We start from the raw sequence: 56,176 nt of genomic DNA, 5'->3' as shown, positions 1-56,176 counted from the left end.
GCCGTGTGCAAGGCGATGCTCGCCGAGGACGTCACCCCGGACTTCATCGTCGTCGACGGGGCGGAGGGCGGCACCGGCGCCGCCCCGCCGGAGTTCGCCGACCACCTCGGCACACCGCTGACCGAGGGCCTGACGACGGTGCACAGCGCACTGGTCGGCACCGGCCTGCGGGACCGCATCCGGATCGGTGCCAGCGGCAAGATCGCCACCGGTACCGACATCGTCAAGCGCCTCATCCAGGGGGCCGACTACACCAACGCCGCCCGGGCGATGATGTTCGCCGTCGGCTGCATCCAGGCGCAGCGCTGCCACACCAACACCTGCCCGGTGGGCGTGGCGACACAGGACCCGCGCCGGGCACGCGCCCTGGACGTCGAGGACAAGTCCGAGCGGGTACGCCGCTTCCAGGAGGCGACGGTGCGCAGCGCCGTGCAGATCATGGCGTCCATGGGCGTCACCGACCCGGCCGACCTCCGGCCGCACATGCTGCGCCGGCGCGTGGACGCCACCACCGTGCTCTCGGGCGCCGAGATGTACGACCTGCTCGCCCCCGGGGAGCTGCTCGCCGACCCGCCCCGCACCTGGGCCGAGGACTGGGCGGCGGCCGACCCCGACCGGTTCACCGTCTGAGAACGCTGAGAACGCTGAGAACGTGAAGGAGAGCACCCCATGACCCGCACGGTGTCGCAGGTACTGGTCGACGGACTGTCCGAACTCGGCGTCCGGCAGGTGTTCGGCGTCGTCGGCGACGCGCTGAACCCGCTCACCGACGCCATCCGGCGCACCGAGGAGATGGACTGGATCGGCTGCCGGCACGAGGAGGCGGCCGCCTTTGCGGCCGGCGCCCAGTCCCAGCTGACCGGCCGGCTCGGGGTCTGCATGGGCACCGTCGGACCGGGCTCGGTCCACCTGCTCAACGGCCTGTACGACGCGGCGAAGAGCCACGCCCCGGTCCTGGCGATCGCCGGGCAGGTGCCGCTGCCGGAGGTGGGCACCGAGTACTTCCAGGAGGTCGACAACGATCTGCTCTTCCGCGACGTCGCGGCCTTCCGGGCCACCGTGACCGCACCCCAGCAGCTACCCGGGCTACTGGAGATGGCCGTACGCACGGCGACGGCTCGGCGCGGGGTGGCGGTGCTGACGGTGCCCGGCGACATCGGTGACCTGGAAGTGCCCGACGACCGCGCCCTCCGGTTCTTCCTGGCCGACCACAGCACCCGGCCCGACGAGCCCGAACTGCGCGCCGCCGCCGCGCTGTTGAACGATGCCGAGAAGGTCACGCTGCTGGTGGGCCGCGGTGCCTGCGCGGCCCGCGACGACGTCCTCGCGCTCGCCGACCGGCTCGCCGCCCCCATGGTCCTCACCCTCAAGGCCAAGGAGGGCTTCGAGGAGGACAATCCCCATGAGGTGGGCCAGACCGGGCTGATCGGCAACCCGGCCGCGGCCGGCGCCATGGAGGACGCCGACACTCTCCTGATGCTGGGCACCGACTTCCCCTACCGGGAGTGGTATCCCCAGGGCAGGAAGGTCATCCAGGTCGATGCGGTCGCCGAGCACATAGGTCGACGCGTACCCGTCGACCTCGGCCTGGTGGGCGATGTCGGCCCGACCGTACGCGGACTGCTCGGCCACCTGAGCGGGGAGCGGGACGGCAGCCACCTCGCGCGGGCGCGGGAGAAGTACGCGGCCTGGACCAAGGGCCAGCAGCGGTTGGCCGATCCCGAGCACGACCGCTCACTGATCGGCAAGGTGCGCTCAGCACTGGACAACCGTGACCACCTGATCCGGCCGGAGGCGGTCGCCGCGGCCGTGGACCAGGCGGCCGACGACGACGCCGTCTTCACCTCCGACACCGGCATGGCCACGGTCTGGCTGTCCCGTTTCGTACGGATGCGGGGGGACCGTCGGCTCCTCGGTTCCTACAACCTGGGGTCCATGGCCAACGCCATGCCGCAGGCGCTCGGAGCTCAACTGCTGGACCGCAACCGGCAGGTGGTGGCCTTCTGCGGTGACGGGGGCCTGAGCATGCTGCTGGGCGACCTGATGACCCTCCGCACCTACGACCTGCCGGTCAAGCTCGTCGTCTTCGACAACCGCCGACTCGGCATGGTCAAGCTGGAACAGGAGCAGGCGGGACTCCCCGAGTTCGGTACTGAGCTGGACAACCCGGACTTCGCGGCCGTCGCCACCGCCCTGGGTATCACCGGCATCCGCGTCGCCGATCCCGAGGACCTGGGGAGTGCGGTGCGGCGCGCCTTCGCCACCGACGGACCGGTCCTGCTCGACGTCCTCACCAACCCCGAGGAGATCGCCATGCCCGCCAAGCCAACCCTCGCCCAGGGCTGGGGCTTCGCCATCGCCAAGGTCAAGGAGAACCTCCGCAGCCCGGGGGAGTGACACCGCGGGCACCTGGGAGGGGCCAGAAGCCGTCAGCGCCGGGCACGCTCCTCCACCAGCCGGTTCAGCTCTTCGAAGGCCGCGCGAACGGCCCGGGGGTTCTCGACCCAGGGGAAGTGCCCGGCACCGTCGATGGTGCGGTGCAGGACGTGAGGTTGCCGGAAGGCGCCGTCCTCCTGCCACAACCGCTGGTCGACCACATGGTCGTGGCTGCCGCTGACGATCAACGTGGGGAGCGTACGGGGCGTCCAGCGCGCCCGGTAGTCGTCGTCGAAATGCTGCGCGGCCCAGGCCATCGCCTCCTGGCAGTAGGGGAGGTCCGCCAGTACCGCGCGGCCCGCGGCCAGTCCGTGCGGGGTGAAGTTCCACGGTGCCGCGGCGAGCGTCAGGGCGCGCAAGGTGTCATCGCCGGGGCGTTCGGCGTGGGCCCGGGCGGCGTCGTCGACGTCGGGGATCGGGTTGTCGCGCACCCAGTCGGCGAACCGGGAGCGCCAGCCGGCGTGCGGGGCGCTGCTCACCAGCGCCATCCCGGCAAGGCGTTGCTCCAGGCCGGGGACGGAGAGCAGGAACATCCCGCCGCCACGGGCCGGAAGATCCCGCACGCGAGGTAATTCCGCCGCCCTTCCGCCTCCGGATGCGCCCCTCCTCCCCGCTCCCTCCTCCCCGCTCCCTCCTCCCTGCTCCCGGCTCCCTGCTCCGCGTCGAGCGGAAGCCGCCCGGCCGATCTGCGCGGGGGGAAGTCGGGGTTCTCCATGTGGCGGAAGGGTGCCCATTCGGAGGACGGATTGCCTGGGGTGTGTGATGGCGCGACCGGTGCGCACGCGGTCCCGGGGCGGATGGCCAACTCCCTCCGGCCCGCACAGCCGGCGATGTGCCCAGCGGTAACCCCTTGGGACGTACGGATGGATGTAAGGGGCGTCGCATTTGCGCTGGTGAGAGCGGGGGAGTGCGCGCCTGGTGTGGTGAGGTTGTGCATATGTCTGTGTTTTGTAACACCAAGACGGATTTCTCGCTCCATGGGGTGAAGACCGGTCAATGTGTGGGGGCCCGGTCAAACCGGCCGGGCTTCCGGTTTTCCGGCACCTCTGTCATGGGGTGCTATTGGAGGGGATTTCGTGTTCCGTCACGTTTCTCGTGTTGCTGTTGCTGTAGCGGGGGCCGCGACCTTCGCTGCCGCCGGAGTACTGCCGGCCACGGCGGCCGGTCACTACGACCACCGTCCGCCGGCTTCGCACCACCAGATTCACTCGGCGGTCGTCCTGGGCCCGATCCAGTACGACAGCCCCGGCCGCGATGACCGCTCCAACCGGAGCCTGAACGCCGAGTGGGTCACCCTCCGCAACACCAGCCGCTGGCCCGTGACCATCAAGGGCTGGACCCTGTCGGACAAGTCCGGCCACGCCTACCGCTTCGGCAACGTCCGCCTCAACGGCAACTCCCAGGTGCGTGTCCACACCGGGATCGGCCGTGACACCCGTACGGACGTCTACCAGGACCGCCGGGTCTACGTCTGGGACAACGACGGTGACACCGCCACCCTGCGCAACGACCACCGCCGCATCGTCGACTCCAAGAGCTGGGGCCGTCACGGCCACTGGGGTCACCACTTCTGATCCATCCACCCAGGCCGGCCGGACTTGGTCACTCCGACCGGCCTTTCCCCCGGTGCGCCGCAGGATCCTGCGCCTGCGGCGCACCGCCATGTCCAGCGGTGGTTGTGCCGGCCGCCGGTCCCGCGCAGCCGGGCGCACAGACTGCTGCAGCGGCTCCTCCGGGAGCACCCTCCCGGGTGGCGCGTGGGGTGGGGGACCGCGCCACCCGCCGTCCCCGGACAGCCCCGGTGCGACGGCCGCAGGAACCCGGCGTTCAGCCGTGGGGGAGCAGGACCAGTTTGCCTCTCGTACGACGCCCGAGCAGATCCTCCTGCGCCTCGCGGGCCTGCGCGAGGCCGTATTCCGCGCCGACCAGCGGGCGCAGCCGTCCCCGTGCGGTGAGGCCGAGCAACGCGTCAAGTGCCGCCCCGCCGGCCCCCTCTCGGACGAGGAGCGGGATCAGCCAGAAGCCCGCGACGGCGATGTTGTCCACCGCCAGGCGCTCCGGCGCGAGGGGCGAGGCGGCCTGGCGGGAGGAGGCACCGTAGGTCACCAGCCGCCCCAGAGGGCCGAGGGTGCCCAACGCGGCATCCAGGACGGAACCCCCGATGGCGTCCAGCACGATGTCGACGGGCTGTCCGCGGTTGGCTTCCAGGACGCGCTCCCGGTACCCCTCCGCAGCGCCGTCGATCGCCGCGTCCGCGCCGAGTTCGCGCGCGAAGGCCCGTTTCTCCTGGGAGGAGGCCGTGGCGATGATGCGCCCCGCCCCGAACTCCCGGGCCAGCTGGACGGCGAGGCTTCCCGTCCCGCCCGCAGCGGCATGCACCACCACGCTCTCCCCGGGCCTGATCCGCGCCACCGAACGCAGCACATGCCAGGCCGTCAGCCCCTGCACCAGCACCGCCAGCGCCTCGCCCGCGCCCACACCGTCGGGTAACTCCACCAGGTCCCGGTCGGGGACCACGGCCTTCGTGGCGTACCCGCCCTGCCGGAGGTAGCCGAGCACCCGCCGTCCGTCCGCCGTCCGGCCGACCACCTCCATACCCGGTATACGGGGCAGCGGCCCGTCCGGTGCGCCCGGGCCCTCAGTGTGCTGACCGGCAATCTGCTTGATGTCACCGAAGTTGACACCCGAGGCCTCCACCTCGACCAGGGTCTCGCCCGGCCCTGCCACCGGATCCGCGACCCAGGCCTCCCGCAGGACCTCCGGCCCACCGAACCGCTCGTACCGCATCGCGCGCATACATCCGCCTCCCAACGCTCTGCTCAACACTCAAGCACAGATGGATGGTTGGCCCACAAGTGCTGTTGGCCCATCAAGTGTGGGCAGGTCCACCAACCGGGTTGGCTCATCGAACGCGGTTGGTCCATCGAGCAAGCAGGGGGTGGTCCATACGGACGTCAGGACGCAACGCGGCCGACCGAATCGAGGAGCCTTTGCTCCTCCACAGTGAGTCGCAGGGCGCCGGCCGCCACATTGTCCACGAGGTGATCCGGGTCGCCCGTCCCCGGGATGGCCAGCACATGCGCGCCCTGCTGCAGGACCCACGCCAGACGTACCTGCGCCGCCGATACGCCATGTGCGCGGGCGACGGCACGGACCTCGTCGTGCTCAGCACGGACGGCTCCCGCCTCGCGCCCTTCCCCGGCGATGGAGAAGAAGGGCACGAACGCGATGCCGTGTCTGGCGCATTCATGCAGCATCCGCGCGCCGTTGGGTGCGTCGATGCCGTACCGGTTCTGGACGCACACCACCGGTGCGATGGCCTGCGCCTCGGCCAGGTGCTCCGGGCGGGCGTTGGAGATGCCCAGGTGGCGGAGGAGTCCGGCGTCCCGCAGTTCGGCGAGGGACCCGAAGTGCTCGCTGATGGAGTGCTGACCCATGATGCGCAGGTTGACCACGTCGAGGTGGTCGCGGCCGAGCTGACGGAGGTTCTCCTCGACCTGGCCACGCAGCTGGTCGGGCTGCGCGGGAGCGGTCCACTCGCCGGAGGCGTCCCTGGCCGGGCCGACCTTGGTGGCGATGACGAGATCATCCGGGTACGGCGCCAACGCCGAGTTGATCAGTTCATTGGCGGAGCGCAGCCGCGAGAAGTAGAACGCCGCGGTGTCGATGTGCTGGACACCGAGTGCCACGGCGCGCCGCAGAACCCCGATTGCCTGGCCGCGATCGCGGGGCGTGCCCTGGTGGAAGGCGGCGCTGCCGGTCAGGCGCATGGCGCCGAAGCCGAGCCGGTTGACCTTGAGGTCGCCGAGCAGCCAGGTTCCTGCGGCTGCCGCGGTGACCGTATCCGACGTCATCTTTCCCTCATCCCCCTCTGTTGGGGCCCTCGCCCTCGATGGTTCGGGCCCGGCGGTTCTGGAGTATGCGCAGGTGACGGGTGTGACGGGAAGGCGCGGAGGGGTGGGGGAATGTCACAGCCGATCCGGGAATCCCGCGTACAGCACAGGAGTTGTTCGGAGTGATGAGGCGAGATGGTCGTGACGTCCCGTGACAAGCAGCGCCGGATGAGACAAGACAGCACGGCCACGACCGCACGACCACGACCGCACGGCGGCACGGCCACGGCGGCAGGGGTACGACAGGGGTGACGGCGCCGAGGCAGAGTCGGCCGCGTTGACGAGCGGCACGCGCTCCCGGGCGCCCGGACCGCAACCGCCGCCGCGCCCGTCGACCTCAGTGTGTAAGGAGGGGCGCTACGGGCGGAGCGGTCCGGACGGCCGGGCGTCCATGGCGTCAGGGGCGCCTCACCCGCAAGTCATCGGGGAAGCGCGTGCAGGGCATCGCATGCAGGGAATCGCGTGCAGGGCATCGCATACAGGTAAATGCAGGCAGAGAGAGACACCTACAGGGACACACCTACAGGGAGATACCTACGGACGAGAGCTATCCGACAACGGCGTCGAGCTCGACTTCGACCAGCCACGCAGGGTCGATGAAGCGAGACACCTCAACGAACGTGCACGCAGGCCGGATGGCAGCGAACCGTTCGCCATGCGCTCGTGCGGCGTCCTTCCACTGGGTCACATCGGTAAGCATGATGCGGGTCCGTATGACGTCCTCCAGCGAGGCACCCGTCGCTTCCAGCGCACGCTGGGCGATGTCCAGGCACCGCACCGTCTGGGCATGGACGTCACCGGGACCCACCGTGGAGCCGTCATCGCCGATAGGGGCTGTGCCGGCGACCGCTACGTAATTGCCTTCTCTGACCGCCCGCGAGAACCCGATCTCCGGTTCCAACGGTGACCCAGAGCTGACTGTCTGTCGAGTACGTTCCATCACGCCATGCTGCCATGCGAGGGCCTTTGGGTGCCTCGAGCCCCTGTTGGCGGGCTGACCGACGTGTGAGTAGCCCCTTCTCCAGAGTGCTGCGGGTACGCCGGAAGCGGACGGCCCTGCGTACCGAAAGGGGGTACTGCGTACCGGCAGAGGGGCGCCGGGGCCCGGGGGCTTGTGGCGTGCGCAGGAGGGCTCTCCGAAGGCCGGCTCGCGACGACAGCGTGACGGCCCGCCCGGCCCCGGGAAACCGCGCTCACCGGAGTGCGCCCCGCCCCGCCCCGCCCCGCTTGCCGCGAGCCGGCGCCGTGCAACGGGCCGCTGTCCCGCCCTTACGCGCGCCCTTGCGCTTCGTCCGCCGTCCCAAGGTGTTCGGTCGGCCCGGCGAAGGCCAGAAAGGTGGCACGGGTGCTCAGAAGCCACCGGCCGTCGACCTTGCGGAAGGTGTCCTCGTAGTGTCCCACCTGCGTAGGGATCTGCGGGGGCAGCATGCCGCCGGAATGACCGTCGACGCGGTACGTCGTGAAGTAGCTGGTCGCCGTCGCTGTCGACTCCGATGTGAGGGTCACCCCGATGTTCGTGCAGATGCGGCGCGAGAGCCGGTCGGCAGGTCGGGAACCGAAGTAGGTACGAAGGGCGTCACGGCCCTGGATCCGGCGGTCGCCCTCGGCCCACTCCCAGACCCCGTCAACCGTGAACAGTTCCGCCACCTCACTCGGGTCACCCAGATCGAGCGTGCGGACGAACTCGATGATGAGGCGCTCGCAGGCCCGCTCAGCGACCAGACGGTCCATGGGATCAAGGGCGTCAGTAACCATCCCTCCTTCCTACCAGCACGCCAGAGGACACCACGACGGCTTTTCCCCTCCGCGAGATTCACCCCACGCCACCCCCGTCCCACCCCACCCGCGTCCAACTCCACTCCACTGCACTCCACTGCACTCCGCCCCACTGCGCTCCACTCCGCCTCGTCCGGCATTTCAGGCAGCGCTCCAGATGATCCGTCCCAGATGGCTCGTCCCCTTCCGAAGCGCAGGTGCAAGAGGAGGCAGGGCGTGGCGACCTGACGATACGTCACCTCGTATCTCTTCCCGCGTCGGTGATGCGCGGCCGCTGTCCTAGTTCAGGCCTGCGCGCCGCCGTCGACCGGAAGGACCTCGCCGGTCACGAAGGAGGCCCGGTCGCTGAGGAGCCAGGCGGCGGCCTGCGCGATTTCGTCGCGAACAGCCGTGCCGCCGCGGCGCCGATCCCGCGGCCGGCACCGGTGACGAAGGCGACCATGCCGGCCAGCAGGCCCAGGCCCGTCGGGGTGGAGGGTGCGGTGGTGGGTGTGTTGTCCATGGCAGCGAGCCTGCGTCCAGCCGCAGAGCCCACCCAGGCACCAGCGGTACCTGGATGGGCTCGCGGCGCCCGCACACTGGGGGAGTGGACAGACGAGAACTGGCGGGCTTCCTTCGGAGCAGGCGCGAGCGGATCAGCCCTGCCGACGTGGGACTGCCGACCGGGCCGCGCCGCCGCACTCCGGGGCTGCTCCGCGAGGAAGCCGCACAGTTGGCGTTCATCTCGACCGAGTACTCCACGCGGCTGGAGCAGGCCCGCGGCCCGCGCCCGTCACGCAACCCTCATGGAGGACTTCTCTGCCCTGCCACCGCGCGACCGCAATCAGGTGCGCCGCGTCTTCCTCGGTCCGCACCGGCAGGGGCGACTGTTGTACGGGGTGTCGGACGCGGACGCGTTCGCCCGCACCTCGGCCCGGCAACTGCGCGCCACCGCCGCCCGCTACCCCGATGATCCCGAGGTGGCCCGGCTGATGGACGAACTCCTCTCCGGAAGCGAAGAGTTCACCCAGCTGTGGGCATCCCACGACTCGCTCGGATTGGGCGGCCGGGTGGACCGCGAGGGAAGGGCCGCGAGGGCCGCGAGGGGCGGGACGGGGCCGGCTCACGGACTGCGGCCAACGGGCCGGCACCCCGGACCAGTCGTGTGCGATCCCGCTGAGGTCGCCGCCGTTCGGCGCTGCGCACCCGGCACCCGGCACCCGGCATCCGGCATCCGGCATCCGGCATCCGGCATCCGGCATCCGGCCTTGCCGGACCGCCGCCGACCGGGCGGGCGACACCGCACGTACCGACGAGCACGGCAGGTCCCCACCACGGTCCGCCGACAGTGGCGCTCGCAGGGCGCTCATCGGCGCGGCGGGCGGTTCGCCACTCGGCTGCAGGCCGAAATCGGTGGAGAGGACGAGAACGGATGATTAGCCTCCCGACCATGAAGCTGCTGACCGTGAACCTGGGGCACCCCAGAGCCGTGGAGTACGCCACCGCCTCCAGCGGCACCACCGGGATCTTCAAGGAGCCCGTCAACGGTCCGGTCCGGGTGATGGATCCGGGACCCCCGGGCCGAGGGGCCAGCGGCCTGGTTGGTGACGCGGTCTGCGACCTGCGTCGGCACGGCGGCAACGACCAGGCGGTCTACGCCTTCGCCCGGGAGGACCTGGACTTCTGGGAGCGCGAGCTGGGACGTCCGCTGCCCAATGGCACGTTCGGGGAGAACCTCACTACGTCCAGCCTGGACATCACCGGCGCCAGGATCGGCGAGCGGTGGCGGGTAGGTCCCGATCTGCTGCTGGAGATCACCAGCGGACGCATTTCCTGCCTCACCTTCCAAGAACGGATGGGCGAAGAAGGCTGGGTCAGGCGGTTTACCCGGCGCGCAGAGACCGGGGCCTACCTCCGGGTGATCGCCCCCGGCAAGATCCGCGCCGGCGATCCGATCGAGATCGTGTACCGGCCCGATCACCAGGTGACGGTGGCCATGGCCTTCCGGGCGGTCACCTTCGAACGGGAGCGGTTACCTGACGTCCTGGCTGCCGGAGACGCCCTACACGCCGAGGTACTGCGAAGGGCGCGAGAGTACGTCACCGCGCTCAAAGAGCCCCATCAGAGCGGGACTTGAGCGGCACGGAGTGGGATGGGCGGTGCTTGCGGTACAGCAAGCACCCCAGAGACTGACCATGACCGGCTGAAACACCACCGGCAACCACCGCCACTACCGCCACCACCGGCAACCACCGCCACCGCACCTCGGCGATCCCCTGACCGCCGAGCGCGCGCTCTTCCCCGTCCAGCCAGCCGGCGTCGAGCGCCAGATTCCCGTCGTACACCACGAACTCCCGCTCAAGGGCGGCGAGGTGCAGGCCCGCGGCGCGCAGCTGCCCCGACAATGCGTCCAGCCGCTGTCCCGCGGTCCCCAGGCCCACCATCCGACACCGCTGAGTCACAAACCGCTCCACCCTGCCATCGGACCGCACCCGGCGTGCATTCCGCGAGAGGTGCGCACCGTGTCCGACGGCGATGGCGAGTAGGGATTCGAGAGGAGCGAAGCGCGCCAGCAGCAGCTTGAGATGATGCTCGAAGTAATAGCCGGGCCCGAGCCCTACTGCCTCCTCGTCTGTGCTGGGTACGCCCGCGGTCCACGGAGCCGCTTCGATCTTCGTCCGCACCACGTCGAACCCCGCGGCGCGCAGCGCGTCCGCCCTTCCGGCGGCTTCGGCCCGGACCTTCTCATACGTCCCCGACCGATGCAGCGTCAGCATCGGCTGGGAGGGTACGTCCCCCTGTTCCAGCAGGAATGTGTACGCACTTGAGGCGATGGAGCGCCGCGTACGCGGCCAGCGCCCCGGCCGACCCTCGGTCCCGGTCGTCCCGGACGGTGAGATGCACCTCGAACTCCCCCACGAAAGCAGGGCGCTTGGCCGCTTCCGACCGGTACTCGGGCACTGCTGCCTCACCACTCGCACTCGTCCCAAGATGATCACACAAGCCTCCGTCAGTCTTGACTCCCAACGCCTCCTCAAGGCGCTCCGTGGCTGGCGGCGAGGTGACGCGGCGAGCCGGGGCCGCCGGGGAAGTGTTGCCGGTAACCCTGTCGGGCTGTGTGGTGGCCGTCCTGACCGGCTCAGAACGGTGGGAGAAGAACGGACCGCATCGCACCGGCGTCCGGCCTGAGCCCCGCCGAAGTCGTCGCGATCAGCCCCATCTGGGCACCGGGCAGCCCCCACATCACCCGACGCACCAAAGCCGCCCTCATCACCCCCACCTCCGCCCCCACCGGCACCTCCGCCCCCCACCGCCACCTCCGCCCCCACCGGCACCGGACCGGCCGCGCCGGAGTCCAAGCGATCGCCACATGAACACGCTGACCGGCCGTACCTGTTGTCTGGTTCGGCACTGTCTGCCGTGCGTTTTGGCTACGGTGCCAACCACGGGCGCGGGGAAGGGACTCGTGGCTGAATCGGGGGAGGCCCATGCTGAGCAAGACGGACATCCTGCAAGCGGTACGACAGCACATTGCGGAGCGCGGGGAGGTGCCGAAACTAGGCCTGCCGGCTTCCGGCGAGATCACCTGGCACTCGCTCCTCGAGGGAACGGTCGTGCGCTGCATGGAGACCCGCACCGAGGGCGAGCAGATTCACCGCGGCCGAATCGACCTCTCGGGCCATCCGCAGTACGACAGTCTGGAGCGGTACCGCCTCGCCCCGCCAAAGGACCCTGCCATCACAACGACACTGCGGCTGGTGCAACGAGGCTCGGTCAAAGAGGACCCCTGCCCGTGCGGCAATGGAAAAGTGGCCTGCTCACGCTGCCAGGGGCGAGGGGAGTTGCCCTGTGCGGCGACCACCACCTGCAGCGACTGCCGTGGCATCGACGCCTGCTTACGCTGCGACGGCACGGGCCACCGAACCCGGAAGGCTCCCGAAGAGGTCCGGCAGGCAGTGGACGAGCGCGTCACCTGCAAGAAGTGCGGGGCGTTCGAGGCTGCATGTTCCACATGTCGAGGCCGCGGACACGTCACCTGTTCGACCTGCCAAGGCAGAGGAACCCGAGAGTGTCCCGACTGTGCTGGCGAGGGAACAGAGCCCCACAAGCGATGCGCAGGCACCGGCCACACGGTGACGTGGACCGAAGGAACCATCCGCCGGCAGCCACGGACCGACAAGATCAAGTGGCCCGAGTCGGGCCTGCCCTACATGGCGCGGCAGCACGCACGCGAGTACGGCGCCTGGCGCAAGACCTCCCTCACCCACAAGGACTCCGTCCCCGACGGCCTTGAGAACGAGTTCAAGGCTCTGCTCAAGCCTCACCTCAAGCCGCGTGACGGTGAGATCGCGCGTGAGGCCGACCTGCGGTACCTGCCACTGGCCCGGGTGGTCGTACCCGAGCACCGGCACCGGGTCTACTACGTCTATCCCGGCCGGTCCACGCTGCAGGTCTTGGTCCTGCCCTCGTTGCAGCGGACGTGGCAGATTGCCGGAGCGGTCTTGGGGGGCTTGGTGGTGCTTTACCTCCTGTCGCGGTTGTTGTCATAGAGTGGCGCTCCCAGGAGCGCCACACGACACACCCTGCCCACACCCGTGGAATACCCACACCCCCGCTCCCCGTGTCTCGCTGCGCCACGACCGCGCCGTCCTCGCCAGCGCAGTGGTGCAGGAGAAGCGGCTCACCGGGCGTACGACGTCGCCGCGCGCCAGGAGATGGTCCCTGGCCCCGGCCGCTCAGAGCCGGAGGCCGGGCCCCGGACGACGGCTGACGGCGACCGACCTGACGGCGACCGACCTGACGGCGACCGACGTGACGGCGACCGACGTGACGGCGACCGACGTGACGGCGACCGACGTGACGGCGCTGGGAGCCCTGAAGGAGTCGCGCACGGACGTGGATTCCCTGGAGCTCACCGCCGAAGGCGGCGCCATCAAGAACGCCGTCACGAAGGCGGCCGGCTCCGGCTCAGATCACTGGGTGGAGATCTTGTGGACGATGGTGTCGTCGGGGTTCAGTCGTCGCCCGTCCGCAGAGAGCACTTCCAGTGCGCGGAGGCGATCTCCCTGTCGGCGGTCGACCAACTGCGAGTGCGGTTCGCCGGGGGCGAAGAAGTTCTGTTCGCCCCACTGCCGCAGCGCCACGATGACGGGGAAGAGCGCCTTGCCCTTCGGGGTCAGTACGTACTCGCGGTAGGCGCTGCCGTCCGATGCGGGGACGGATTCGAGGACACCGCCGGCGACCAGGGTGCGCAGACGCGCGGTGAGGATGTTCTTCGCCACGCCGAGGCTGCGCTGGAACTCCCCAAAGCGCCGGCTTCCGTCGAAGGCGTCCCGCACGATCAGTAGGGACCACCAGTCGCCGATCGCATCCACCGACCGGGCGACGGGGCATTCACTGCCGTCGAAGCGCGTCCTGGTCACCATGGCGTCCCTCACTCTCACGATGGTTGCAACATGCTACCAAGAAAGTTACCGTCGCCATTGGTAGCAAGATGAAACCAGGTGTGCGGAGGTGTGCTGATGCCCGGCAACGGTGAGGCTGTAACTCGACGGACCGAGGCCCGAAACGAGGAAGGCTCCACGTTCGTCCTGTCCCGTGGCGTCGTCATGCTGTTCGCCGTCGCCTGCGGGGCCGCGGTGGCCAACGTCTACTTCTCCCAGCCGCTCCTGGTGACCATGGGCCACGACCTCGCCATGAGCCCGGCACTTGTCGGCAGCGTGGTCACCCTCACGCATGTCGGCTACGGGCTGGGACTCTTCTTCCTCGTGCCGCTGGGTGACGTGGCCGACCGCAGACGGCTCATCGTGGCCCAGTTACTGCTCCTGGTGGTGGCGCTGGCCGTGGTAGCCGCCGCCCACACGGCGGTGATCCTGCTCGCGGGCATGGCCGCGACGGGTCTTCTCGCGGTCGTCACGCAGACGTTGATGGCCTTCGCGGCATCACTGGCCCCACCCACCGGGCGCGGACGGGTCGTCGGCCTGGTCACCAGCGGCGTGGTCATCGGAATCCTGCTCGCCCGCACCGTATCCGGCCTCATGGCCGATCTCGCGGGCTGGCGCTCTGTCTACCTCGCCTCGGCGTCGCTCACCGCTCTGCTCGCCCTGGTCCTGTACCGAGTGCTGCCGCGCCACAGTGCCGCTCCGCCGACGACCCTGCGCTACGGACAGCTCCTGCGCTCCACGGTCACCCTGTTCGCACGGGAACGACTGCTGCGGCTCCGGGCCCTGTTCGGTCTGCTGATCTTCGCCGCGTTCAGCACGCTGTGGAGCAGCGTCGCGCTGCCGCTCAGCGAGGCCCCATACTTCCTGTCCCACAGCGCGATAGGGGCGCTGGGACTGATCGGTGTCGCTGGCGCCCTGGCCGCAACCGTGGCGGGCCGCCTGAACGACCGCGGACTCTCCCGGCGGACCACCGGCATCGCCCTGGCCCTGCTCGCCGCCTCGTGGCTGCCCTTGGCCTTCACCCGCAGCTCGCTCTGGTCCCTGGTCGTCGGGGTGGTCCTTCTCGACCTCGCCGTGCAGGCGGTCCATGTCACCAACCAGACCCTGATCTACGCGCTGCACCCGGACGCGGGCAGCCGGCTGATCGGCGGATACATGGTCTTCTACTCGATCGGCAGCGCCATCGGCGCCATCGCCGCGACCGCCCTCTACACGGTGGCCGGCTGGGGCGCCGTATGCGCACTGGGTGCCGCGTTCAGCTGCCTCGGGCTTGTGATGTGGGCCTTCACACGACACAGCACCCCGGCCCCCACCGCCAAGGCCGCTGCAGCAGATCGTGCAGTTGACGGCGCTTGATGGTCCAGCGGTCTTCCCGTCCGGCGTGTCCGGGCCCGGCGGGGTGACTTCTTCACCTGGATGAGATCGCCCGTCCGTAGCTGCAGCGCGCCGGGCACGCGCACGTCGACGACGACACCGATGTCGGCGCCGCTCGTTCGCTCTTCCTTCTTGGTCACGGTGCGGTTGCCGACCCGCAGGTGCGGGCCGGCGACGCCGGCCCGCCGCGTGCGGGAGGGCAGGGCGGCGAACTCGCTTACGAGACCGGCCAGTAGCGTCGCGGTGAGGTGTTCCTCCTCAGCGGCGCGAGATCCTCCGTGCAACTGGCGAAGTCGGCCACCGCGCGACGGGTAGCCCCCCGCACGAGATCCTCCAGATCATGATCGGCAAGCCAGGTAGCCGACGGCGCGGACAACGGCCGCGGGAAGTCGGCCCGGCGGGCGTCGACCGACGCGGAGACGATGTCCAGCAGCCGTTCTTCGAGCGGACCCGCCCCCTCGCGGCGTCCCGCAGTTGCACGGGCAGGACCGGGCTATTGCAGCACCGGCCGACCGCCTGCCGGACAGTGGCGTGCTGGCCGGCGAGCGCAACGGTGAGCGCCGCGTCCAGGCCGTCCAGCTCGCGCCCCAGGAGCAACAGCCACTCCAGCGACCGCGCCCACAGCCGCAGCCGGGCCTGCCTCTCCACACTGTGCCGCAGCCCCTCCACCGCGACCGGATCGTGCTCCTCGGCCAGGAGCGCCAGGTCCCGCCACAACTGCGCCAACTCCTGGTCCACATGGGAATCGAGAGCCTGCAGCTGAGACGTCCACGTCTCGTGGCGGCAGTGAAAGCCCTCGCGCTGCCGGTGCGCCCGGGCGAGCCCGACGGCGACCGCTGACGGCACCGGCAGTACGTCGGCCATCTCAGGCGTCGCCTGCTCAGCCCGCGGGGACCACGAGCGGAGGCCTGCCGGGAGAGGGCCACCCACCCAGCAGGCGACGGGCGAAGCCGGCGAGCAGCAGATCCTCCACCCACGGCCTGCACTTACGGTGGCGGCCTACGGCATCGGTCTGCTGCTCCTACCGCGAACCTCGGCCCACCGGTTCAAGGCGGAGGCGGAGAAGCACGCTCTTCCGGGCCGCTTCTGGCTGGCAACGACATCAGCCCCGAGCGCCAAGGGCAGTACGGGAGTACGGGTCCTCCTACGCCCCGAACCCGCTCACGAAGCGCTCGTTCCTATCAGAACGCTCAGGTTAGGCGGGCTACCGTTCCCAAGAAGGGCTTTGGTGGCTGTTATTGGGATCAGGTCCTGGTTAGCAGGTGATGTCGTGAATTCGTAACGGCGTCGGGCGAGGGGCAACGCGCGGGGCGGCCTGCTCATCTGGATAGGCAGCGAGGCGCACCGGGCGTCTTCGCGAACGGGTGGGTCTCACCAAGTGGGGAGATCCATGGGAGGGAAGTCCATGACCAGGACGAAGAAGGCCGGGTTAAAGGCGCGGGGCGGCCGGGTGGCTGTGATCGGTGCGCTGGGTCTGGCCTCAGTCACCCTGGCCGCAGCGCCGGCGTTCGCCAAAGGTGCTGTGGACATCACGGCGCCGCACACGGCGCATGTCGGCAAGACCATCACGGTCAAGGCGTACGGCAACGATGACAGCGCCGGCTACCTGCACCAGCTGTGCCTGGAGGAGAAGGGCTTCGGCGAAGGGTGGCACCAGGAGAATTGCAGCGCCGCGGTCAAGGGCGACGCACGGGTCACTGCACACGGCACGTCCGCGCGCCGCGGCAACCTGCAATTCCGTGCGGTGCTGTACGGCCTGACCAGCCCGCACGACCAGAATCCCGTGCGCTTGCACGCCTCTGACGTGGCGACGGTGCACGTCCGCTGAGCCGGCAGCGCGGCCGTGGACAGCCGGCACGACTACTGCCCACGACCGCGCACCGAATCGCTTCTCAGGAGAGCGCCCCGGCACCCAAGGTGCCGGGGCGCGGTGCTGCACGGTCCTACCGCCGCCGGTGTTCCCGCCGGTGTTCCCGACGCTGCTTACGTGTGATTCCGGGTTTTGTGCAGGGCTTCCTTGCATCGTCGACGAAGTCGGGGACGGCGCCTTGGAGGTCGAGCCCCTGCGGCAGCGGGGCGGCTCTCCTCCCCGGCTGACCAGGAGGAGTCGCACGGGTGTGGGGGCGCGGGGATTCACCCGCCGATCACCGGCCAGCGCTCACAGCGGCGCGCCCCACCGGGCCCCGGGCTCGGTGAGGGCCGGATCTTGATCAGCTCGACACGATGCCGTGAACCACCACCAAAATCTACACGGCGCCGACAAAAATCGACGTTGTGTAGACTTTGCGGTGAGGGAGCAGTCCAGCTCCTTCCGGGGCTTCTCTGGAGGAGCGATGCAGGAACAGAAGTGGCTCATCACCGGCGTCAGCACGGGCCTCGGTCGTGCCCTCGCGCAGGCCGCCTTGGCCGCCGGGCACACCGTCGTCGGCACGGTCCGCTCCGAGGAAGACCTGCGGGCCTTCGAAGCGCTCCGACCTGGGTACGCTCACGGCCGCATCCTGGACGTGACGGACGGCGACGCCGTCTCGGGTGTGGTCGCGGAGGTGGAGCAGAGCGTCGGCGCTTTGGACGTCGTCGTCGCCAACGCCGGCTACGGCCTGGAGGGCACCTTCGAGGAGACTCCGCTGGCCGAGGTGCGGCGCCAGTTCGAGGTCAACGTGTTCGGTGCAGTGTCTACCCTGCAGGCAGCGCTGCCCCACATGCGCCGGCGCCGCCGCGGGCACCTGATGGCCGTCACCTCCATGGGCGGGCTCATGGCCGTGCCCGGCATGTCCGCCTACTGCGGCAGCAAGTTCGCCCTGGAAGGCATCCTGGAGGCACTGGGCAAGGAAGCCGCACAGTTCGGGATCCACGTGACGGCGATCGAGCCCGGCTCCTTCCGCACCGACTGGGCCGGGCGGTCCATGACACGCGCCGCGCGGTCCATCGACGACTACGACGAGCTGTTCGCCCCCATCCGTGAAGCGCGGCAGAAGGCAAGCGGGAACCAGCTGGGAAATCCGGCCAAGGCCGGGCACGCCGTCGTGCACATCGCGTCGGTCGACCAGCCGCCGGCCCACCTCGTCCTGGGCTCGGACGCGTTGCGACTGGTCACCGCGGCGCGTACCGCCGTGGACGAGGACATCCGCGCATGGGAGACGCTCTCCCGCACAACCGACTTCGCCGAAGGCGCCCAGCTCTGATGGCCGGCCACCACCCCACGCGGAGCCGGCGCACCACCGAACGCAAGGGCGATGTCCGAGAGCGGGCCATTCTGGACACCTGCGAAGCCCTGCTGGCGGAGAAGGGCTACGACGCCATGACCGTCGGCGACATCGCCCAGGACGTCGGCATCACACGCGGCGCCCTGTACTTCTACTTCGGCTCCAAGCAAGAAGTGGTCACGGCACTCGTGGCCCGGACCGTCGAGCACCTGTGGGAACGGTCCCGGGCCACCGCAGAGGCCGACGACCCGCGCCAGGCCATCGCAGCAGCCATGCGGCGCACGGTCGAGCTGTGGGATGAGCACGGCCTGGTCATGCGCACAGCGATCGACCTGTCGTTGACCGTGCCGGAGATCGGCGAGTTGTGGAGCCGTACGGCCGACCTGTTCATCACAGCCATCACCGCCGTCCTCGAACGAGCCGGCATTCAGGCCGGCACCGAACCCGAACAAGCCTCAGCGATGGCACGCGCCCTGTGCTGGATGATCGAGCGGACCTTCTACCACGCCTCGCAGGAGTGCGGTGAGAACCTGCAACAGGCCTCTGCGACCTGCGAACACATCTGGCTGATCAGCGCCGGCCTGACCACCTGAGGCATCTGGCATGGACGGTGAAGCGCAGAACCGGATCAAGTGCTTCTGTACCCCACCGTCCAAGGCGCTTCACCGGCTGGCTCTGTTCACGACTAATTCGACCCTGCTTCTGTCCGCGTTCAACGGTCGCCAGGCGAGCGGATTCGGCGCTTCTTCGCGACTTCTTCCCCCATGAGGTCGTCGGTGCGGGTGCTGTGCCAGATGGTGCCTTCCCACTTCACGTACTGGAGTTCGCGATCCCGTAGGAGGACCGGCGTGAGGTGGCTGCGGAAGAGGAGCGTGCGGCCTTGGTACCGGCGGCTGCGGCTGAACCACATCGCGCTCTTCGTCCGGATGGACGCCAGCCCTGAGGAGGCCCGTGTCGGTCGGGCCGAGCGAGAGGGTGTTGGCCGTGATGCCCCTGTGGCCGAGTTCGCGGGATGCGACACGGGTGATCTGTTCGACGGCAGCTTTGCTGGCAGCGTAGAGGGCCTCGCCCGGGCTGGGCCAATGCGTGCCCACCATGGAGAGGGTGATGACCCGTCCGCTCCGTCGGCCGCGGCGAACGCGTCGGCGACCTGCTCCGGGACGGCAAGATCGAGCTGGACTGCGTACGCCCTGCCGTTCAGCCCAGCGATCTCGGCGACCAAGGTGTCGGCCGCCTCGGACTGCGTGTGGCAGGTGAACACACCACCGTGGCGCCGTCCGCGGCCAACCGGCGGGCGATCGCGCGGCCGGTACCGCGCGATCCACCGGTGACCAGGGCACCGCATCCCGCCAGTGGCTGAGCGGTGGCGAAAGTCGGGTTCACTCGCACTGGCACCTCCGACCGGCCCGGCGAGGATGGAACTGCTGTGGCGTACCAGGTGTACGCATTGTCGTTGCCCGAGGTCCGCTGCGTCGGTGAGGGGATGTTCACGTCCTCCGCGAACCACGTGGATCCGGCCGGCGACTTCCGGCCGGGGCCACGTTGTTGATACGTCACACCTCATCGACCCGGCCCTGGCCCCGGCACCGGTCGCGGTAGCGGGGCAGCGGCAGACGTTGTGTTGGCGAGTGGAGGCGTGGTGAGCGCATGTTCAGGTCAGTTGCTGGTGATGGTGGGGATGGCTGTGGGTGGGGGGCGGCTGTCGAAGAGGAAGAGCTGGCCTGGGTCGTCTGGGCGGCAGGAAAGTTGGACCACTGGGGTCCATTCCGTCGGTGAGCCATCGGGGACCGAGGCGCAGGCGCCGGTGTGGGCGGGGACAAGGCGGTAGCGGGCGCGGCCGGCGGGGTGGAGCTGGAAGCGTTCGGCGCTTCCGCGGTGGCCGCAGTAATCGTCCATCAGTTGGGCACCTGCGCGTGTGCTCCCGCCCGTCACGCCAAGGCAGCCGTAGCCGAAGACTGGGTGGAGGGAGCGGATCCGGTAGGCGCCGTCTTCAACCGGCTCCACGGAGTAGACCGGGACAGCTTTCGCGCAGGTGGCCTGGTAGACGCGGCCGCCGCTTTCCCCCTCCCGTTCGGACAGGCAGAGCGACGAGGTGGCGGAACGGATGCGGTAGACGCCCGGCTGGGGACCGGACAGCGCAGGGCGGGGCGTGGTGGAGGGGGAAGCCGCACTCGTGACATGTGCCGGGGCTGTTTCGTCCCCGGTGAGGCTCGTGACAGCCAGAGAGCCGCCGACTACGGCCAGCAGCGCCAGGGAGGCGCCGCCGATGAGACGACCGGGTGCCGACCATCTCGGGCCCGTACCCTTCCCCTCTTCGGGGAGCGGATCCCGCTTGTGAGCGCGGCTTGCGTCAGTGTCGCCCACCACCGTGGTGTCCTCGGGGGCGGTGGTGTGGGGATCGCCGCGGGTCAGGTCGCGGCGGGCCCCCAGCCAGCGTTCGACGTCCTGCGGAGAGCCGCCGCAGGCGCGGACGAAAGCCTCCACCACCTCAGAGCGAGGGAGGGAACCGCGGCTGAGCGTACCGGCAAGGGTACTGGCGGGGAGCACGTCGCCGCGTTCTTCGGCGCGCACGGCCAGCTGCCGGTACGTCAGACCGGACAGGTCCTTCATGGCCCGCATCACCAGGACGAACTCACTTGGTGTCCTGGCCTGCCGGGGATCGGGTGGCCGCTCGTCGGGTATGTCCGCCCACCCCCTTTTTCTCCTCGCGTGTTCGGAACACCGGACAGGCTCGCAAGGCGTGAGTTGGACACACAAGAGCAAATCGCGCTGTTCGGGGCGCGGGGTCGGATGCCGGGGTGGGGAAGATGGGCGAACGGCGCGCGTTCGGAACTGTTCGGAACAGCGGGAAGGCGTTGATGGGCGAAAACGCCGGCCTCGACGATAGGGCTCCCCGATTCGTACACCGATACGAGGATGTGAGTTCGCATGACATCTCGCGTTCTGCGCAAGGCGGCCGTCAGTGCGTCCGGTGCTCTCCTGCTGGGGGGCCTTGCCGTCGCCCCGGCCCTCGCGGCACCGTCGTCAGGCGTCAGCACCGTCGCGTCCGACCATGGCTGCAGCAAGGGCCGCAACCTGACGAACGGCTGGGGCCAGTGCACCGGGCGCGGTACCTACTACTGGCACGTGGAGGTGGACTGCACCCTGGGTGGGTGGGGATCGAGCAGCACCCAGGCCGGGCGCGGCAAGACCTACGCCTACTGCAACTGGGGCGACGTGGAGACCGTGAAGATCATCACGGAGTCGTAGCCCCGGTGGAGCGGACCGCTGGCCTGCGCCTCGGCCGGCGGTCCGTCCGCGCTCACCCTCAATGCTCGCTCAAAGCGAAGTATCGGACGATCGCTCCTTGCTGGAACACGCGGATTTCCCGGTGACCCGTCGACGTTGGCCTTCGCGGCGGTGAAGAGGTCGCCGGCGGCGGGGACGGTTCTTCGGCGGCGTTGTGGGTGTGGGCGTGGGCGGTGTCGAGGGCGGCGTGGTCGGCGGTGTTGCGCATGGCGTAGGTGGCGTCGGCGGCGGCCTGGGCGGTATTGGCCAAGGAGGGGGAGCAGGACGGAGGACACCTTGGCCAAGGCCATGTCGGATGGGTTGGCGTGGTGCGGGAGCGTGTCGGATGTCGTCGTGGTGCGGGCTGGGGCGCCCCGGACCAGGTGCTGCGGCAGGTGCACGAGGCTGTGGACCGCCGCACGCCGGTGCCGGTGGCCGGCCGTTCGGCGCCAGGGCTGTCGCCGCGTGAGCAGCAGGTGCTCCGGTTCATCGCGTCCGGGATGCTCCACGGCCAGTGGCCCGGCGCATCGGAATCAGTCCGCACACCGTCGACACGTACGTCCAGTGGGTGCGATCCAAGTGCGGCATCGGCAACAAGGCGGAACTCACCCGCGTCGCCCTCGACCGCCAGCCCTTGTGCAGCCTGGGCCCGTACCCCGCCCCGGCACGATAGTTGCCGGGGCGGGTACGGCTGCCCGTGCAAGGGGGCGGTTAGTGGTAGTGGCGCATGATGTCGGTGGCCCAGTCGGGCTGGGTGGTGTGGCCGCGGGGGCCGAACTCGGCCATGTAGGGCTTGATGTCGAGGACGGGGGTCCCGTCGACGGCGTCCAGGCCTTGGACGTGCAGGTCGAGGCCGTCGACCTTGATGAGGCGGCAGCGGGAGACGCCGAGCCGGTTGGGGCGGTTCTTACCGCGCTGGGCGAAGATGCCGACCAGGGGCCAGTCGGTGTTGCCGCGCGGGTGCCGGGCCCCGGTCTGGATCTTGTCGGTGGGGACGCGGTCGAAGTGGTAGACGACTTCCAGGTGGGAGAAGGTGTCCAGGCCCGCCACCGCCTCCGGGCCGTACTGGCCGGCGTCCAGGCGGATGATCGCGGTCTCCTTGCCCCAGTCGTCGTCGCGGACCTCCGCCCGGCCGCCGACCACCCACCCCACTGGCACCGAAACCACCGCGGCAGGAGTGCTGTTCTCGGGCATGTGTAGTGCCTCTCGCTCAAAGGGCCGGTCAGTCAGTCGAGTTGGCCCACCGTACCGATGGCCTGCGCTACGTCGGTATGCGGTACGCGCGTACCGTGCCAGAGGCGGTCCAGCCGCTCGCGGACCGGCTCCAGAGGCGTCAACTGCTCCAGTGCAGACGTTCCCGAAGCGTTGCCAGGTAGAGGGCGACCTTGCCCCCACTCAGGGATCTTGAACCACGGTTGCTTGATGGTAGCGAATCGTCCAGCGGTCGGCGCCCTGCTGCCAGATCGTTGCCCGCCGTGTTCTCCGTCCGTTGAAGACCAAGGTGTACGTCAGCAGATAGACAGCCGTGGCCAGTTCCTGACAGTGGAAGTCGGACGTCTCCCACTCCTCGGCCGGCGGAGACTCATAGCGCCCCTCCAGGACATCGAGAACGTACGCACGGCTATAGCGCCGTCCTGAGGCACCTGTCTCCCAGAAGTCCGGCGCTGTCATGGTCTCGAAATCAGCCCTTGTCGTTCCGAACTCGGGTCGGTGGAAGAGCGGTTCCCTGCGGACAAGCTCGTCGAGTACGCCACGAAGTCGCTCGTCGGTCACGAGGTCGGGTTCCATCGTCACTACCTAGCACAGCCGAACCGGCCGGGCATCTCCCCGACCCACCTGGGGGTAGCCGCCCGGCGGGACGACGAGCGGCCCTTGGTGGTGGCCTACCTGGCCGCGGCGGCAAGGTGGCAGCCAGCACCTCCTGAACACAGCCGTCCCACAGCGCATCGGTGAACCGGATTCTCGGGGTGCTTTGCTGGACAGCACACACAGCTTTCAGCGTGTTCGAGGCCCAGATTCCACGAACTGCGCGTTTTCGCCTTCGACGTGCTGCACTGGCGGGCGAGAACCTGATGCCGCAGCCGTACCCGGGCGGCGTGAACGGCTGGAGCGGCGCTTCGCCGAGGAGGGCTGGGGCGGCCGTGGAGGCTGTGCCCGATGACGCTGGACTGGGCCGAGGCGGAACGCTGGCCGCGCGAGTGGGCACAGCGACATCGGCCTCGAAGGCACCGTCGCCAAGAAGCTCAACTAGCCCTACCGGCCCGGCACCCGTCGGACCTGGAGCAAGGCGCGCATCCGACACCCACAGTAGCCGTGATCCGGGGTGTGACCGGCCCGCCGGCCCGCCCATCAGCCCGCTGGCCTGCCCATCAGCGTGCCGGCTCGCCCGTCGGCGTGCTCCTGGGCCGACTCGATGTCTCCGGCCGCCTGCACTACGTCGGCTGCACCACACCGCTGACCGCCCAGGCCGGCTGGCAGCTTGCCGAACGGCTGGCGCCCGCGACAGCAAAAGGACCACCCTGGCACGGGCACCCGCCCTCAGCAGGCCGAGGATCGGCGCGAGAAGCTGGCCTCGACCTGGCCGAGCCCGTCCTGGTCGCCGAAACCAGCACTGACACCGCCGTAGACAGCGCCTGTGGCTGCCCCGTTCGCTTCATGCGCGTGCGGCAGGTGGAGAGCAGCCCGCGCCGCGGTCCGCCCCTGGCTCGCGAGCCTCGCTCGCACCTGGACGCAGCACCTCGCCCGACTGCACGCCACCGGCTGGGTCCACGCCGACGTCCAGCTCACCAACGCCCTCGTCACCCACGACGGCCACGCCGCCGTCATCGCCTACGCCCTCGCCTACGGCCCCGGCGACGGCCGCCGCGCCCCACCGGGGAGCCCACACCCACACCACCGCCCCGAGTTCGCCACCGCGGTCCTTTCCCCCCGCCGGCACCCGCATCCCCGCCAGCCGCCCGCCGACATCTGGAGCCTGGTGCCTCCCTGTTCCGGTGCTGGACCGGCCACCGCGCGTCCCCTATGACGCCATCACCGACCGGCTGGAGGAGCTGGCCGCATTGTCAGGGGCACCACCGTCGTGCTGCGCGGCGTCCGGCTGTGGTCCTTTCCTGATTTCGTGGACATCGTCACTGTGTGCCTGGCTCGGGCCCGTGGCCGGCTCGCTGTGGAGGTGCTGGCCGCCGCATGGTGACCTTGTGTGACGTGACCCGATGGCGCATCAGCCTTCACCCGTATCTGCAGTGGCGCCTCGGTCTGCTACAGGACCGGCCGGGCACTCACTCTCGGCGAGGCGCAGGACCGGCGGGGCCCTGTGCCCGTCCAAGATCCGTGCGGTCTTCACGCGGGCGACCGAGGAGCCCCGCCGGCAGTGGACATGGGGCATCGCCGCTGAAGGTGAACTGATCGGCCGGGTCGCCTTGCGCCGCCGAACCCGTCCAGGGGTGCCTCGGCTACATCCTCTGTGAGGACAACTGGGACATCGGCTACGCCACCGAAGCTGCCCGGCATGTCGTCGACTTCGCCTTTATCACTGCCGCCTGGAGTGCCTGGAGGCCATGCGCCACCCCGCCAGCCAGGTCTCCGGCCGTGTCTTGGCCAATATCGGCTTCACACGCACTGGCCCGCCGACCGGCACGTCGAGGACGGAATCGCCGTGGCGTACCAGGTGTACGCCTTGCAGAGCCTCGTCCTCGTACCGCGCAGGCAAGGATGCGAGCGGTAACGATGAAGCCTCCGGGGCCGACAGAGCCCGAAGGCTTCCCGCGCTCAATGCGGCGCACCCGACGTCACACCGGCGCCGTCGGCCGCCCCGGCGGCCTGGCTGCGGCACTTCCAGGGCGTCGGCCACCTTCCGCACCATGGCCGCCATCTGCGGCGGCAGGTAGCCCTCCAGGCGTCGAGGTCGTCACACAGTCTGGCCCGTAGGCCATGCAGGCGTGCCTCGGTCAACAGCTTCTGCGGGGCGTCCTCGGAAGTCAGCGTGCCTTTGCGTGCTGCTGACCTCACGAGAATTGACGGCGCAGCGCCTGGTCATCTGAGTCGGGAAAGGGATGGCTCAGCATGGAGAGGCTTCGCTCAGCATGCCAGCGAATTCTCCCGGTCTCTGGCCCACGGACCGGCCGCGCGGCCGCGCGGCTGCCTGGTCTGCAGGTGCGACACCAGCGTGTCCATGGCCGCGCCGGTCTTCTGGCAGTACGCGGCGATTAGCTGGAGCCATGTCCATGGTGTCCGCCGCGTCCGTGACCCGCATCAGCGCCATCCGCTCCCAGCCGTATGCCTGATCGGGTTCGATGTACCACAGCACCACAGCACCACAGCACCACAGCATCGGTGTGTCATCCATGACTGCGCGCTAGCCAGCCCACGGCTCACGGCTCACGGCTCACGGCTCACGGCTGGCATTGCGGCTCGTCACTTGTCTGGACGGGCTAGGCTCGTATCAGCCCGCGCTGGAGCAGGCCACCCTGGTAGGCAGATCACCTTGGTAAGCGGCACCGGCCGCACCGCGAAGGCTTCCAGCGCGGTGGCTGGTTCGACGGGTGGGCGGCGGCCTCAGCTTGCTTCCGTGGGGCGGGTGTGCAAGAGGTCAGGCGTAGGGCGGCAATTGAGCGGAGGGCCATGGAAGGGAGAACATGCTCACCGAAACAGTGTTCCGCAGCGAAGACCTGTCGGGAGCAGACCGGTTCGGGTCCTGGTGCGAGCTCATCAGCTCGGCGCACACGCCGTTGGAACTGCACAGCGACCATGCTGCAGAGTTCTGGGCGTACCAGCGCGTCATTGAACTCGGTTCAGTGCAGGTTTGGCCCACGGTCTACCAGCCCTTGCACTTCACCCGCACGCCCCAACTGATTCGCCGGTCCGACCCCGAGCAATTCCACATCGCGCTCCCGGTGCGTGGGGTTCACCATGTCGAGGTTGCTGGCCGGAACGCGTCCTTCGCCCCGTATGAGTTGCACCTGTTCGACAGCTCACAGCCCTTCCATCTCTACTCCACCAACGCCAATGGGCTGTTCTCCGGCGTGGGCATCGACATCCCCAAGGCCTTGCTGCCCAAGCGGTCTAGCCAGTTGCTCGGCCAGCCGATGTCGGGACGGGAAGGCGTCGGTGCCCTGCTCACCCAGTGCCTCGCCACCCTGGTCAAGGACTCGGGTTCGCTGACCCCCGCTGACGGAACACGCTTGGGCGCGGTCTTGGCCGATCTGGCCTACGCACTCTTCGCCCAGGCTCTCGAAGCCGAGCATGCCCTTCCACCAGAAACCCGACAGCGGACCCTAGCCCTACGCATCCAGTCCTTCATCCGCCAGAACTTGTCCGACCCCCAGCTCGCCCCGAGCATGATCGCCGCCGCGCACCACATCTCGGTCAGGTACTTGCACCGCCTCTTCCAGCACGAACAGCGCACCGTCGTGGCGTGCATACGCCACCAACGCCTCGAACACGCAGCCCGCGACCTCACCGATCCGACCCAGCAGACCACGCCCATCCACGCGATCGCCGCGCGCTGGGGCTTCCGATGCCACGCCGACTTCACCCGCGCCTTCCGCCGCACCTACGACATGGCACCCAGGGACTACCGGTCCCAGAGCCGCCGTGCAGCTGACTTGCCCGACGCCGCCTCCGCCCCAGGGCAGAAGACAACCTCCGCGATTCGGCTACCAAGACCGAGCGTTCCGCGCACACAGACCGGTACCGGGCCGGCAACCGTCCCGACACCGTCACAGACGCAAAAGCGTGAGCAGACCGGAAGCTGATCCGCGGCTGAGGGTGAGCGCGGAGGGTCCTACGACGTACTCGCCCACCTCAGCGGCCTGGCCAGACGCACCCGCTCTCGATGCGGCGCGGCATGTCCGGTTTCCGCCTGGCATCGTTGTGATGCCCGCCGACGATGCTTACGTTGGAAGATCGACATCCTGACACGCTCAGAGCGCATCCCACACGAACCCACCGGGGGAACAAGCATGCGTAAGACCAGTACAGGCCTGGCGATTGCCATCTCAGCAGTGACAGCCATGACCCTGGCCACCCCTGCAACTGCTGCCGCAGCAACATCCACCGCCGCGCCCTGGTCATGTCACCAAGGCAACCTCTGCGTCTATTCCAAGCCAGCCGGTGAGGGAAAGAAGTGCGAGTGGAGCATAGACGATCCCGACTGGCTGAAGGGATCAGTGAAGTGCTCCTTCAAGCTCCCCCGATCCATCTTCAACGACTCGATCAGCAAGCGCTTCAAAGGCGTCAGGTTCTACAACGCGGCCAACTACAAGCAACCCCTCTACCTCATCAAGCAAGGCGAGGGAAAGAGCGTGAACAGCCATGGAGGAGGATTCACCGTTCGTTCTCATCGCTGGGTGAAATGACCCTGGTGGACTAAGACGTTGTTTTAGTTGGTGAGTCGGCGGTAGCTGATGAGGGCTGCGGCGATGCCGACGAAGGCCAGGAAGTGGTCGGCCTTTCGCTCGTAACGGCGGTGCAGCCTTTGGCATCCGGCCAGCCAGGAGACCGTTCTCTCGACGACCCAGCGGTGTCGGCCGAGCCGCGTGGACGACTCGATGCCCTTGCGGGCGATGCGGTGGCGGATGCGACGCTCACGAAGCCATTTCCGCAGGTGGTCGTAGTCGTAGCCCTTGTCGGCGTGGAGCTTGGCCGGACGCCGGCGGCGCGGACCGCGGCGGGAGCGGATGGGCGGGATCCCGCGCACGAGCGGCTTGAGGCCGAGGCTGTCGTGCATGTTGGCGCCGGAGATGCCCAGCGACAGCGGCACGCCGTTTCGGTCGGTGATGAGGTGGATTTTCGATCCCGGCTTGCCGCGGTCGGTCGGATTCGGTCCGGTCAGTGGCCCCCTTTTGCCGCCTTGACGCTGACGGAGTCGATCGCACACCGCGACCAGTCCAACTCGCCCCGGGCACCGAGCTCGTCGAGGATGACGCGGTGCAGCCTGGCCCACACCCGATCCCGGCTCCACTGGGCGAAGCGCCGGTAGACGGTGGGCCAGGCCGGCCCGAACACCGGCGGCAGCTGCCGCCACGTGCAGCCCGAGGTGGCCACGAAGATGATCGCTGCCAGGCATGCGCGGTCACCGGCTCGTCGGCGGCCGCCGCCTTGCGGGCGTATGACCTCCGTCGGCGGGACCACCCGCCGGAACAGCACCCACAACTCGTCCGGCACCAACCGCTCAACCAGATCCGCCATGCACAGCTCAACGAGCGATCACGCCATCAGAAACGGCGTCTAAGGCGAGGCCCCGGGACCTGCCATGACGTCCCGGGGCCCCGTGCACTGGTGATCCGGCTGGTTCACCACCCGCCGGCCGGCGAGGGAAGATCGGCAGACGCCGGGAGCCGCGCAGCGGCGATTGGCCCCTTCAAGCCCACCAAAGAAGGCGCCTGACGAAGCGTCAGCCGGCCCCCCCGGGGGCGAGGGCGCCGTCGAGCAGCACCACCCGCCCCGCTCCTGGCATCAGGCACGCCGCCGCTGCGCCGGCGACGCCTCCGGATCCGCCGCCGCACCGATACCGGCCGCTGTGCCCCGCCCCGCCGTTCCTCACCCCGTCGCCACTGTCGGATAATGATGATCAGCTGTGTGTGAGGCGGCCACAGGCTCACACCTGCGATGGCCCGACGAGGTCCGTGTCAACCGGGGGAAAGATGCGCATAGGGGTGTACCTCGCACACCCGCGGCCGGGGAGCTTCAACCACGCGGTCTCCGACGCCGTAGTGCAAGAACTGCGCGGGCGAGGGGCCACGGTAGTGGCACATGACCTGTGCGCTGAAGGATTCACACCATTGCTGTCCGCCGACGAAACGGGGACGGTCGAGGCAGCAGCACACGCTCACGACGCGCAGGTGGCCCTGCACCGAACCGAGGTGGCCACACTCGATGCCATGGTGTTCGTCCACCCCAACTGGTGGGGCATGCCGCCCGCCGTCCTTACGGGCTGGGTCCAGCGCGTACTCGCGCCTGGCGTCGCCTACAAGCTGGGCACCGCGCAAGGCGAACCCGCTGGGCTCCTGAAGGCAGGCAAGGCTCTCGTGCTCAACACCTCCGACACGCCCGCCGACCGGGAAGACAGCGAGTTCGGCGACCCCCTGCAGAGAATCTGGACAGCATGCGTCCTGCCGTACGTTGGCGTCTCCGACGTGCGCCGGGCCGTCTTCCGCACCGTCACCGACTCAGCCGACGAAGAACGCGTAGCCTGGCTGCTCCACGCACGCCAGCAGGCAGCCGCACTCCTGGCCTGAAACACCCAGCGAGCCCTCCGTACCGCGGTGACCTTCCGAGGGTGGAGCCTGTAGCTCTGGATGGACGAGGTAGGCGGTGTCTGGTGCGGGAGGTGGTGCGCCGGTTCGGCGCGGACTGCCTGCCGCATTCGCCGTGTTCGCGGCTGCCCCGCCCGTTCCAGTCCGAGGTCGGCGAGGGCGACCTGCTGGTCGGGGTGAGTTGTCCCGCCTGGATTTGGTGGTGGAGATCCATACGCTCAGGTTCACGACCGTCGGCTCCGCCTCACTGCCGCCTCGCCGTCAATGCTGATTTCTTCGCTGTGACCGTGAGGCACTGGCTTGTCTGCGTCTTCTCGCTCGGTCCATTGTGTGAGGGCGGTGAGTCTGCGTTGGAATGCCTGCTGTGTCTTGCTCGGGCCTTCGTCACGGGTGTGGTCGTCGGGGTGGGAGGCGGGGCTTCAGCGGGTCCCACGTCCAGCGCGGACAGCCGCTCGCGCTGCTCTTCCGGCAGCTGTGCCCAGGTGCCCGGCTCCTGCTGCCGCCACCGCCACTTGCCCAGGTCGTCGTCCTCGAAGGTGACGCCGGGCTGATGTAGGGGAGGACGCCGTCGGCGTTGACCAGGTCGGCGAGGACGCGGTAGTGGCGCTGCCAGTTCAGTGGCCAGGGGCAGTTCCAGTGGGGGTCGATTGCGGTCAGTTGCTGCGCGCGCTCCTCCGCCCGTTCCGCGTTCTTTCCGAGGCCGCCTGTGCGGCGGAGGTTGGCCATGTGCTGTCCGTCGGGCACCATCGTCTCGCCTTCGCCTCAGGCCGCGTCTTGTCGGGGGGTGAGGTGCCCGGTGGCTCGGCGGTAGGAGCGGAGTGCGGCGAGCTTGGTCTCCCAGGCTTCTTCGCTGGGTTCCCAGACCATGCCGGCCTCGTTGAGCAGCTCCTTGCGGTGGGGGTCGAGTTCACCGGCCCGCAGTGCCCGGCGCTGTTGGTGCACCCACCGCCCCAGCGGAACAGCGTCGGTGGACCCGGCCGTGGTCTCGACGTTGTAGGCGACAGCCGGCGCTCGATCGGCCGCCGACTCCACATGACCCACCGCACCGTCAAGCGTCTGGCCGACGCTGGTGTCCCCGAAGATCTCTTCCAGGGCCAGTGGCAAAACCGCCCACCGTCCTCGACGAGTACAAGCCCTACTTGGACGATCGCTGGAACCGGGGCTGCACCAATGCCTGGGCACTGTGGGAAGAGAGCGTGCCGTTCGGCTACAAGGGCAGCTATCAGCGAGTTCGTGCCTACCTTCGGGAGAAACGCCTTTCACCCGGACCAGTCTCCGCCCGGCCGCCGACTCCTCGGACGGTCTCCGGGGGGATTGTGCGGCATCCCGAAGGCCTCACGGAGAGCGAACCGAGGCGGCTCAAGGCCGTGCTGGCCCATTGCCCAGAGCTGGACGCCCTCACCGGACGTCCGGTCCTTCGCCCGAATGCTCACCCAGCGTGAGGGCGAACGGCTACCGCAGTGGCTCGACGCCGTCCGACAAGACGACCTGCCCACCATCCACACCCTCGCCGCAGGCATCGACCGTGATCGCGATGCCGTCATCGCCGGACTCACCCTGCCCTGGAGTTCCGGCGTCGTCGAAGGACACGTAAACCGCATCGAGATGCTCAAGCGCCAGATGTTCGGTCGGGCCGGATTCGCCTCCTGCGCAAACGTGTGCTTCTGGCGTGACCGACGCGGCGCAGGCGATCATGGCTGCGGGAGAAGTGCATGCTCTGCTGAATTGGGGATCTTCGTGAATGGTGTCGTGCTGGTGCACGGTCTGTACCACGACCCACGGCACTTCGACCTGGTGGTTGGGGAGTTGGCTGCTGCCGGAGTCGAGGTCGCTGTTCCGGAACTGCATCGTGGCTCGCTTCTGGCCGACACCAAAGCGGTGCAGGCAGTCGTTGACGCCATGGGAGAACCGCCCCTCGTTATGGGCCACTCTTACGGCGGGGCAGTAATCACCGGCCTGACGGGTGCTGCTCATTTGGTTTATCTGGCAGCCTTTGTGCCCGCTGAGGGCGAGAGCGCGGCCCGCCTCGGTGGTTCGACCAAACGCCTCGCTTCCTCCATCGTGCATGACGGAGACAGCCTGACCCATGTGGACTCCGCGGCGGCCGTGGAAGTGTTCTACGCCGACGCCCCGATCGAGCGGGCGACCTGGGCAGCGTCATTGCTGCGGCCCCAGAAACCGGGATGTGGCCGAGGCGTGCCGAAGCGCCAGTCGTGGCAGGACACGCCTTCCACGTACGTCATCTGCACTCAGGATCGCGCGATTGAACCCGGCCTGCAGAGGGAGATGAGCAGGCGCTGTTCCAGCGCATTGACATGGCACACGAGCCACTCACCCTTCATCAGTCAGCCCGGCAGAGTCGCCGCCGTACTACGGAGCTTGCTTCTTCCCAGCAGCGGACACTCTCAGTGACCGATCACGGAAATTGATCCAGAACCGGAACTCATCGAGAACCGCTGCTCTCCGGCGCCGCCCGCGCCGTCGCCGCCGACGTCCGCCGCGCCGCGGACCTGCTGCTCGAAGGCCACGTCGCGCGCGGCCCTCGTCGACGTCATCCTGGAGGAGGCCGAGCGACGCCTGTCCGTCCCGCTGGAAGGCACCACGTGCTGCGCCGTGGGCCATGCCCGGCTCGTAAGCGCTCTGCAGGAGCGCCTGGACCGCCTCACGGGCGTCGCACCCCGGGGCGCCCCGGCGCCCTGCCCAGCCCGGTCCCGGGCGACTTCGCACAGGAGACGCTCGACTTCGGCTGACCGACGACAGCGGGCCGGACAGGATTACCCTGCCCGGCCCCGCTGTCCGTTCCTGGCTGCTGGCTGGTTGAGGCAGATGCGCGGTCGCCCTGCGAACTCGAAGTCGTCCAGCAGGTGTCCTCAGTCGTCGGGTGCGCTGCCCACCCACGCGATGGGCCGGCCCTCGCTGTTGTGGCCCCAGTGCGGTTCCTCCATCGAGGTCTCGTGACCCACGTCCAGGTCGCAGATGCGGCCCCAGCGGCCGTGTTTGCCCGGGCAGATCCGGGTGAGCCGGGCCGCGTCGCTGTCGCGCATGGCCTGCTCGTAGCGGTCCTGGAACGGCTGGAGGCGGGCGCACAACTCCCTGCCGAGCTGCGTCTCCGCCACCTCGATCCGTGCCCTCACCTCCTGCACCTGCGGATCGGACAGCGCGAACGAGATGACCTTCTCCGCCTCCGCGAAGGCGCTGTTGCGGACGTGCCGCCGTACGGCTGCCTGCACACGCTGCTCTTCCAGGCGGTCACCGGTCACGGTCCTGCTCCTCTCCGCCGCCGTTGGCGCCGGTCAGGTCCTCGCACACCCGCAGGTCGAGGGTGATGGCCGCGGCGTCGGTCCGCGCCCACTGCTCGTCGGTGAGGTCATCCAGCACCGCCCCGAGGTGGTGCAGGGCGTACGCAACGCAGCCGGGGTGACTCCGTGCAGCAGGTTGGTGCTGGCGGCGCGGTGTGCGTCGGGGTGCAGGTCGCGGCCGCCGGAGAGGACGTAGGCGGACTCGTGCGCGTGGGCGGCCCGTTCGCCGACGGTGTTGTTCGCCACCGCGCGCACGCCCGTGAGTCAGTGCTCGGTGATCAGCAGCTGCTCGATCGCCCTGGAAGGCAGGCAGCACCCCGACCGGGACGCCCAGTTTCATTACCTCAATGAACAGGCCCGCGACCACCAGGACGGCGGGGCTCGGGTGATCAGTGTGGACACCAAGAAGGAGGAGCTGGTCGGCCTCTTCAAGAACAACGGCCGCAATGGGAGCCGAAGGTCGAGCGGGTGCGGGTCGGCACCCACGACTTTCCGAACGATATTCATCAGGTCGTTAACCAGATATATTCGTTTGCTCAGATTCTCACCGAGAACAGGCGGCAGTACGACGGGGCTGCCGTCCCTGCAATTCGGGCGCCGAACAAGACCGGGGCCGAGGGACATGTAGGGTTGCCCAGTGAGCGGCATTGCCTTGGCGCCTACTTGATGGCTTGTCGCGTGCGTGCCGCTGCGCCTCGAGGCAGGACTCATCTGCCGCGAGTCGCTCGTTCGCCTTGTGGGGGAGTCAACGCCGGTGCGGTGACGCTGTTATCGGCCGACTGGACGCATCTTCCTCGTGACCGGTCCGGGTGACACGGCCCCAACTGGCCATCTGTGCAGGTGAGTCGGCGGGGTGGCTCGTGTGCGGAGTGCGTCACAGGGCTGCCACGGCCCTGCGCCCAGGGTGACGTGCTGCAGAACCGACCGGAGGATTCTCGCCGCCGCGGTCGGCGAGGCTTGAGCTTTCGTACGAGGTGTTCCTTGAGATCATTGCAGACCGGACCCGGGCGCCGAACAACCCGCATCGCTGGCGGGACGCGTGGCTGATCGTCTCTGCACCGGCCGGTTGCGCACGGTGGCCGACCGCTCAAAGCCCTGGCAGGGCGCCCGGTGGGTGGCCGCCGGGGGCGCGGGTTCCGCTCCGGCCGTGGGCTCCACACCTGATTCGACGCCAGTGCCCGGTCCGGACCGGGAAGTCGACCAAGAGATCGAGAGTTAAGGCTGACATCGTGGAGATGTTGCATTTGCGTTATTTTGTCGCGGTTGCTGAGGAGTTGAATTTTTCGGCGGCGGCTCGCCGCCTGCACATGGCCACCTCGCCGCTGAGCCAGCGGATCAGAGACCTGGAGCGGGAACTGGACCATCGGCTCTTCGAGCGGGACACGCATCATGTCGCGCTCACCCCGGCCGGCGCGGCGCTGCTGCCGATCGCGAAGGATGTGCTCGACCAGGTCAGTTCCATACCCTGGCGGGTGCAGGAAGCGTCCCGGCCGGCGCGAAGCACGGTGTTCCTGGGCTTGCCTACGGGGGTGCATCCCAGGCTGCGGACGAAGATCAACACGCTGGTGGGGCGCGTCGGACGGAGGTTCGAGCTGCAGCGCTGGCCCTGCAGCGCCCAGACCATGGTCACCGACGTGCGGGACGGCAAGATCGCGGTCGGCCTGGCCCGGCTGCCGGTCAGCGATTCGGCACTGGACCAGCAACTTGTCATGACCGAGAGGCTGGGCGCGTTGGTGCCGGCCGACCGGTTCGCCGGGCGGGATTCCATCTCGCTGGCCGAGTTGGCCGACCTCTCCTTCGTCATCACACCGCGGGAAATCAGGCCTGTCTATTTCGACAAGATCGACAGCGAACTGTCGGCGAACGGGATCAAGAAGCGCATTAGTCTGGCCGGCACCGGATACGGTGGCGTTGCCGAGTTGATTTCCGCGGGCATGGCGTTCTATTTTACTATGCTCGATCCGGATAGCCCGATGCACGGTTATGATCTGGAGAATTTGTCGGTGCTGCCAGTCGCCGACTTCTTTCCGTGCTTAGAAACGGGCTTGATCTGGCGCAGGGACCGTGCATCTGGCGAGCACCTCGGTGAACTCATCGAAACCGCTCGGCAGGTGTTCTCCGAGCCGCTGAACATCTGACGTATCCAGCTGAGGGCATGCCGGGAAGAGAACCGGAAGCGGAACGGCGCAAGGACTGCGGAAGAGGGGCCCGGCCCTGCGCGGCCGGGCCGAGGTGATGACCGGCGCGGCAGGGAGGCATCGGACTCCGCCCCCGGGGAGCCTCCGGCCCGTTCTCGACCCGGCGCCCCTGTGTCGGCCGCCCGACGAAGATACGTCTGACCAGGACGGACAGGGAAATGCTGCTGGTCGCGTCACGTCGACGCGCTCGCTGGGAGGTGAGGGTGAATACGCCGTCACCATCGATGAGAACCCGACACGAGAACTGTGCGCATTCCTTGGCCATGCGAAGGCCCGGAACACGCGGAGTGAACCCGTCGCCGCTTTCTCATGTCGTCGACCGGGGAAATGACGGCCGCTGATGTGAGCCGGTTCAAGCACCTGGCCGCCCGTACAAGGGTTGCAGAATCCGGGAGGTTCGCGGCGTCCCCCTTTTCCCCGGGAAATCCTTGAAGCCATTCCGCTGGCGTACCTTGATTCCGTGACGCGGTGTACCCGTAAATTCCTACCCACCTCAACAAGGTCTTCACGCGCCCCGATCTGCACCCTTCTGTGCCGATAGGTCCGCACTCCGGAATCGGTGTGACCGCTGCGGTCACACCGATGTTAGCAATACGATAATTCCATTCCCTGTGATTCCCCAATAGCGTCCTTAGAGTCAGACCGCACAGCGCGAAAGGACGCAGTAATGGCGAAGGCAGTCATATCCGGACCACTGGCCGGGGTGCGCGTGATCGACCTCTCGACCGTGGTGATGGGCCCGTACGCGGCTCAGATCCTCGGCGATCTGGGCGCCGACGTGATCAAGATCGAGTCCCCGGGCGACACGGTGCGGCTGGGGGAGTACCGCACCACGCCGGGCATGTCTCCGCTCCACCTCAACGTCAACCGCAACAAGCGCAGCGTGGCCCTCAACCTGAAGGACGACGGCGAGCGGGCGAAAGCTCTGGAGCTGATCGACACCGCCGACGTGCTGATCACCAATATGCGCCCCGGCGCGCTCGGTCGGCTGGGCATGAACTACGAAGACCTCGCTGAACGCAACCCGGGCCTCGTCTACGCTCACGCCGCCGGCTTCCGCGGTGACTCCGACCGGGCCGACATGGCCGCCTACGACGAGAGTGTGCAGGCCGCCTCCGGGCTGGTCGATGTCGCCAACCGCGCTCTGGGCACGCCGGTCTACCTGCCGACGATCATCGCCGACAAGGTCTGCTCGCTGACGATCGCCTACAGCGTGCTCGCGGCCCTGGTGCACCGGGACCGGACGGGGCAGGGACAGCAGATCGAGATCCCGATGACCGACACGATGATCGCGTTCAACCTGGTCGAGCATCTGGCAGGGCACGTCTTCGAGCCGGCGACGGGCCCGACCGGGTTCGTGCTGTCGATGTCGGAGGGCCACAAGGCGCGGCAGACCAAGAACGGCCTTGCGGCTGTGCTGCCCTACAGCACCCAGAACTACCGCGATTTCTTCGCTGCCGCCGGACGTCCCGACCTGACCGCGGACCCGCGTGTCAGCGGTCCTGTCCTCAACCCGGCCGATGTCGGCGCCCTGTCCGCGCTTGTCGATGAATGCGCCCCGGCGCTGACGACCGCCGAGTGGGCGGAGGTCTGTGCCAAGCACAGCATCCCAATGGGCCCGGTGCTGGAGCTCGACCACGCCCACGAGGACTCCTACGTCCGCGACGGCCACCTCCTCGACACGATCGAGCACCCCACCGAGGGCACGGTCCGCACCGTCGGGATCCCGGTGAGGTTCTCCGCCACTCCGGGTTCGATCCGGCGCCTCGCCCCGGTTCCCGGCCAGGACACCGATGAGGTCCTCACCGAGCTGCAGAGCCTCTGAACCGCAGCCCCCGCACATCTGCTCAACCGCTGAAAGAAGACAGTCATGAGTACGACCGAAGTGCGCACCCAGAGGGTCGGTTCCACCCTCTTGATCACGATCGACCGCCCGAAGGCGCGCAACTCCGTGAACGCCGCCGTGGCCCGAGGCTTGGCCGCTGCGCTCGATGAGCTCCAGGCCGACCCCGCGCTGCGGGTCGGAGTCCTGACCGGCGCGGAGGGCATGTTCAGCGCGGGTATGGACCTCAAGGCCGCCCTGAAGGGCGAGTCCCCCGAGGTCACGGGCCGCGGTTTCGGCGGCCTCACCGAAGCCGAGGTGACCAAGCCGCTGATCGCCGCCGTCGAAGGCTTCGCCCTGGGTGGCGGTTTCGAGCTGGCGCTGGCCTGCGATCTGATCGTCGCCGCCGAGGACACCAAGTTCGGTCTGCCCGAGGTCACCCGCGGCCTCATCGCCGCGGGCGGCGGCGTGGTTCGGCTGCCCAAGCGCATCCCGTACCACCTGGCGATGGAGTTCCTGCTGACCGGTGATCCGGTCACCGGCCGGCGCGCCGGAGAGCTGGGCCTCGCCAACCGGCTGACCGCCACCGGTGAGGCGGTGGCCGTCGCGCTGGAACTGGCCGAACAGCTCGCCCAGAACGCGCCGTTGGCGCTGACGGCCATGAAGAAGGTTGTACGGGCCGCGGACGGTGTGCCGGAGGCCGACGCGTTTGCCGTACAGCGCAAGGAAATGGGCGACTTGATGGCCTCGGCCGACGTGCGTGAGGGCATGACGGCCTTCGCCGAGCGGCGTGCTCCGCAGTGGACGGGGAAGTGACATGAAGATCGAAGACGTCCGGCGCCACCCGACCACGCCGCTGACCATCCCCGCGTACCCGCCGGTGATGCCCTGGTTCACCGACCGCGAGTACCTCAACATCGTCTATCGCACGGACCGCGACGCGCTGCGTGCCGTCGTACCGGAGCCTCTCGAGATCGAGGAGCCGCTGGTCCGGTTCGAGATCATGAAGATGAACGACGTCACCGGGTACGGCCCCTACACCGAGGGCGGCCAGGCGATCCAGGTCAGCTTCGACGGCGAGCGCGGCGAGTACCTGCACGCGATGTACCTCGAAAACTTCCCGGCCACTGCCGCCGGACGCGAGGTCAGCGCCTACCCGAAGGTCATGGCTGCGCCGAAGCTGTACGTCGACAACGGCGTGTTGGTCGGCACGCTCGACTACGGCACGCTGCGGGTGGCCACGGCGACCATGGGCTACAAGCACTACGAGCTGGACAAGCGTGCGGCCAAGGCCGAGATCACGGTGCCGACCTTCATGCTCAAGACCATCCCGGGCTACGACGGCACCCCGCGCGTCCAGGAGCTGGTCCGCACCGAGATCACCGACGTGGTGGTCAAGGCGGCCTACACCGCCCCCGCGCGCCTGCAGCTGTTCCAGCACGTGCTCGCCCCGCTGGCCGACCTGCCTGTCCTGGAAGTCGTCTCCGCCAGCCACATCCTCACCGACCTGGCCCTCGCCCCGGCCAAGCCGGTCTTCGACTACCTCAAGGAAGACAACCGATGAAGCAGGAATTCCGCACCGCCGCGGTGATCGGTGCGGGCACCATCGGACTCTCCTGGACGGCACTGTTCGCCGCCCACGGGATGGACGTGTGGGTGAGCGACCCGCGGCCGGACCTCGCCGAGGCCTTGGACACCGCGCTGGCGGAGTTCACCCCGCACCTGGCCGCGCAGGGGCTCGACGTCACCGGGCTCGCCGACCAAGTCCACGTCGCCGGCGACGTCACCGAAGCGGTACGCGACGCCGACATCGTGCAGGAGAACGGCCCCGAGAACGTCGAGTTCAAGAAGAACCTCTTCGCACAGCTGGTCCGTGAGGCCCCGCGACGCGCCCTGCTGCTCAGCTCCTCGTCGGCGATTCCGGCGACCGCCTTCACCGGTGAGATCGAGGACGCCGGCCGGATCCTGATCGGCCATCCGTTCAACCCGCCCCACCAGATCCCGCTCGTCGAGGTCGTGCCGGGTGAGCACACCAGCGAGGACACCGTCCGGACAACCGTGGACTTCTACACCTACGTCGGCCGTACACCGGTCGTCGAGCGCAAGGAGATCCCCGGGTTCGTCGGCAACCGGCTGCAGAACGCGCTCAGCCGCGAGGCCAGATACCTCGTCGAGCAGGGTGTGGTGACCCCCGAGGACCTCGACAAGGTCCTGACCGCCTCGCTCGGCATCCGCTGGGCGTCGGTCGGGCTGTTCCTCGGCCAGCACCTGGGCGGCGGCCCCGGCGGCTACCGGCACCTGATGGAGCACATCGGCAAGTCCATGGACCAGCTGGTCCTCGGCCGGCCGTCGGCCAGCCCTGAAGACCAGGAGCGCGTCATCCGGGCCGTTGAGAAGGCCTATGGCCCCGCCCCCTCCACAGAGCTCGCAGAGACCCGCGACCGCAAGCAACTGGCCGTGCTGTCCGCGCTGGACGACGCCGCCACGAAGGAGAACTGACATGAGCACCAACGCCGCACCTCTGGAAGACCAACTGGCCTCCGACTTCTACAACTTCGAGGCACTCCTCCCGGACGACGAGCGCAAGATCCTCCTCAAGGCCCGCACCTTACTGCAGAAGGAGGTCAAGCCGCTGGTGAACGAGTGCTGGGCCAAGGACGAGTTCCCCGAGGAGCTGATCGAGAAGTTCCGCGGCAGCGGCCTGGCCGGGCTGGCCTACGAGGGCTACGGCGAGCACAAGCCGGCCGTGAGCAACCTGCTCCAGGGCATGGTCACCGCTGAACTGACCCGCCTGGACGCCTCGGTGGCGACGTTCTTCGGCGTCCACAACGGACTGGCCGGCTACTCCATCTACGCGGGCGGTGACGAGGAACAGCGCGAGCGCTTCCTGCCCGGGATGTTCGCGTTCGACAAGATCGGCGCGTTCGGCCTGACCGAGCCGCTCAGCGGCTCCGACGCCGCTGGCGGCCTGCGCACCACCGCCAAGCGCGAGGGCGACATCTGGGTCATCAACGGCGCCAAGCGGTGGATCGGCAACGGGACCTTCGCCGACTACGTCGTGGTCTACGCCCGGGACGTCGACGACAACAAGGTCAAAGCCTTCGTCGTCGAGAAGGGCATGCCGGGATTCCACCCGGAGAAGATCGAAGGCAAGATCGCGCTGAAGATCGTCCAGAACGCCCACATCACCCTTACCAATGTCCGAGTGCCGGAGGCGAACCGCCTGCAGAACATCAACTCCTTCAAGGACGTCGCGGAGATCCTCCGATTCACCCGCAGTGCTGTCGCCTGGCAGGGCCTGGGCCTCATGCTCGGCGCCTACGAGAGCGCCCTTGCCTACTCCAAGGAGCGCCAGCAGTTCGGCCGCCCCATCGCGAAGTTTCAGATGGTGCAGGACCTTCTGGTCAAGAGCCTCGGCAACATCACCTCCTCGTGGGGCATGCTGGTGCAACTCGCGCGCCTGCAGGACGCGGGCATCTTCCGTGACGAACACTCCTCACTGGCCAAGGGATTCATCACCTCGCGGATGCGCGAGGTCGTCGCCTGGTGCCGCGAGATCTTCGGCGGCAACGGCATCGTGGTGGACTACGACATTGCGCGGTACTTCTCCGACGCCGAGGCTCTCTACTCCTACGAGGGCACGCGCGAGATGAACACCCTGATCGTCGGCAAGTCGATCACCGGGCACAGCGCCTTCGTGTAAGTCCGCCCCGCCGCCCCGCCGCCCCGCCGCCCCGCCGCCCCGCCGCCCCGGCCCCGGCCGAGTGCCGGGTCCGGTCGGGCATCGCCGCTGACGGCCGATGCCCGACCTCGGTGATCAGCAGCTGCTCTTCGCGCTCCCCGGCACGGTGGTGCCAGTCGTCGTGGTGATGTCCTTCATGCCCACTCCAGGCCGAGGTCGGCGAGCTGTTGGCGCTGGTCGGGGGTGAGTTTGTCCCGCCTCGCGCGGGTGTTCGATACCCATACGCCTAGCTTGACGATCACCGGCTCCGTCTCGCCCTCGACTGCGATCTCCTCGCCATGGCCGCGGGGCACCGGCCGGTGGGCGCCTTCCCGCTCTACCCACTGTGCGAGGGCCGCCAGGCCGCGTTGGAAGGCCTGCTGTGTCTTGCCCTGACCCGTGGCCGCACCCTTCGTTGCCGGAGTGGGAGAGGGCACCTCAGTGGGCTGTACGCCCAGCTGGGTCAGCCGCCCCCGCTGCTCTTCGGACAGCTGCGCCCAGGTGCCCGCTTGCTGTTGCCGTTGGAGCCATCGTCCGAGGTCGTCGCCGTCGAAGAGCACGCCGGGTGCGATGTCCGGCAGGCGACCGTGCGGTTCGTCGGTGGCGAGGTCGGCGAGGACGCGGTAGTGGCGCTGCCAGTCCAGTGGCCAGGGGCAGTTCCAGTCGGGGTCGATCGCGGCCAGATGCTTCGCGCGCTCCGCAGCCCGTTCCGCGTTCTTGCCGAGGCCGCCCTTGCGGCGGAGGTTGGCCATGTGCTGCCCGACGGGCACCATCGCCTCGCCCTCGCCCCAGACCGCGTCCTGCCGCGGCGCGAGGTGCCCAGTAGCCCGCCGGTAGGACCGGAGCGCGGCGAGTTTGCTTTCCCACGCTTCCTCGCCCGGCTCCCACACCATCCCGGCCTCGTCGAGCAACTCCTTTCGGTGGGAGTCGAGTTCACCACCCCGCAATGCCCGCCGCTGCTGGTGCACCCACCGCCCCAGCGGAAAAGCGTCGGTGGTTCCCGCCGTGGTCTCGACGTCGTAGGCCACGGCGTGCAGGCCGGTGACTTCGTGCTCGGCGCGCCAGCGGCGCAGCGCCTGGTAGCCCTCCAGCCAGACCAGCGACTCGGGCCGGATGACGCGGCACCGGGTCAGCGCGGCAACATCGGCGGCGTCGCGAGGCCCGGCGAAGTTCACCACCACCGCATCGACACGATCCACCTCCCGCTGCCCCTCGCTCTCGGCTTCCCCCGCCTCTTCGCCCCCTGTCCCCACGCCGCCGGGGGCCGGCCGGACATGGAGACGCCGGCGCTCGGTGCCGCGGGTGAGGGCGCGGGAGGCGAGCTGGTCGACCATGCGCTCCGAGTGCGAGCGCAGGCCCTGGAGAATGTCGACCAACGGCTGATAGCTGGCGGAGGCCACCATGTCCTTGGGGTCCTCGCCGGGCTGAAGGAAGATCGGGATGATGATCCGCGCCGTCTTCACGCTCCCGTCCGGGTTCGGCCGCAGTGCCCGGCCGATGTTCTGCACGATGTCGACCTGGGAGGTGCGGGAGCCGACGATGCACACGGCCTCGACGCCGCGCAGTCCGGTGATGTCGACTCCGACGCCTAGGGCCCGCACCGAGGCGAGGAACGCGCGGTGGACCCGCGTGCCGGTGGCGTTGATGCCGTTGGCGAACCGGCCGATGACCGCACGCCGGTGGACGACAGAGTGGTCCCCGCACAGCCAGTCGGCCCAGACCCGGTCCGGGGGTACGTGCCGGCCGTCTTCCAGCTCGTAGAGCTCTGCGCCGAGGGAGGAGTCGGGCAGCTCGTCCGCGTGGGCGAGGGCGGCTTCGGAAGCTTCGGCGGCGTGCAGCTCGGTGGCGGTGGCCGGCATCTGCTCGGCGAACGCCCGCGCCTCCTCCACGCGCTGGTGGAAGGTTGTGAAGTGCCGTTGCGATGCCAGTGCGATGGTGCCATTACTGAGCCAGTGTCAGGTTGATGGCATTAGCCCTTTGAGCTGTGTCTTTGTAGTTGCACTCGATGGCATGGCCGTGACGGCGATAGTGGCAGGACGTGACATCTCTGCTGAACAGTGTGGTGACACTTCCCATGTGGGGCCTACCGGAACGGTGGTTGGTTTCGTCGTTCGACAGCGTGCGTGTGTGCAGGTGAGCGTCCCCTGGTGTCGAGGGAAGGGAGGATCACGGCCCCAGTCCTGCGCTGCGCGGCCGCTGAAGAAAACCAGTACATGGCAGGCGGGAGGCTGCCGATACTGGTCTTCTAGGAGGTCCAGATGGAAATCGACCCGACCGTGCTTGCCTGCATCGACGAGACAGCTGCTGAGTTCGCTTCTCTGCAGGAGCTGTTGCAGCGCTGGATCGAGCGTGTCAATGCAGAGGTGTGGCATGGTCAGGCGGCAGCTGAAGCTGACGCGCTATGGGCTGCCCTGTGTTTCCACTACACGGAACGGGGCGGGCTCGCGGGGGACTTCATAGGCCGCGGGGCCGAGCGGTGGCCGGCGAACCCCCAGGCTGTCTCGGACAGCGCCGTGGAGATCTGGTCCGGCTACGCGGAGGCTATCGACCACCCGATGCTGCGTGCCCGCCTGCATCACCTGGTGTGGGAGGCGCGCAAGCGTTTCCCGCATGCCCGGAATGCGATCGAGGACTACACGGAGGCTGTACCCAGATTCTTGGGCATGGCCGACCGCCCTGCAGGACGATGCCGGGCCAGTGACTGCCTGCGCTTCGCGTACGACCTTGCTGTACGGCTGAGCGTGCACGACCTGGAACTCACTACCAAGCAAGCCATGATCAGCTTTGTCCGTGGCCTTCTTGACGACCCCCAGGAAGCGACGCCGGGCTTGGTCCTGGAGGTCCTGCGGAAGCTGATTGGCCGCCACGCCTCAGACGCCGCTGTGCAAGCACTCCTCAGCCGCGCCACCAACATCCACAGCGGGAACGTCCCGGTCGTGGTCGAACTGCTGCAACTACGCATCGCGGGGACGCAGGACCAGCAGGAACGGGCGGCACTGCAGCGGCAGGTCGTGGAAGCGCTGCTCACCGATGCAGAGCGGTTCACGGGCTTTGTCCGGGTGGACCGGCTCAACGCGGCAGCCATCGCAGCACGTGACTACGGCCTGGAGGACCTTTTCGACGACGCTCGGGTACGGATGCAGGCGATCGCGCCGGACCAACTCGGCATGGAGAGATTCCAGTTCGAGCTGCCTCTGCGGCGAGACGAGATCGAGGACTACTCCCAGAAGGTCCTTGGCCAGGCGCAGACCCTCGGGCAGGCATTCAGCGCACTGGTCAGCCTGCAGGCCCCCTCTGGAACGCGGAAGGCTGCCCAGGAACATGCAAACAGGCTGGCGGCCGAGGGGCTGCTGTCCTCCTTCATCCCCAGCATCCGGATCAACGCCGCCGGCCCCGTCCCCGTGGCAGAGGCCAGAGTGCGCACAGCAGCGGACGACGAGAGCGAGTGGCACGTCACCGCAATGATGATCACCTCTGTCTACGTGCACCACCTCCTGGAGACGGTGGGAGACCGATTCGACCCGACCACCGCGCAACTCGCCCAGCTGTTCACGGCCGACCCCACCATCACGGGGATCCGCGCTGCCAAGCTCGCGCACGCGTTCCGCCACTACTGGAGCGGGGAGTACGACGCAGCCCTCACGATCGCCCTGCCCCGGATCGAAGGAATCCTCCGGGAGACCCTGCGCTATCACCGCATTCCGATCGTCCAGCCGCCCCAGGGCGACGGCCGCGGCAGAGTGACTCTCCTGACCACCCTCATTGACCGGGCGACAGACGCCGGCATGCACGCCGACTGGCAGACCTTTCTACGTCTCCTGCTCGTCGACAGCGACGGAGGACTCAACCTCCGCAACAGCGAACTCCACGATCTGTCTGACACGGAGACGGCCCCTGAGACGGTGGCACTGGTGCTCCTGGCCGCGCTGCATGTGACAGCACACGCTCACCGGGCAACTGCACCTGCCTCTGGGATCTGAAGGAGCAGCAGCGACGCCGGTGCTGTTGTGGGTGGCGGTGCGACAGGCCACTGTGAGGCAAGCGGGCATCAGTAAGGGCGCCATGTCCCGGTTCGCTGACCCTGTGGCCAGCATCCGAGCGTGGCTGGATGAGCCGGTTGGACCGCATGGGGCGGATAACGGGATACCCCGTGGGCAGTTCGGCGTTATGCGGTTTCGGGCTCCGCCGTGAGGCGGGCGGGCCGGCGACGGCTGGTTACATGGCCTGTTGACGCCCGCCCGTGGGAATGACGGTCGGCCCACACGCCGTGAAGCCGGTCTCCCTACATCAATGCTTGTCCTGTATCTGGGCGGCACGGTGCTTCTTCTGGCTGTACCGGGCTTACGCCGCGCGCGTCGTCGAATGCCGTGCGGGTGCGCTGCACAGCAGCGGTCAGCTCCTCCAGGAGTGCAGCCACCGCTGCCTGGGCATCGGCTGCATCGATCTCCTGCTCGCTACGCCAGTGTTCCTCGCGCCTGTTTCCCTCAGGCAGCCAGTGTTCGGTGTTCACCAGGGCATGAAGGCGGAGCTGCTCGTCGTCCAGGACCTGGATGGCCGCCGAGGCTGTCAGGGTGTGGGACTGGCGGGGAAGGTTTTCCACCACGCACAGGAAGCCGCGTTCGTAGTGGATGACCTCTCCGGGGACTCCAGGACTTCGTGTGCGCAGGTGTTCGGGCACGGCCGTGGTCTGGGGGTAGCTGTCTACCTCGGTACCGGGCCACAGACCCAACTGCGAAACGAGTTTTGCGGCGCCCTCCCCGAGCTGCGCCATTGGCTCCTGGATGAGAGCCTCGGCTGCCTGGCGGCGAGCGTCGGCTTCGGTCGAGGCTTTGCGCATCGCCAGCAGTCGCTCGGCCAGGGAGCCTTCCCGCCGCGGAGCGGGCCAGGCATGAGTGGAGAGGGAACGAGATTGTGGGACGAAGCCTTCGAACGGGAAGCGGAGCAGCCTTCGGTTGAGGAACTGCAGATACTCCACGGTGACGCTCGGGTAGGGCTTGAGGGCTTCCAGCAGGTCTTGCACCTGCTCCTGCGGGAACGCGCTGCCCAAGACGACGCCGGTGAGCGCGGACCTGATGTCGACGTAGTCGAACTCGGTGGACTGATTCAACAGGACGAGCCGGTACTCGGCCTCGCTGTCCCAGTCGATGTGCTTACGGAAGAACAACAAGTCCTTGTTGGCTTCCGCGTAGGCCAGTGCCACGGCATCCGCCCCGAACTCGGCGACCTGCCCGACATCGATTCCCCGGGTGGGAGGACCGTCCTGGCTGCTGAGGTAGCGGACCGGCCCGTGGAAGGCGAAGGCTGCCGGACCGGCGTGTTCGAGGAAGGACTTGACGAGCTTGTCCCGGTCGAACCTGAGGCACACGCCGGTGTGCCCGGCACCGTAGTGAGCCCACAGCGAAAGGTGGGCCCATCCCCGCAGCGCGTCGGGATTGAACACGCTGGACGGCAGAGTTACGTCTTGGGTTAGGCATCCGACTTTGGTGTGCAGGCGCAGCTGCCGGTCGATCTCGTCCCAGAGGGGGAAGCCGGCGTCGAGGTCCCGCTGGTCGTGGTGGGCGCTGAGCGTCGGGTAGTGCGGCTGTGATTCCCACAGGTCATTGGTCGACTTGTAGGGCGACAGGCGCAGTGTTCCCGTGGGCAGGATGCCGGTGACGGCCGCAGCGGTGTTGGTGTAGTGGAAGAGATGGCTGGTTATGGTCCGCGGGGCTGTGACCACTTCGTATTCGCTGTAGGTCTCGAACGCAGAGGCCGGGTGTACGGGTGCCCCCCAACCGCTAGAGAGCCCATCCTCGGTGGTCATCCAGAAGCCCCTTTGCCGTCCTGTCTGGCGCTGGCCCGCGCAGCCGGTGCTCGATACCCTACCCCACTTGTAGTCAACCTGACGAAAATGGGGTAGGTGTGCTGACGCTGCTGACCGTGGCTCGAACAGTTCGTGCAGCTCACCGCATCCGCAGCGTGCCGGTGGTAATCGCGGTGCTGGCAGTGATCGGTCTGGCCGCGTACTCGCCGACACGATGGTCGCCGCTACCGCCGCCGGTGGACTGCGGCGGACTGCGAGAACGCGGCCGGTCCGTCCGCGTTCTCGCCGTGCTGTGCGAGGAGCCCTTCGGTTCCGGTGGAACGTGGGCAGCGGGAGGCCCCGCCGACCCCTGATCATGCCGTCGCTCAGCGGCGACTTCCGGGAGGGCGCCTCCGGCCGAACGGTGCCGGGACTAGGCCTGGGGGCAGGGCGGTGCGATCTGCCCTGCCGGCGTCCGCCGGCAGGGGGTAAGGACCGCACACGCCCGACACCCCGAAGCGGGTACGTCAGGCACGTCAGGACCTCCTGCCCGAAAGCGTCCTCGTGCTCGGGCCTGGCCAGAGCCACGTTGCCGCAACGCTGGGGCTTCCTCGGCCCGGCAAAAGACAGTGGCCAAGCATCAGGGTGACCCGCCGCCCCCCGGCGATGACAACGCCCCGTTCGCCGAGATCAACGGCGAGGAATGGCGAGTCGCCACGCCCGACGATCCCGTCGAAACCGCGCCCGTAGTCCGCTGACGGGAACACCGCACCAAACCCATCGAGCCGTGCTCCGACACCGGCAAGAGGGCGCCGCAGCATGTCTCCGGGACGGCGTGGGTCGGCGGTACCGCAAGGGCGTCCCCACCTCCGCGTTCGTTCGCCTCCCGGCTGCACCTGCCTTCTGGCTCCGCATGGTCTGCAGAGCCAAAACCTGATGTGTCCCGGCACCGACTGCTGACACGATGCCGTCAGCACTTGCCCGGCCCGTAGCCGACACCAGGTCGGGACCGGTGCCGTACGACAGGAGGCGACACCCGCCCCGCAGCACCCGGAGAAGAGCACAGCCGTGATGACAACAGCCCCCGGCAACGACATTGCACTGGCACTGATCGCGCAGGACATCATGTTCCTACGACGCTTCGCCCACAGCGTCACGGCCGCCCCGGACCAAGCTGTCATCCCGATCTTCTGCATGCACAACTACATGTGTCTGATCATCCACGAGTCCCACCGGGCACTTCGCCACGTCGCTCCCGACGTTGCGGACGCCCTCGCCTACGACTGCGCGCCTGCCATCGAGCGCGCCCGGCACTCGGTCAAGCTCTACGACGACAATCAAAAGGAACTGGACGACGTCGGCGCCGACTTCCGGCGCATCATCGACGAACACCGTCAGGAATTCCTCGGCAACACCCGGCTGCCGCTGGCCCGGCCGCTGGAAAAGGATCTCGTCCTGTGGCGCTTCCGCGGCAGACTCGTCTCCACCTCACACACAGCCAGCTTCTTCCTCGCCTTCCCCCCACAGGCCTTCAAGAACCAGGACGAGCTCGGTCCCAGACTGCATGCCGTCGCCGTGGAACAGGGCAGTTACATCGCCGCGGCGGCAGAGGGTCTGCCCTGGCAGGGACAGAGCGCGCTCGACGCTCTGCAGAAAACGGACCTGACCGAGAACGAGGTACGGGCCGAGAAGCACTACCGACGAAGCTTCGACGCCGCCCTCCGAGAGGAAATCAAGGCATCCCTGACGGCCATGACCTGCGCGCTGAACACCGTTGACGTCCTCCTCGCCGACGACACCGCCCCCTCCTCGGCGACAACGCTGTTCAAGCTGCGCTACATCACCCTTCATCACGTCCTGTCCAGCCTGCGCAAGCTCGACGACCAGTACGGAGCCGGGCTCCGCCCGCCGGACCGAGCGCTGCTCAAGGACACCCTCGACGCCCCGATGAGCAACCTGATCCTTCAGGCTCACGGAGATTTCAGGAACACCCTGGTCCACTACCGGCCCACGCGAAACGTGCAGGAACGGCTGTCCCTTGACGCGCCGCTCTACGGCCTCCTGGACGCCTACTTCCCAGCAGATGAGGCACGTTCGCTCGGTGATGCCCTCGCGCTCCACACCGCTCACGTCGCCGATCGCATGAGCGCCTGGTGCGACGACTGACTCCTCCAGGACTTGCGGTGCGCCGCCCTCGCCGCACACCACTTGGAACGCCCCTGCCAGACATCAGCGATGCCGCCGTACGGCGGCATCGGCCGGAACGGTCTCACGGGCGGTGGCGCGGTCCTGCGTGCTTGCGCGGTGGGTGGGCGGCTTCGGGTGAGGGAAGACGCGAAGGCCGCGCCATGCCTGGTGGATGTGGGCGCGATCGCTTGGCTTGACGCGACAGACGGCGAGAAATGTTTCGAGTTGTTCCTCCGTCGCAGGCAGCCGACGACGGTTGACGATGTTGTAGAGAGTGGTGCGGGGGATGGGCGTCAGTCCTGCCGCGGGACGGGTGAAAGTGGTGGGGGAGGGGGCGCCGGCCTTCTCGTAGACGCTGGCGAGCACGGCGGCGAGTGCACCGCGGCCATAAATGAACTGGGTGGCCGGCGCGATGACAGGACGGCCGCGGGCGGCGGTACGGCCACGGTCCCGTAGGGTGTGCGCGTCGTGACGAGCGTGATCGGATGCCCGGCACGCATCGAGGATCGCGTCTAGGACGGCGAGAGACGGAGCCGAAGTACCAGACTCCGCGTTCTGGATGGTGCCGCGGGAGACGGCCGCGGCCAAGGCGAGAGAGCGCTGACTGAGCCGCACGCTTTTGCGCAGCGTGGCCAGGTGCGCAGCGAGCGGGGCATAGGGCGCGTGCGCGGCGCGGCTGAGGGAGGGCATGCCGGGCGCCTACCTGCCCACGCCGGAGCGGATCGCGGCCTCGGCCAGGACGGCCATCAGCCGGCGCCCGCCGTTGACGAGCGCAAGAGTGCCTGCGCCGGTGGCACCGCAGCCGCCGAGCAGGGCAAGGATGTCACCGACCGGTGTCCCCTCATGAAACAGCAGGGTGCCGAGCGTGAGGAACGCGATCAGCAGGATCAACGCCTGAGTAGGGCCCCAGCGCCCCGGGGAGATTGGGGCAGCGTGCGGGCGGGGGTAGGACGGGTGATTCACGCAATGACTCCATCGGGCGGTGGGATCCCGGCATGAACAGCCGGTAGCCCCAGAGGCTGAGTGGTCGCAAAGCGCGCAGTAGATGCGGCAGTTGGCCCTGCCGGAACGCCAGCTGCGCGACACGTACAGCCTTCCACGCCGCTGCCCCCGCCCGCCTGCCACTCCAGGCATCTATGCCCGGTTTGCCGGTTGATGGCCCAACAGATGTTCCCCTGCCGGCTAGCCAGTTCCTGCCGGCACCCACATCTCCAGGGCAGCGCCGCCGCCCGACGCCGCTGCGGTGCACGGTACGGATCTGAGCACGCGGGGGCAGCCCGCTCACCGATGGTGGCCGGCAGAGACCCGCACGGCCCACTATTCGTTCCCGCTCGCTTGCCATCGAGGCCCGGGTAGTGGACGCTGCGCAGCGACGACACCCGCGCCTCGGCGGCGGTGCTGTCCTCCTGAAGGCGACTGGTCGCATGCCCGAACCTCAGGATCCGGCAGATGCGTTGGCCCGCACCTGCCGAGCGCCCGGCCGGCACCTTCGGTGCCGGCCCTCGGTGCATCCGGCCGCGTACGAGCCGCCAGGCAGCGCAAGGGCGGCCCGCCTCGCCGGTTATGGCCCTGATGGAGGAAGCCCAGTTCAAGTCGGGCCCCGTGCCAGGGGCGCAGCCCCTGCACGCCCTCTACAGCACGCCCGGCGTCCGAAGGCAGCCGGGAGCACACTCAGTTCGCTCCCGCGCGCCGGCTCCAAGGCTCCCCACGAGGGGACCGTGCCTACGCTTCGAAGCTGTCCGGCTGGTCCGCAGCCAGGACGTCCATAAGGATTTCCGTGAAGTCCGTGGCCGAGATGCGGCCGTCAGCGTCCTCCCGCAACAGGACGGGAAGGACGGGGCTCACCCCGGGGCTGAGGCCCGGCACAGGAGCGCTGATCTTGATGCCGTACGGCGGCATCAAGGTGGAGAGGATATGCACGAAGACCACGGTCTCCTGGCCAGCTGGCAGCAGGATGACATCATACTCCTTCGAACCCTCGCGCGGCACCAACATCGGGCCCGGGTGGGCTTCGGCGAGCATCTCAGCGATCAGGGCATCTGTGCTGTCCAAAACCGTGGCAGCCACCCTGCAGTACTGTGCGGGAGGCGCCTGGCCTGCCGCGCGCAGCGCGGCCGCCAGGGGAGTGGCGGTGAACGAGGGCCCATATGCCAGGGTGCAGGCTCCAAGCGCCGCCTTGACTGCGGTGCCCTGGGCCGCCTGGAGGTCGAGTTTCATGCTGACTTCGGCGGACTCATAGACGACGGATTCGAAGGCATCGGTCGGCAGGTCAGACAGTGCAGGAAGCGGCAGATCAGGGTGCCGACTGCGCCACTTCTCGTAGGCGGCCTCGACCTGCGCCTGAGTTCCTTCGGCCTGAAAGGAAATGGACCCCTCCGACTCGACCTTGTTCACCATGACGTGTGGGGAGGAGACGACGCCTGTCGACGGATTGATCCGCGCCGTGCGCCCCGAAGAGAACGTCGCCGGAATGTCTTTGACCGCCTTGCCATGGCGCCAACGCACCAGATTCATAAGGCTGTTGGGATGGTGTAGACGCCCTTCCGCGTCGCCGCCGCTCTGGTTGTTGCATGACCTGTGGGCCGGGACTTTGGCCCGTGCACCGAATGCGTCACCGAAGACGTGGTCCATGCTCAGGTCGTCGTCGGCGACTGGCAGCCCGCAAAAGGGACAAGGTGGCGCGGCGATGGTCATGCGGTGATTATCCAGCCCCGTCGGCCGCATAGAGCCCAGTGCCCGGCGGCATGAGGTGTTCCCGCCGCGGGCCGCCTGGTGTCCCCGAGGGGACGGCGTCTGGTCCTGCAGTCGGTCGGACCTCACACCTACCGCCAATGGAAGGCGCTCCAGCCGAGACACGGCGCTACTGAACTGCGTCAGCTCCTGACCGCCATCGACGTCACCACTCCCGTGCCTGTGCGCTTCGCTGGCCTCCAGGCCGTCCAGGGTCGGCTTGCCGCTAACGGGGCGCAGTTCGACGGATTGGGAACAATGGTCAAGATGCGCAATGTGGCCACCCATCCCACCAACAGTTTCTGGCCGCCGTGCCTGGTTGCTTCAGCGGGAGGAGGTTTTGCACCAGAGACCCTGCAACCGATACGCGCAGGTAACCGCACACGTAGAGGCGAGAATCAGACAACTGCTGCAATCGGCACGCGAGTTCGCATCCGCGTTCAGGCAGTCATTGTCAGACCTCGCCGCTACAGTGCCCCGCCACCTTGCGGCGACGCCTGCCACGCTCCCGATTCGCATACGAAGCGCAGGGCGAGAACCTCGCGCCGTCAAGGGCGACCCATGCAAATCCTTACAGAAAAACGTAAGGAACCCGGACGTGGCGCCGACACCCGCACAGCTTCTCGGCTCTGCTGTCTCGACCTGCACCTTTCCTGTCCTGCGGGCCGCATGCTGCGCCACAGACCGACCGACGCCACAGTCCGCCGGACGCCGGCTTGTCCGGCCGAAAGTAAGGCTCGGCACTGGTGCATCGACTCTCCTGGCGACCACACGGCGACGCGGCCTCATCTGTCGTATTCACGACAAACCGAACGCCCGAAATGCAACAACAGGTCGGCTGTGCCGACCCTGCCTTCCGTAACCACCTGAAGTGATCCACCAGGCCAGCCAGCGACTTAAGTTGCGGGTCATCGGCGTTTGCACAGCAGCGCCCGACATCCGCCCCTGCGCACATCGCCCCACAAGGGCCAGCGCGCACGGGCCGCTTTGGTACCCGGCACAGCTGACCGCCACGGCGAGATCTGCGGCCCTTCCAACCTGGCGCCATCCACCTGCTCACCACTGCTGCTAGCCAGCCTGGGGCCGTCACCGCGCTCACCGACGAGATGAGGGAAAAGATAATGGGGCATGGGGAGTTGGGCGCTCAGGGCGTTGAAGGAGGGCGCGCCCTGGCCGAGAGCCTGGACCGGCGCGTCTTCGACGACGTTGAGTGGAGGCGCAGCGACGAGGAGTTGCTCCACCAGGCGCTGGACTATCTGGTGAAGAAGAAGTCCGCGGCCGACGCCCTCCACGCCCATGGCATCACCGCCGATGCCGGCACCCTCGACGCCTGGCGGTCGAAGATCCCCACCCCCGACCCCGAGGAGCAACAACGCCTGGGGCAGGCCTTCCGCGACCTGCGTCGCCGTAACATCGCCCCTCACCTGACCCGTGTGCTCAACGCGAACGGCGGCACCCGGATCGAGATCCACCCCGTCAACCAGGAGGCCGTCGAGGCCCGCCACCGGCGCGACCTGCGGGTCCGGTGGAAAAACATCTGGCGCTGGAACACGATCATCGACACCTGGGCACGGCAGGACTCGCTGGAGATGGAGCACCTGTGGCAGGACCTGATGAGCGAGATGGAATCCGACCACCGCTCCTACTACTACGTGCAGCACATCGGCATCCTCGGCTGACCCCGCCCGCCGCCGATCTCACCTGACACGCCCCACCACATTCTGAAGGGGGTTACCCCGGTGCCCCGAGACCTGACCCATACCTCGCCCGACGAGCAGGCCCACGCGCCACGGCGCCGGCGGGAGAAGAAGAAGTTGCTGGCGGCCGCAGTCCGCTCGCTGATGGAGCTGCGCCAACACGGCGACATGACCAGGGTCGATGTGCAGACCGTCGCCCGCAGCGTAGGAGTCCACGAACGCACGGTGTGGCGGCGCCTGGAAAAGGCCCAGGCGTCCGGCTGTGCCGACCTCCCCGAACGTCTCCGGTTCACGATCACCGAGGACATCCGCATCAAACTCGCCTACCACCACGGGAACATCAAAGCCGTCCACCTCGAGATGCTAGACGAAGCCGACGACGAGCGGGACGTGCCGAGCCTGTCCACCCTGCACCGCGCCGTGAAGCGGGACCTGCCTAAAGGTGACCTGGCGGGACTGCGTGCGGGCATCCCCGCCTCCCGCGCGCACGACCCCCACCTGCGGCGCCCGCCCACCTGCCGCAACGAGGAATGGGAAGGCGACCACAAACAGGTTCCCGTCCTGGTCTGGGCGGAAGGACGCCTCGTCAAACCGTGGGTTACCTGGTTCTGCGACTGCCACACCGGCATGGCCATGGGCTGGGCCGTCACCCCCCACTACCCGCACCGCGCCTCGATCCTGGCCGCCCTACGCTCCTGCATCCTCACCGACGAGGTGCACGGCCCGGCCGGCGGGCTTCCCCGCCGCATCCGCATCGACCGCGGCAGAGACTTCCTCTCCCGGGCCGTGAGCGAGGCCATGGGCACTTTCAGCGTCCAGGTCGATGTCCTGCCGCCCTACACCCCCCACCTCAAAGGCAGCATCGAAAACCTCAACCGGGCAGCGACCAGCATGTTCTTCTCCACTCTGCCCCGCTACACCAAATCCCAGAAACTGGATGCCAAACGGCGGGTGGGGGAGAAGGCCCCCGCGCTGACCTTCGAGGCATTCGTCGACCTATTCGCCACGTGGGTGCGTACCCGCAACGCCGAACACCGCATGCAGGGCTATGGCGACGTCACCGCCCTGGAGAGCTGGCTCAACGACGACACCGCGCTGCGCGAGCCGCCACTGAAGGACCTGCACTTCTTCCTGCTGGAGGAAGAGCGCTCCACCCGCATCATCCACGGCCACGGCATCCGATGGCAGAACCGCGACTACGTCGGCGCCTGGATGACCGGCCGCACCGGCAGCCAGGTCCGTATCCGCTACCAGCCCCACCACCCCCGCACCATCGAAGTCTTCGACGCCCACACCGACCAGCACCTGGGCAGCGCGCATCTGGCCGACGAGGCCAGTGAGGAAGATATCCGCGCCGTCTACGAGGCCCGCGACGAACGGGTACGCCGCCTGCGTCGCGACCTGGCCGAGGCGCAGCGCCGCCGCCGGCGCCGCTTCCAGGCTGTCACCCAGGCCGAGCCCGCACGCACCACCGGGACCATGACCCGTGCCCAGGCCGCCGCCGAACTCGCCCTCACCCGCCGCTCGCGGGCCAAGGACGCCGGCGTGCCCGCCGGATACATGCCTCGCCGCGTCACCCCCGGCGCCCGTTGGGCCATCCCCCAACCCGCCAGCACCGAGGAGAAGAGCACCGCCACATGACCCCCACCCCCTCGCGGGCGCTGCGCACCATCAGCCCGCACGGGCACATCCACTGGCAGAGCCGCACTTATAGTGCCGCCTTCGCTCTCTCCCACATCGGTGAGCGCATCACCGTCGAACAAGGCCCCCACACCGAGCAGATCGAGGCCCACGACCCAGCCACCGGCCGTCACCTCGGCAGCGCCCACGCACTGACCAGCCCCATCATCCCTGCCCCCACCCGCCCATCGCCCGTATCAGGAGCAGCAACCATGACCACCACCGTCACCCCCGCCGCCGACGACAGTGGTGCAGGCCCCGACTTCTACCTCGCCCTGCCCGATGCCCGCATCGTCGCCACCGAAGCCCTCCTCGAAGCCGGCGAGAACATCGCTGACACCATCGACGCCCGCGCCATGTCCTGCATCTACGGCGACGCTGGACTCGGCAAGACCTTCTCCGTTCGGGCCGCACTCAAGGAAGTCGCCGCCGACCTCGTCCTGCTCCTGCAGTTCCGCTCCCGTCCCACCCCGCGCGACATCCGCATGGAACTCTTCGACATCCTGAACCTGGAGGGCAAACCCCCCGCCCACCCCAGCGAGTTCGACCGGCTCCTCAAGCGCGCCCTGGCCCGCCGCCCCTACATCGTGGTCTGCGACGAGGCCCAGCAGTTCAGCCGCGAATGCTTCGAGTTCGTCAGGCACCTGTACGACACGGGCAAGGGAAAGAGCCGGCCCGCCGTCCTCTTCGTCGGCGGCGAGGAGTGCTACAAGACCCTCTACAACGAGCCCGCCCTCGCCTCCCGGATCTACATCTGGCAGGAGTTCACCCCCATGGAACCCGCAGAGGTCGCCAAGAACATCCCCCTGTTCCACCCCATCTGGGCCAACGCCGCACCCGAACTCATCGACTTCATCGACCAGGAAGCCGGCGGCGGTACCTTTCGCATGTGGTCCAAGATCACCCATCATGTGCTCGAGGGCATGAAGCGCCGCGGCCTGAGCGACGTCGACGAGACCCTCGCCCGCTGGGCCATCCGCCGATCCCGCCCCGGCCGCCCCGTCCGCCGCGACGACGACCGGTGAACAGCGCCCGCTCCCGCCGGGTCGCCCGCACCACCCCGGTCGCCACCGCCCACGGAACCCTCCGATTCGCCCGCCACCACCTCCACCTCACCGGCGCCCGCACCGTCCACACGCCGCAAGTCACCGCCACGGCCACGGCCCTGCAGGCCACCGTCACCAAGCAGGGCATGATGTGCCTGGCCGCCCCCGCAGGCGCAGGCAAGACCTTCACCCTGCACGCCGTGCTCGACCAGCATCCCGCCTGGCACGCCATCCGAATACTGCCCCAGCCTCAGGCCCGCCCCAGCGACCTCAGGCACAGCCTCCACCACGCCCTAGGCGGTGTCTTCAAATGATCTTGAGTGGTGGATCATGGTCGGGTGATACGTCGCCATGAACTGTCGGATGCAGAGTGGGAGTTTGCCCGGC

49 protein-coding genes and 8 pseudogenes (1 of these 57 cut by a window edge) are annotated in these 56,176 nt (G+C 68.5%); 31 read left to right on the top strand and 26 right to left on the bottom strand.

Features of this window, described 5'->3' with window-relative positions; all coding sequences use genetic code 11:
• A protein-coding gene (locus tag AB0G84_RS34050) for an FMN-binding glutamate synthase family protein (RefSeq protein WP_361329808.1) crosses the window boundary here: on the top strand, positions 1–630 show its final stretch. Its footprint begins 900 nt before the window's first position; only the last 630 of its 1,530 coding nucleotides appear in the window; the start codon falls outside the window, past its left edge; its stop codon occupies positions 628–630.
• 39 nt (positions 631–669) lie between these two features.
• Positions 670–2,397 carry a thiamine pyrophosphate-dependent enzyme gene (locus AB0G84_RS34045; protein ID WP_361329797.1) on the top strand — a complete coding sequence of 576 codons (1,728 nt, stop codon included), beginning with the start codon at positions 670–672 and terminating at the stop codon, positions 2,395–2,397.
• A 32-nt stretch (positions 2,398–2,429) separates the two neighbouring features.
• Here the strand turns inward: AB0G84_RS34045 and AB0G84_RS34040 are convergent, their stop codons facing one another.
• Positions 2,430–2,999: an alpha/beta hydrolase gene (locus tag AB0G84_RS34040; protein WP_361329794.1), complete on the bottom strand. Its 570-nt coding sequence runs from the start codon at positions 2,997–2,999 to the stop codon at positions 2,430–2,432.
• A gap of 513 nt (positions 3,000–3,512) precedes the next feature.
• Here AB0G84_RS34040 and AB0G84_RS34035 point away from each other — a divergent pair.
• Positions 3,513–4,010: a lamin tail domain-containing protein gene (locus tag AB0G84_RS34035; protein ID WP_361329791.1), complete on the top strand. Its 498-nt coding sequence runs from the start codon at positions 3,513–3,515 to the stop codon at positions 4,008–4,010.
• A 253-nt stretch (positions 4,011–4,263) separates the two neighbouring features.
• Here AB0G84_RS34035 and AB0G84_RS34030 read toward each other — a convergent pair whose 3' ends face one another.
• The 6 genes and pseudogenes from AB0G84_RS34030 to AB0G84_RS34005 all read right to left on the bottom strand — a co-directional run.
• Positions 4,264–5,232 carry a zinc-binding dehydrogenase gene (locus AB0G84_RS34030; RefSeq protein WP_361329788.1) on the bottom strand — a complete coding sequence of 323 codons (969 nt, stop codon included), beginning with the start codon at positions 5,230–5,232 and terminating at the stop codon, positions 4,264–4,266.
• Positions 5,233–5,390: 158 nt separating this feature from the next.
• Complete coding sequence (locus AB0G84_RS34025; RefSeq protein WP_361329785.1) at positions 5,391–6,290, bottom strand: oxidoreductase; 900 nt, start codon at positions 6,288–6,290, stop codon at positions 5,391–5,393.
• A 586-nt stretch (positions 6,291–6,876) separates the two neighbouring features.
• Positions 6,877–7,230 carry a RidA family protein gene (locus tag AB0G84_RS34020; protein WP_361329782.1) on the bottom strand — a complete coding sequence of 118 codons (354 nt, stop codon included), beginning with the start codon at positions 7,228–7,230 and terminating at the stop codon, positions 6,877–6,879.
• Positions 7,231–7,598: 368 nt separating this feature from the next.
• Positions 7,599–8,084 carry a nuclear transport factor 2 family protein gene (locus tag AB0G84_RS34015; RefSeq protein WP_361329779.1) on the bottom strand — a complete coding sequence of 162 codons (486 nt, stop codon included), beginning with the start codon at positions 8,082–8,084 and terminating at the stop codon, positions 7,599–7,601.
• 305 nt (positions 8,085–8,389) lie between these two features.
• Positions 8,390–8,485, bottom strand: a pseudogene (locus AB0G84_RS34010) (SDR family oxidoreductase); the annotation flags it as partial.
• Positions 8,479–8,640: pseudogene (locus AB0G84_RS34005) on the bottom strand (short-chain dehydrogenase); the annotation flags it as partial. The pseudogenes AB0G84_RS34010 and AB0G84_RS34005, both read right to left, overlap by 7 nt.
• 51 nt (positions 8,641–8,691) lie before the next feature.
• Between AB0G84_RS34005 and AB0G84_RS34000 the strand changes: the two are divergent.
• Positions 8,692–9,133, top strand: a pseudogene (locus AB0G84_RS34000) (transcriptional regulator); the annotation flags it as partial.
• 401 nt (positions 9,134–9,534) lie between these two features.
• Positions 9,535–10,221, top strand: coding sequence for an MOSC domain-containing protein (locus AB0G84_RS33995; protein ID WP_361329776.1), 687 nt, complete (start codon positions 9,535–9,537; stop codon positions 10,219–10,221).
• Here AB0G84_RS33995 and AB0G84_RS33990 read toward each other — a convergent pair.
• Positions 10,193–10,861 (bottom strand): hypothetical protein, encoded by a 669-nt coding sequence (locus tag AB0G84_RS33990; RefSeq protein WP_361329774.1) that lies wholly within the window; start codon positions 10,859–10,861, stop codon positions 10,193–10,195. The genes AB0G84_RS33995 and AB0G84_RS33990 overlap by 29 nt on opposite strands.
• A gap of 711 nt (positions 10,862–11,572) precedes the next feature.
• On the opposite strand from AB0G84_RS33990, the gene AB0G84_RS33985 reads away from it, so the two are divergent.
• Entirely contained in the window at positions 11,573–12,634 is a 1,062-nt protein-coding gene (locus AB0G84_RS33985; RefSeq protein ID WP_361329771.1) for a hypothetical protein, read from the top strand.
• A 423-nt stretch (positions 12,635–13,057) separates the two neighbouring features.
• On the opposite strand, the gene AB0G84_RS33980 is transcribed toward AB0G84_RS33985, so the two are convergent.
• Positions 13,058–13,510, bottom strand: coding sequence for a helix-turn-helix domain-containing protein (locus AB0G84_RS33980; protein ID WP_361329768.1), 453 nt, complete (start codon positions 13,508–13,510; stop codon positions 13,058–13,060).
• Positions 13,511–13,606: 96 nt separating this feature from the next.
• On the opposite strand from AB0G84_RS33980, the gene AB0G84_RS33975 reads away from it, so the two are divergent.
• Positions 13,607–14,884 carry an MFS transporter gene (locus AB0G84_RS33975; RefSeq protein ID WP_361329765.1) on the top strand — a complete coding sequence of 426 codons (1,278 nt, stop codon included), beginning with the start codon at positions 13,607–13,609 and terminating at the stop codon, positions 14,882–14,884.
• Between the two features lie 276 nt (positions 14,885–15,160).
• Here the strand turns inward: AB0G84_RS33975 and AB0G84_RS33970 are convergent, their stop codons facing one another.
• Positions 15,161–15,766: a hypothetical protein gene (locus AB0G84_RS33970; RefSeq protein WP_361329762.1), complete on the bottom strand. Its 606-nt coding sequence runs from the start codon at positions 15,764–15,766 to the stop codon at positions 15,161–15,163.
• 541 nt (positions 15,767–16,307) lie between these two features.
• Between AB0G84_RS33970 and AB0G84_RS33965 the strand changes: the two genes are divergently transcribed.
• From AB0G84_RS33965 to AB0G84_RS33955, 3 genes are all read left to right on the top strand, one after another.
• Positions 16,308–16,730: a hypothetical protein gene (locus AB0G84_RS33965; protein ID WP_361329759.1), complete on the top strand. Its 423-nt coding sequence runs from the start codon at positions 16,308–16,310 to the stop codon at positions 16,728–16,730.
• A gap of 505 nt (positions 16,731–17,235) precedes the next feature.
• The gene (locus AB0G84_RS33960) at positions 17,236–18,084 is read left to right on the top strand and encodes an oxidoreductase (protein ID WP_361329756.1); all 849 of its coding nucleotides are present in this window, start codon (positions 17,236–17,238) and stop codon (positions 18,082–18,084) included.
• Positions 18,084–18,698 (top strand): TetR/AcrR family transcriptional regulator, encoded by a 615-nt coding sequence (locus tag AB0G84_RS33955; RefSeq protein WP_361329753.1) that lies wholly within the window; start codon positions 18,084–18,086, stop codon positions 18,696–18,698. Before AB0G84_RS33960 ends, AB0G84_RS33955 begins: the two co-directional genes overlap by 1 nt.
• A gap of 69 nt (positions 18,699–18,767) precedes the next feature.
• On the opposite strand, the gene AB0G84_RS33950 is transcribed toward AB0G84_RS33955, so the two are convergent.
• From AB0G84_RS33950 to AB0G84_RS33940, 3 genes and pseudogenes are all read right to left on the bottom strand, one after another.
• Positions 18,768–19,202 carry an SDR family oxidoreductase gene (locus tag AB0G84_RS33950; RefSeq protein WP_361329750.1) on the bottom strand — a complete coding sequence of 145 codons (435 nt, stop codon included), beginning with the start codon at positions 19,200–19,202 and terminating at the stop codon, positions 18,768–18,770.
• 166 nt (positions 19,203–19,368) lie between these two features.
• Positions 19,369–19,488 (bottom strand): annotated as a pseudogene (locus AB0G84_RS33945) (oxidoreductase); the annotation flags it as partial.
• A gap of 273 nt (positions 19,489–19,761) precedes the next feature.
• Positions 19,762–20,715, bottom strand: a complete 954-nt coding sequence (locus AB0G84_RS33940) for an RICIN domain-containing protein (protein ID WP_361329747.1) — start codon at positions 20,713–20,715, stop codon at positions 19,762–19,764.
• Positions 20,716–21,033: 318 nt separating this feature from the next.
• On the opposite strand from AB0G84_RS33940, the gene AB0G84_RS33935 reads away from it, so the two are divergent.
• The gene (locus AB0G84_RS33935) at positions 21,034–21,354 is read left to right on the top strand and encodes a hypothetical protein (protein ID WP_361329744.1); all 321 of its coding nucleotides are present in this window, start codon (positions 21,034–21,036) and stop codon (positions 21,352–21,354) included.
• Between the two features lie 58 nt (positions 21,355–21,412).
• Here the strand turns inward: AB0G84_RS33935 and AB0G84_RS33930 are convergent, their stop codons facing one another.
• From AB0G84_RS33930 to AB0G84_RS33920, 3 genes are all read right to left on the bottom strand, one after another.
• Complete coding sequence (locus AB0G84_RS33930; protein ID WP_361329741.1) at positions 21,413–21,643, bottom strand: hypothetical protein; 231 nt, start codon at positions 21,641–21,643, stop codon at positions 21,413–21,415.
• 440 nt (positions 21,644–22,083) lie between these two features.
• Entirely contained in the window at positions 22,084–22,566 is a 483-nt protein-coding gene (locus AB0G84_RS33925; RefSeq protein ID WP_361329738.1) for an SAM-dependent methyltransferase, read from the bottom strand.
• A gap of 201 nt (positions 22,567–22,767) precedes the next feature.
• Positions 22,768–23,160: a DUF4440 domain-containing protein gene (locus AB0G84_RS33920; RefSeq protein ID WP_361329736.1), complete on the bottom strand. Its 393-nt coding sequence runs from the start codon at positions 23,158–23,160 to the stop codon at positions 22,768–22,770.
• Positions 23,161–24,007: 847 nt separating this feature from the next.
• Here AB0G84_RS33920 and AB0G84_RS33915 point away from each other — a divergent pair.
• The 3 genes from AB0G84_RS33915 (at position 24,008) to AB0G84_RS33905 (ending at position 27,728) form a co-directional block, all read left to right on the top strand.
• The gene (locus tag AB0G84_RS33915; RefSeq protein ID WP_361329733.1) at positions 24,008–24,397 is read left to right on the top strand and encodes a hypothetical protein; all 390 of its coding nucleotides are present in this window, start codon (positions 24,008–24,010) and stop codon (positions 24,395–24,397) included.
• A 1,609-nt stretch (positions 24,398–26,006) separates the two neighbouring features.
• On the top strand, positions 26,007–27,125 hold the full coding sequence (locus AB0G84_RS33910) for a helix-turn-helix domain-containing protein (protein ID WP_361329732.1): 1,119 nt from the start codon (positions 26,007–26,009) through the stop codon (positions 27,123–27,125).
• 207 nt (positions 27,126–27,332) lie between these two features.
• Positions 27,333–27,728, top strand: coding sequence for a peptidase inhibitor family I36 protein (locus AB0G84_RS33905; protein WP_361329730.1), 396 nt, complete (start codon positions 27,333–27,335; stop codon positions 27,726–27,728).
• A gap of 23 nt (positions 27,729–27,751) precedes the next feature.
• Here AB0G84_RS33905 and AB0G84_RS33900 read toward each other — a convergent pair.
• Positions 27,752–28,560 (bottom strand): IS5 family transposase gene (locus tag AB0G84_RS33900; RefSeq protein ID WP_361329729.1). Its coding sequence is split into 2 segments (ribosomal slippage): positions 27,752–28,210 and positions 28,213–28,560, totalling 807 coding nucleotides; the frame shifts between segments, so codons are not numbered across the junction.
• Between the two features lie 455 nt (positions 28,561–29,015).
• Here AB0G84_RS33900 and AB0G84_RS33895 point away from each other — a divergent pair.
• Positions 29,016–29,609, top strand: a complete 594-nt coding sequence (locus tag AB0G84_RS33895; protein ID WP_361329726.1) for an NAD(P)H-dependent oxidoreductase — start codon at positions 29,016–29,018, stop codon at positions 29,607–29,609.
• 149 nt (positions 29,610–29,758) lie between these two features.
• Here AB0G84_RS33895 and AB0G84_RS33890 read toward each other — a convergent pair.
• A pseudogene (locus tag AB0G84_RS33890) lies at positions 29,759–30,632 on the bottom strand (helicase associated domain-containing protein); the annotation flags it as partial.
• A gap of 501 nt (positions 30,633–31,133) precedes the next feature.
• On the opposite strand from AB0G84_RS33890, the pseudogene AB0G84_RS33885 reads away from it, so the two are divergent.
• A pseudogene (locus AB0G84_RS33885) lies at positions 31,134–31,300 on the top strand (ISL3 family transposase); the annotation flags it as partial.
• On the top strand, positions 31,284–32,039 hold the full coding sequence (locus AB0G84_RS33880) for an alpha/beta hydrolase (RefSeq protein WP_361329723.1): 756 nt from the start codon (positions 31,284–31,286) through the stop codon (positions 32,037–32,039). The pseudogene AB0G84_RS33885 and the gene AB0G84_RS33880, both read left to right, overlap by 17 nt.
• Here AB0G84_RS33880 and AB0G84_RS33875 read toward each other — a convergent pair.
• The 3 genes from AB0G84_RS33875 to AB0G84_RS33865 form a co-directional block, all read right to left on the bottom strand.
• Positions 32,033–32,182, bottom strand: coding sequence for a hypothetical protein (locus AB0G84_RS33875; protein ID WP_361329721.1), 150 nt, complete (start codon positions 32,180–32,182; stop codon positions 32,033–32,035). The two genes, AB0G84_RS33880 and AB0G84_RS33875, sit on opposite strands and share 7 nt — an antisense overlap.
• 315 nt (positions 32,183–32,497) lie before the next feature.
• Positions 32,498–32,887 carry a hypothetical protein gene (locus AB0G84_RS33870; protein WP_361329718.1) on the bottom strand — a complete coding sequence of 130 codons (390 nt, stop codon included), beginning with the start codon at positions 32,885–32,887 and terminating at the stop codon, positions 32,498–32,500.
• Positions 32,877–33,005, bottom strand: coding sequence for a hypothetical protein (locus tag AB0G84_RS33865; protein ID WP_361329715.1), 129 nt, complete (start codon positions 33,003–33,005; stop codon positions 32,877–32,879). Before AB0G84_RS33865 ends, AB0G84_RS33870 begins: the two co-directional genes overlap by 11 nt.
• Before the next feature lie 219 nt (positions 33,006–33,224).
• Between AB0G84_RS33865 and AB0G84_RS33860 the strand changes: the two are divergent.
• The 7 genes and pseudogenes from AB0G84_RS33860 to AB0G84_RS33830 all read left to right on the top strand — a co-directional run.
• A pseudogene (locus AB0G84_RS33860) lies at positions 33,225–33,418 on the top strand (ISAzo13 family transposase); the annotation flags it as partial.
• A gap of 743 nt (positions 33,419–34,161) precedes the next feature.
• Entirely contained in the window at positions 34,162–35,064 is a 903-nt protein-coding gene (locus AB0G84_RS33855) for a LysR family transcriptional regulator (RefSeq protein ID WP_361329806.1), read from the top strand.
• A 727-nt stretch (positions 35,065–35,791) separates the two neighbouring features.
• A complete protein-coding gene (locus AB0G84_RS33850; RefSeq protein WP_361329711.1) occupies positions 35,792–36,949 on the top strand; it encodes a CoA transferase in 1,158 nt (385 codons plus the stop codon).
• A 45-nt stretch (positions 36,950–36,994) separates the two neighbouring features.
• On the top strand, positions 36,995–37,762 hold the full coding sequence (locus AB0G84_RS33845) for a crotonase/enoyl-CoA hydratase family protein (RefSeq protein WP_361329708.1): 768 nt from the start codon (positions 36,995–36,997) through the stop codon (positions 37,760–37,762).
• Position 37,763: 1 nt separating this feature from the next.
• Positions 37,764–38,510, top strand: coding sequence for an acetoacetate decarboxylase (locus tag AB0G84_RS33840; RefSeq protein ID WP_361329706.1), 747 nt, complete (start codon positions 37,764–37,766; stop codon positions 38,508–38,510).
• Positions 38,507–39,445, top strand: coding sequence for a 3-hydroxyacyl-CoA dehydrogenase NAD-binding domain-containing protein (locus AB0G84_RS33835; protein ID WP_361329703.1), 939 nt, complete (start codon positions 38,507–38,509; stop codon positions 39,443–39,445). Before AB0G84_RS33840 ends, AB0G84_RS33835 begins: the two co-directional genes overlap by 4 nt.
• Position 39,446: 1 nt before the next feature.
• A complete protein-coding gene (locus AB0G84_RS33830) occupies positions 39,447–40,649 on the top strand; it encodes an acyl-CoA dehydrogenase family protein (RefSeq protein ID WP_361329700.1) in 1,203 nt (400 codons plus the stop codon).
• A 173-nt stretch (positions 40,650–40,822) separates the two neighbouring features.
• Here the strand turns inward: AB0G84_RS33830 and AB0G84_RS33825 are convergent, their stop codons facing one another.
• Positions 40,823–42,556 (bottom strand): Helicase associated domain protein, encoded by a 1,734-nt coding sequence (locus AB0G84_RS33825; protein WP_361329697.1) that lies wholly within the window; start codon positions 42,554–42,556, stop codon positions 40,823–40,825.
• Between the two features lie 369 nt (positions 42,557–42,925).
• Here AB0G84_RS33825 and AB0G84_RS33820 point away from each other — a divergent pair, with 369 nt between their 5' ends.
• A complete protein-coding gene (locus AB0G84_RS33820; protein WP_361329694.1) occupies positions 42,926–44,647 on the top strand; it encodes a hypothetical protein in 1,722 nt (573 codons plus the stop codon).
• A gap of 302 nt (positions 44,648–44,949) precedes the next feature.
• On the opposite strand, the gene AB0G84_RS33815 is transcribed toward AB0G84_RS33820, so the two are convergent.
• Positions 44,950–46,470 (bottom strand): DUF2971 domain-containing protein, encoded by a 1,521-nt coding sequence (locus AB0G84_RS33815; protein WP_361329691.1) that lies wholly within the window; start codon positions 46,468–46,470, stop codon positions 44,950–44,952.
• Between the two features lie 498 nt (positions 46,471–46,968).
• On the opposite strand from AB0G84_RS33815, the pseudogene AB0G84_RS33810 reads away from it, so the two are divergent.
• Together AB0G84_RS33810 and AB0G84_RS33805 are read left to right on the top strand one after the other, a co-directional pair.
• Positions 46,969–47,199, top strand: a pseudogene (locus AB0G84_RS33810) (hypothetical protein); the annotation flags it as partial.
• A 321-nt stretch (positions 47,200–47,520) separates the two neighbouring features.
• Positions 47,521–48,615 carry a hypothetical protein gene (locus tag AB0G84_RS33805; protein WP_361329688.1) on the top strand — a complete coding sequence of 365 codons (1,095 nt, stop codon included), beginning with the start codon at positions 47,521–47,523 and terminating at the stop codon, positions 48,613–48,615.
• Between the two features lie 63 nt (positions 48,616–48,678).
• Here AB0G84_RS33805 and AB0G84_RS33800 read toward each other — a convergent pair whose 3' ends face one another.
• The 3 genes from AB0G84_RS33800 to AB0G84_RS33790 form a co-directional block, all read right to left on the bottom strand.
• Entirely contained in the window at positions 48,679–49,326 is a 648-nt protein-coding gene (locus AB0G84_RS33800) for a helix-turn-helix transcriptional regulator (protein ID WP_361329685.1), read from the bottom strand.
• Between the two features lie 9 nt (positions 49,327–49,335).
• Positions 49,336–49,527, bottom strand: a complete 192-nt coding sequence (locus AB0G84_RS33795) for a hypothetical protein (protein ID WP_361329682.1) — start codon at positions 49,525–49,527, stop codon at positions 49,336–49,338.
• A gap of 831 nt (positions 49,528–50,358) precedes the next feature.
• Positions 50,359–51,330 (bottom strand): hypothetical protein, encoded by a 972-nt coding sequence (locus AB0G84_RS33790; RefSeq protein ID WP_361329679.1) that lies wholly within the window; start codon positions 51,328–51,330, stop codon positions 50,359–50,361.
• A 1,142-nt stretch (positions 51,331–52,472) separates the two neighbouring features.
• On the opposite strand from AB0G84_RS33790, the gene AB0G84_RS33785 reads away from it, so the two are divergent.
• From AB0G84_RS33785 to AB0G84_RS33770, 4 genes are read left to right on the top strand one after another with little or no spacing between them, the layout of a single operon-like run.
• A complete protein-coding gene (locus tag AB0G84_RS33785; protein ID WP_361329676.1) occupies positions 52,473–53,045 on the top strand; it encodes a transcriptional regulator in 573 nt (190 codons plus the stop codon).
• Between the two features lie 60 nt (positions 53,046–53,105).
• Complete coding sequence (locus AB0G84_RS33780) at positions 53,106–54,704, top strand: Mu transposase C-terminal domain-containing protein (protein WP_361329673.1); 1,599 nt, start codon at positions 53,106–53,108, stop codon at positions 54,702–54,704.
• Positions 54,701–55,768: an ATP-binding protein gene (locus tag AB0G84_RS33775; protein ID WP_361329670.1), complete on the top strand. Its 1,068-nt coding sequence runs from the start codon at positions 54,701–54,703 to the stop codon at positions 55,766–55,768. The genes AB0G84_RS33780 and AB0G84_RS33775 overlap by 4 nt, the downstream gene beginning before the upstream one ends.
• Complete coding sequence (locus AB0G84_RS33770) at positions 55,765–56,103, top strand: hypothetical protein (protein WP_361329667.1); 339 nt, start codon at positions 55,765–55,767, stop codon at positions 56,101–56,103. The genes AB0G84_RS33775 and AB0G84_RS33770 overlap by 4 nt, the downstream gene beginning before the upstream one ends.
• Positions 56,104–56,176 lie beyond the last annotated feature (73 nt).

Source organism: Streptomyces sp. NPDC020742 (assembly GCF_040641675.1).
Taxonomy (GTDB): Bacteria; Actinomycetota; Actinomycetes; order Streptomycetales; family Streptomycetaceae; genus Streptomyces.
Note: the sequence above shows the minus strand (reverse complement) of the source record. Positions and strands in the feature narration are given on the sequence as shown.

Bases quoted from the DNA above. Each gene is read 5' to 3' on its own strand.
- AB0G84_RS34045 (WP_361329797.1), top strand. From the start codon at position 670: ATGACCCGCACGGTGTCGCAGGTACTGGTCGACGGACTGTCCGAACTC.
- AB0G84_RS34030 (WP_361329788.1), bottom strand. From the start codon at position 5,232: ATGCGCGCGATGCGGTACGAGCGGTTCGGTGGGCCGGAGGTCCTGCGG.
- AB0G84_RS34025 (WP_361329785.1), bottom strand. From the start codon at position 6,290: ATGACGTCGGATACGGTCACCGCGGCAGCCGCAGGAACCTGGCTGCTC.
- AB0G84_RS34015 (WP_361329779.1), bottom strand. From the start codon at position 8,084: ATGGTTACTGACGCCCTTGATCCCATGGACCGTCTGGTCGCTGAGCGG.
- AB0G84_RS33995 (WP_361329776.1), top strand. From the start codon at position 9,535: ATGAAGCTGCTGACCGTGAACCTGGGGCACCCCAGAGCCGTGGAGTAC.
- AB0G84_RS33990 (WP_361329774.1), bottom strand. From the start codon at position 10,861: ATGCTGACGCTGCATCGGTCGGGGACGTATGAGAAGGTCCGGGCCGAA.
- AB0G84_RS33985 (WP_361329771.1), top strand. From the start codon at position 11,573: ATGCTGAGCAAGACGGACATCCTGCAAGCGGTACGACAGCACATTGCG.
- AB0G84_RS33980 (WP_361329768.1), bottom strand. From the start codon at position 13,510: ATGGTGACCAGGACGCGCTTCGACGGCAGTGAATGCCCCGTCGCCCGG.
- AB0G84_RS33975 (WP_361329765.1), top strand. From the start codon at position 13,607: ATGCCCGGCAACGGTGAGGCTGTAACTCGACGGACCGAGGCCCGAAAC.
- AB0G84_RS33970 (WP_361329762.1), bottom strand. From the start codon at position 15,766: ATGGCCGACGTACTGCCGGTGCCGTCAGCGGTCGCCGTCGGGCTCGCC.
- AB0G84_RS33965 (WP_361329759.1), top strand. From the start codon at position 16,308: ATGACCAGGACGAAGAAGGCCGGGTTAAAGGCGCGGGGCGGCCGGGTG.
- AB0G84_RS33960 (WP_361329756.1), top strand. From the start codon at position 17,236: ATGCAGGAACAGAAGTGGCTCATCACCGGCGTCAGCACGGGCCTCGGT.
- AB0G84_RS33955 (WP_361329753.1), top strand. From the start codon at position 18,084: ATGGCCGGCCACCACCCCACGCGGAGCCGGCGCACCACCGAACGCAAG.
- AB0G84_RS33950 (WP_361329750.1), bottom strand. From the start codon at position 19,202: ATGGTGGGCACGCATTGGCCCAGCCCGGGCGAGGCCCTCTACGCTGCC.
- AB0G84_RS33940 (WP_361329747.1), bottom strand. From the start codon at position 20,715: ATGAAGGACCTGTCCGGTCTGACGTACCGGCAGCTGGCCGTGCGCGCC.
- AB0G84_RS33935 (WP_361329744.1), top strand. From the start codon at position 21,034: ATGACATCTCGCGTTCTGCGCAAGGCGGCCGTCAGTGCGTCCGGTGCT.
- AB0G84_RS33925 (WP_361329738.1), bottom strand. From the start codon at position 22,566: ATGCCCGAGAACAGCACTCCTGCCGCGGTGGTTTCGGTGCCAGTGGGG.
- AB0G84_RS33920 (WP_361329736.1), bottom strand. From the start codon at position 23,160: ATGGAACCCGACCTCGTGACCGACGAGCGACTTCGTGGCGTACTCGAC.
- AB0G84_RS33910 (WP_361329732.1), top strand. From the start codon at position 26,007: ATGCTCACCGAAACAGTGTTCCGCAGCGAAGACCTGTCGGGAGCAGAC.
- AB0G84_RS33905 (WP_361329730.1), top strand. From the start codon at position 27,333: ATGCGTAAGACCAGTACAGGCCTGGCGATTGCCATCTCAGCAGTGACA.
- AB0G84_RS33895 (WP_361329726.1), top strand. From the start codon at position 29,016: ATGCGCATAGGGGTGTACCTCGCACACCCGCGGCCGGGGAGCTTCAAC.
- AB0G84_RS33875 (WP_361329721.1), bottom strand. From the start codon at position 32,182: ATGACGTCGACGAGGGCCGCGCGCGACGTGGCCTTCGAGCAGCAGGTC.
- AB0G84_RS33855 (WP_361329806.1), top strand. From the start codon at position 34,162: ATGTTGCATTTGCGTTATTTTGTCGCGGTTGCTGAGGAGTTGAATTTT.
- AB0G84_RS33850 (WP_361329711.1), top strand. From the start codon at position 35,792: ATGGCGAAGGCAGTCATATCCGGACCACTGGCCGGGGTGCGCGTGATC.
- AB0G84_RS33845 (WP_361329708.1), top strand. From the start codon at position 36,995: ATGAGTACGACCGAAGTGCGCACCCAGAGGGTCGGTTCCACCCTCTTG.
- AB0G84_RS33840 (WP_361329706.1), top strand. From the start codon at position 37,764: ATGAAGATCGAAGACGTCCGGCGCCACCCGACCACGCCGCTGACCATC.
- AB0G84_RS33835 (WP_361329703.1), top strand. From the start codon at position 38,507: ATGAAGCAGGAATTCCGCACCGCCGCGGTGATCGGTGCGGGCACCATC.
- AB0G84_RS33830 (WP_361329700.1), top strand. From the start codon at position 39,447: ATGAGCACCAACGCCGCACCTCTGGAAGACCAACTGGCCTCCGACTTC.
- AB0G84_RS33820 (WP_361329694.1), top strand. From the start codon at position 42,926: ATGGAAATCGACCCGACCGTGCTTGCCTGCATCGACGAGACAGCTGCT.
- AB0G84_RS33815 (WP_361329691.1), bottom strand. From the start codon at position 46,470: ATGACCACCGAGGATGGGCTCTCTAGCGGTTGGGGGGCACCCGTACAC.
- AB0G84_RS33805 (WP_361329688.1), top strand. From the start codon at position 47,521: ATGACAACAGCCCCCGGCAACGACATTGCACTGGCACTGATCGCGCAG.
- AB0G84_RS33800 (WP_361329685.1), bottom strand. From the start codon at position 49,326: ATGCCCTCCCTCAGCCGCGCCGCGCACGCGCCCTATGCCCCGCTCGCT.
- AB0G84_RS33790 (WP_361329679.1), bottom strand. From the start codon at position 51,330: ATGACCATCGCCGCGCCACCTTGTCCCTTTTGCGGGCTGCCAGTCGCC.
- AB0G84_RS33785 (WP_361329676.1), top strand. From the start codon at position 52,473: ATGAGGGAAAAGATAATGGGGCATGGGGAGTTGGGCGCTCAGGGCGTT.
- AB0G84_RS33775 (WP_361329670.1), top strand. From the start codon at position 54,701: ATGACCCCCACCCCCTCGCGGGCGCTGCGCACCATCAGCCCGCACGGG.